Raw genomic sequence first — 57,671 nt, forward strand, 5'->3', positions numbered from 1 at the left:
AACGCTTTAATCGCTAGGTCGAAGCGGGTTTTGTAAGTCAGTGAACCTTCGTTTGTTTCCATTTCAGCTAGAACGCGGCCGTAGTCGGCAGCTTTAACAACAATGGTTACATCTTTATGGTTTTTAGCCGCAGCGCGAACCATGGTAGGGCCGCCAATATCGATATTTTCAATAGCGTCTTCTAACGTGCAATCGTCGTTAGCCACTGTTGCAGCAAATGGGTAAAGGTTCACTACCACCAAATCGATTGGAGCAATGTTGTTTTCGACCATTACCGCTTCATCAATACCACGTCGAGCCAAAATGCCGCCATGAATTTTAGGGTGAAGGGTTTTTACACGGCCAGCCATAATTTCTGGGTGACCTGTGTGGTCAGACACTTCTGTTACTGGCAAGCCAGCTTCAGCGATGAGTTTAGCAGTACCGCCCGTCGACAGAAGTTCCACCCCAGCGTTATGCAGCGCGGTGGCGAAATCGAGGATACCGGTTTTATCAGAGACACTTAATAGAGCACGTTTAATGGGTTTTGGTGTTTGCATAAAATATAAGCTTCAAAGTTAAGAGTGGTGAAACAAAAAGAGCACCTGTAGGTGCTCTTCGGTGGGCTAGGCCCGGTGATTTTAGTTCATGCCGTACTGCTTCAGCTTTTTGCGAAGCGTGCCACGGTTGATTCCCATCATAATGGCAGCGCGGGTTTGGTTGCCGCGGGTGTAAGTCATAACTTCTTCCAGCAGCGGGGCCTCAACTTCGGCCAGTACCATTTCGTATAAATTATCGATGTTGGCGTTGTCCAGTTGCTTCAAGTATTTATTAACCGCTTGCTTTACTGAGTCACGAAGTGGCTTTTGTGCTTGCGTCTGAGAAGGCGTAGTTACTGTAGTAGTAAAAGGTGAAGTCACGTTTTGATCGAACATAATACTGTCTTGCTCTTAAGTTAGTCATTACTATGCTGCAGGAGAAATCTGTCGGGTTTCTCGATTCTGCAGCGCTTCAAAATAAGCGTTTAGTGCTTCAAGTTGCGCTGACGCATCCTCGATAGCGTTGAACGATTTACGAAATTGACGATCCGTATCGTGTTCCGAGAGATACCAGCCCACATGCTTGCGGGCAATTCTTACACCGGCGACTTCACCGTAGAAGCTTTGTACATTAGCGACGTGCTCGTGCAAAATCTCATACTGTTCAGACAATGGTGGTGGCTTTAGGTTCTCGCCAGTTTCTAGGTAATGCAGGATCTCTTTAAAAATCCAAGGATTGCCTTGAGCACCGCGACCTATCATCACACCATCTGCACCGGTACAATTCAGTACCTGTTGTGCTTTTTCAGGAGAGGTAATATCTCCGTTGGCAATTACGGGTATCGAAATTGCCTCCTTTATACGACGGATAGTGTCAAACTCCGCCTCTCCTTTGTACATACAAGCTCGCGTTCTACCGTGAACAGCCAGTGACTGTATGCCGTTTTGCTCAGCAATGCGGGCTATCTCAACCCCATTGCGGTTATCGGTATTCCAGCCGGTACGAATTTTAAGTGTTACAGGAACATCTACAGCATTAACCACTGCTTTAATGATTGATTCCACCGTGCTCGGGTACTGAAGCAACGCGGAACCTGCCAGTTTCTTATTCACCTTTTTGGCTGGACAACCCATGTTGATATCGATGATTTGCGCACCGTTCTCAACATTAAATTGTGCCGCTTGGGCCATAAGCTCTGGATCAGCACCTGCAATCTGTACAGAACGAATACCTTCTTCGCCCTCATGATTCATTCGTGCTTGTGATTTTGCGGTATTCCATACCTTTGGATTGCTTGAAAGCATTTCCGACACCACAAGCCCCGCACCCATACGTTTACATAGTTGACGAAATGGACGGTCAGTCACGCCAGCCATTGGAGCCAGCATCAAATTGTTATCTAACGTATAGGAACCAATTCGCATATTTCGCCATCTAGAACTGCACAGAATTTATACACCCGGCTAAAACGGGGCGCTAAGTGTACGTGTTTTCGCAATACTTGAAAAGGCTAAAAATCACACAAAATTTCACTCTATGGGCTTGACAGTGAAAAAAAACTGTAACATTAGCCATCTATCACCGTTTTGCAGAGTGAATTTTAATCAAATCTCTCAAAGGCCGCGAATTGAAAGGCATTGAAAGACAAAAAATTTACATTTAGGCGAGTTTTTTACCAGACACTCGCGCCCATTCTCCATCAATCGCGCTCTCATCAAGGGCAAAATCGCGGGTGTAGGCAGCTTCAATTTTGGTTACTTGTTCAGCAAGAATGCCGGAAAGGACGAGTAAGCCCGACGGTTTACAGTAAGATGAAATAACATCTTGAAGCTCTAGAAGTGGGCCAGATAATATATTCGCCATTACTACATCGGCCTCTAGCGTGGGTTGGTCAGCCGGCAGATAAACATCAAGCCTGTCTTCAACGCCGTTACGGCGGGCATTTTCTTGTGTGGCTTGAAGCGCTTGTGGGTCGATATCAATGGCGACGACTCGCTTAGCGCCTAATTTAAGTGCCGCTAGGGCTAAAATGCCTGAACCACAACCAAAATCCACAACCACTTTATTAGCAACGTCGATACCGTCTAACCAACGTAAGCACAGGGCAGTTGTAGGGTGAGTACCCGTTCCAAAGGCAAGGCCTGGGTCTAGCATCACGTTAACGGCATTAGGGTCTGGCACATCACGCCAGCTCGGGCAAATCCATAAGCGGGTACCAAATTGCATAGGGTGGAAATTATCCATCCACTCACGTTCCCAGTCTTTGTCTTCAAGTGGCTCTAGTTTGTATTTAAAATCTGAACCTAGAATGCGCGCTTTGCCTAATCGTTTAATGATGGCTTTCATGTCATCGGTGGCTTCAAACAAGCCCACCACTTGCGTGTCGGGCCACAGCATAATTTCACCAGGCTTAGGCTCGTACATAGGCGTGTCTTTCGCATCTACATAGGTTACCGCTTGCGAACCGTTAGCGCTTAGCATATCGCCAATTGATTCAGCGTATTCTGAGGAGGTATTTATTCGTAACTGTAGCCAGGCCATATTCAAACATGTTCAAAGGGTTTGGCCATATTGTACCGCTTGGCTAGTTAAAGCGAAATCATAATGCTGGTAGCAACCCGTCAATTTCCCGTTCGTTTTCCCGCTTTACACAATAATTTTATGTAAAAGTGCCTTTTTTCATCAAACTTAAGTCTACATTTAACTTTTATTAGCCATTGTTTTTAAAGGGTTTATATAATGGTTAAGTCTTTTGGAGAATGGTTATTTATTGGCAAGTGTTTATAGTTAATAGGTGTTCCATTACTATTTCACCTTATGCACTATATTGTCGTACTTTTTATTATTTTGTTCTCTTCCAACGCCGCATTTGCAAAGCAAATTGAGGTGGTCGTGGGCTGGACAAAACCTCCCTATGTTATCTCAGAGCAAGATTCCGGCTTTGAGTTAGAACTCGTGCGGGCAATATTGCTTGAAATGGGGCATGACATGGCGCCGATTTACGTTCCTTTTGGACGCACCGCCAGCATAATGAAAAAGGGGGAGGTGGATATTGGACTAACCTTAAATCCAGGTCACGATATTGACCCCGCTATTCTGACTGATGCATACGTTTATTATCAAAATGTTGCAGTAAGCCGCACTGACAGAAACTTTGAAATTCACGAAATACAAGACTTAGTCGGGCATAGCGTGATTGCTTTTCAAACGGCAATATCGGTATTGGGTGAAGAGTTTAAAGACACGTTAGCCCATCAAAAAAACTATATGGAGCTTGCACAACAAGACCGGCAGGTTAGTTTGCTACTGCTTGGCAGCGTAGATGTGGCTGTGATGGATAGAAACATTTTTCAATACGTTAAACATCAGCTGCCTGTCGAAAAGCAACACGACACAACAATACACGAGCTGTTTCCCGTTTCCGCCTACAGTGCGGCTATTTCTGACGAGAAACTAAGAAACCAGTTTAATGAAGTATTGGCGCTATTCATAAAAGACGGCCGGTACCAGTCTTTACTTGATCAATTTGGTCTATTTAATTTTATTGAAGATCAGCCCATGCAACCGGCTAAAAAGTTGAATTAAGCTAAGATGAGTTTTTGAGTCTTGTGGCCTACCACTTCTAACGTACTACCCTTTTCCTTCAAATTTTTAACCTAATGTCTCTGTCCGAAACGCTTATTTCTAGCGTTTATCGCTTTTTTTGTGTCTTCATGGGTCGTGTTTGCCGAATAAAATGATACTTTGAACCTAGTTACTCACATGTTGCGTAGAAGCTGTAACTACGAATGACCCAATTATGGACATGACTTTAAACTGAGCATAACAGGGCTTTCACTATATGGCCTCGTGTCCATGGCGAACGTCGATATAAGGCCCTCTTCATACACTTTTTTGTCCATGCCATTGATGGATTGGTATTTCGTACCCCAAAAACGTAGCCCACTATTGCGGTCTAAAGGCACTGCCTGTTAGAACCATCAATTGACAGCTACGAGGAAAATAAAATGTCCGGGCCTAAACAAAAGGAAACACTCAATGGACTTATGGCCTCGATCCCATTTCGGTTCCGCAAATGAGATTTTCCTTGTTGACGACAATATTTGAACAACCATTGGTTTCGGGATCTTAAAAAAGCAGATGGAAAAGGAGAAGGTGGCCGCGATCCAGAAGCCGACATAAAGCTTTTGGCCTGGAGCGGGCTAACTTCGAACTAAGCCTGACTGTTGGAACAGTTTACAGGTGTAGAGAGGGGGCCTTGGTAAGAAAGGATAAAATTTACGACGGTCTACATGGCGAATTCTCAAAAACCTCAACCAAATAGTCGATCATCGCTCTTACTTTGAGGGGTAACCGACGATCCGGCGCGAACAGCACATGCAGGCCGCCGAGATCCAGTGGAGGGTGATCCAATTCGAAAGCAACCAGAGCGCCACTGGCCAATGCCTCGGACACGATAAAGTTGGGCTGATATATGATCCCTTGGCCCTTAACGGCGGCAGCAAGAAGTGCGTCGCCATTGTTGGACATGAGGTTGCCTGTTACGGGCACCTGGATCTTACCATCTTGGCCGAATGCCCAGGTGCCGCCGCGTTGCGCTGAGGAAAGGCTGTAGCTCAGGCAATTGTGGTTTGAGAGCTCGGCAACACGGTTAGGGGTTCCATGTTTTTTCAGATACTCAGGCGAGGCACAAAGTCGCATCGGGCAATTGCCGAGACGGCGGGCCCTGAGGTCGCTGTCAGCGAGGTGTCCGATGCGGACAGTCAGGTCCCAGCTCTCTTTCAGCAGATCCTGTTGAGTGTCGCTCAGGCCAAGATCCACCTCCACCAGTGGGTAACGATGGGTGAATTCCGGTATTAACGGTGCAATGAAGCGTGTGCCAAAGGATAGCGGTGCATTCAGACGTAATCGACCCATGGCCTGATGCTGCTGGGAAGATACTTCGGACTCCGCTTCTTCAAGATCCTGAAGAATGCGCTGACAGGCCTGCAGGTATTCCCGTCCGGCATCTGTCAGTGATAACTGTCGAGTGGTGCGATGAAGCAGTTTCGTGCCGAGCCTGGTTTCCAGTGAATCCACATGTTTTGTGGCCATTGCCGGCGACATGTTCAGCTCCCGGCCGGCGGCAGACAGACTACCTCTGGACGCTGCCTGAACGAATACCTGCATGCTTGTGTATCGGTCCAGCATTTTATTTCCTACCTTTAGTTAAAACAGTTCCTTTTTTAAGTCCGTTCTCCTTTCCTGAGTATCAGTATAACCTGTTCATTGTGATATCTGAACTATTCAAACCTATGGAGGTATGTCGATGTCCACGCAGCCAAGAGTGCCTACCAGACAACCGGTATTTTTTATTCCCCACGGCGCTGGCCCTTGTTTCTTTATGGACTGGAGTCCCCGCAATACGTGGGACGGTATGGCCGACTTTCTTCGAAGCGTCATCGGGCGTTTGCCAGAAAAGCCGACGGCCATCCTCCTGGTATCCGCCCACTGGCGCACTCAAGAGTTTAGTGTGACCGCCGGCAGCCAGCCCGATCTCATTTATGACTATTTCGGTTTTCCGGACCACACCTATAAATTGACTTATCCGGCTCCAGGAGCGCCGGCATTGGCGCATCGCGTGAGTCGTCTACTGGTTGGGGCACAACAGAACACCCTGGAGGATTCCGGGCGTGGGTTTGATCACGGTATGTTTATTCCGCTCAAGGTGATGTTCCCCGAGGCAGACATTCCTGTGGTTCAGCTGTCGTTACGGCAGGACCTGGACCCCGAAGCACACCTGCAGGCAGGCAGAGCTCTGGCGCCACTGCGTGACGAAGGTGTGCTGATTCTCGGCAGTGGCATGAGCTTCCACAACATGCGTGGCTACGGCGACAAGCGGTTTACACCGCTCTCCGAGGCGTTCGATGACTGGCTGACGGTCACTGTCGAAGGTGACTCCGGAATTCGTTATCAGCGATTGAGGAAATGGGTTCAGGCACCCCACGCCCTCGATTGTCATCCGCATGGAGACGAGGAACACCTGATTCCATTGCTCGTGGCAGCGGGTGCAGCGGGCGAGGAGCCCGGCAAGAAGGTTTATTCCGAACGGGTGATGGAAACCCAGTTATCAGCGTTTCAATTTGGTTGAGTGGGTGACGTCCCCTCAAAAATCAATGGCAAGAGGAATTAAATGATGAAAATTGAACTCACGGGCAAACAGTCGTTGGTCACCGGCTCTACCGCGGGCATCGGTTTGGCCATTGCCCAGGGGCTGGCCGAGGCCGGTGCCTCGGTAACTATAGTGGGTCGTGACCAGGCCAAAGTGGATAAGGCGCTGGCCGAGATAGCCAATGCCAGCGGTCGGGACGATGCAAAAGGCATTATCGCGGACCCGGGTACCGCGGAAGGTTGCCGGACCATCATCGAACAGCTGCCCGAGGTGGATGTTCTGGTCAACAACCTGGGTATTTATGGCGGCGTTCCATTCTTCGATATCGACGATGCTGCCTGGGAAGAGATTTTCCAGGTCAACGTGATGAGCGGTGTTCGACTTGCCCGGCATTACGCAACTGGCATGAAGGCTCGGGGCTGGGGGCGTATCCAGTTCATCTCTAGTGAATCGGCGTTGAATATTCCATCGGAGATGGTGCACTACGGGGTGAGCAAGGCGGCGCTTCAAGGTGTATCCCGGGGTCTCGCCAAGGTTCTTGCCGGAACCGGTGTGACCGTGAACAGCATCCTTCCCGGTCCGACCCGTACTGAAGGAGCCAAAGCCATGATGGCTGACCTGGCGGCTGAGCGGGGAGTCTCCCCGGAAGCAATGGAAACCCTGTTCCTGGACGAAAACCGGCCTTCCACGCTGCTCCGACGTTTTGCCGAACCGGAAGAGGTCGCCAGCCTCTGTGTCTACGCTGCGTCTCCCCAGGCCAGTGCCACCACAGGCGCCGCCCTGCGTGTTGAAGGTGGCATTGTGGAAAGCATTGCCTGAAATCGCCGGCCGGGACCACCCGGCCGACTCACCCACTGACAGTTGTTTTTTGAGGGAGGCATCATGAGTCTTCAGAAGAAACCCCTTGGGAAGTCCGGTTTGGAGATAGCCCCACTGGTATTTGGCGGAAACGTGTTTGGCTGGACAGCCGATGATAACCGCTCTTTTCAGCTACTCGATCGGTTTGTGGAGCAGGGCTTCAGCGCCATTGACACGGCCGACGTATATTCTGCGTGGGCACCGGGCCTTGAAGGTGGCGAGTCGGAGGCAGTTATCGGACGATGGCTGAAAAAGCGGGGACGTCGTGATGACGTCATTCTCATGAGCAAAGTCGGTATGCTGGAGCGTCGTAAAGGGCTATCTGCAGCCAACATCGAAGCTGCAATTGAGGATTCCCTGTCACGTCTGGGCACCGATTACCTCGATGTATACTTCGCCCACATTGATGATCAGGAAGTCCCCTTGGAGGAAACATTGGGCGCGTTTGACCGGCTGATCAAGGCCGGTAAGGTGCGGGCCATCGGCGCCTCCAATTATTCGTCCGATCGATTGGAACAGGCGCTGGCCGTGTCTCGTGATCATGGGTTCGCGCGCTATGAGCTGATCCAGCCCCTCTACAACCTGCATGACCGGGCCGATTTCGAGTCGTCGCTGGCGAAAGTCGCCAGCGAGCACAATCTTGGCGTGGTGAGCTACTTTTCTCTGGCCAGTGGATTCCTGACTGGCAAATACGCTCAGCTTTCAGACCTGGAAGGCAACCCTCGGGCTGACTTTCTCAACGGTTATTTCAGCGATCGTGGTCAGCGCATTCTGGATACCCTGATGGCCGTTTCGCAGGAGGCTTCAGCAAAACCATCCCAAGTGGCACTGGCCTGGCTGCTCCACCAGCCAGAACTGACCGCACCGATTGTCAGTGCAACATCGCTGTCTCAACTGGATGAGATATTGGCTTCGGTGAAATTGTCACTACCGGAAGAGATGCTTTCCAGGCTGGACGCCGCCAGTAGGCAGTGATATGAAGATGAGGCTGGAATGAGTGTGCATTCTGGCTTCATCCTCTTTGGTAACACCTTCAATGGTAATGAAACCCGCAATACGGAGAACCCAATCATGATCCACGATTCTCGTGAGCGGTATGGCGCTCTCACCAAACTGCTGCACTGGTCGATGGCCCTACTGGTGTTCTGGCAACTGCTCAAGTTTGGTGATCGAATCTTCGACGGAGAACACTGGGTCGGACAAACGCTGGTGCCCTGGCATGTCTCTATAGGTTCGCTGATGTTGCTGCTGATTCTGGTACGCTTGGCCTGGGCCGCTGGCCAGCGTCATCAGCGCCCGCAGCAAGATCCGGCGCAGGCTCTGCTGGTCAAGGCCGGTCATGGGGCGTTGTATCTTGGCCTGTTGCTGATGCCGATAACCGGGGTAATGGTCATGCTGGGTGGTGGCCACGGGATTACGGCTTTCGGTATCGAGCTTTTTGCTGAAGGCGAGGAAATTGCCTGGGCCCAAGCCCTGGGACAGCTCCATTCGCCAATCGCATGGATTTTGACCGTTTTGATTGTTGGTCATATTGGTATGGCACTGATTCATCACTTCGTGAAAAGAGACGATACGCTTAAACGTATGGTGTGATGAGGCAATCTCCAAAACCAAAAATTCTCGTTATTTCGCGACTTGATTGCGGAAACTCCGAATAGATCAATGAGGCAAACGGTTATTAGGCTAACTATATCTTAAGCTATCCAATTTTGTCGGAGGTCAAGTGCATCAGCGCTTATCCAGAGTAAAAAGTCGATCAGCTGCAATCCGGTTTCTGCTATCGCGGGCACAGTTCAAAGAGTGCTTTGCCGTAGTTAATCAGCCTGGCTTCAGGAACTCGGCACTGGCCGGACTACAGGTGGCTATCGCGGCGCTGGTTGTGCTTCCGCTGATCGAGCTATCCGACTTTTCGCACCTGATTGGATTTGCTTCGCTGGGTACATTGGTGGCTTTGTTTGGCCGTTTTGCGGCCCCGGAACGCCGGGGCTTTACGGTTTTCCTTTGTTTGCTCTGCCAAACCGCAACCGTTTTTGTGATGTCCCTGGTGGCCTGGCTGGAGTTGCCCATGGTTGGTCAGCTGGCCATTCTGGCGCTGTTGTGCGGTACGCTGTTTTACATCGTCACCGTTGGTGATTTCGGTCCGCCAGGTGCATTGATCTTCATATTCGCCGCCAGCGTTTCAATGGGCCAAGTGGATACCTTTGCCTCTGTCCTCGAACGTACGACTGCGACCGCAGTGGCCGCTGCTCTTGCCTGGCTAGTGGTGATGATCACCGACGTGTTCCGCCACGATACACCGGCGGCACAGGATTGGTTCAAAAGCCGGCCCGCCAGTCACAAGTTGATCGCCGTCGCGCGCATGGTGTTGGGCTCTGCCGTGGCGGCTTATGTTGCTTATGCGTTTGGCGGTCAGCACGCCGGTTGGGCGGCCATGGGCGCTGTCGCCGTGTTACAGGGTAGCCATTTGCATATCAGTATGAGCCGAGCCCTACAGCGCACCATAGGCAACGTACTCGGCGCTCTCCTTGTGGCTTTGGTGCTGCTAAGCCAGCCCTCTGTGTGGACCATTATTGGGCTGGTGGCGTTACTGTCGTTCGCTACCGAGACCATCATCGGATCGAATTATGGACTGGGCCAGGTTCTGGTTACGCCCATGGCTCTGTTTATGAGCTATCTGGCGGCACCAGACCTTGCTGGCATGGCGATGGTGCAGGAGCGGGTAGTAGATACCCTCATAGGGACCGCTGTCGGGATCTGTTTTGCGATTCTGTTTTCGACCCTGGACGACCGAGCTCATTTGCTAACTCATCACATAAATCGCGGAAGGTAAGTTGCAGTCACGGGCTGTTGGTTCTCGAACGCCTATCAAAACCTTGGTCTGTCCCAGATGCAAGAGAGCCAGTTTATGGGTAGTTCATAGGCCCTGAGTATCACTGAGAATGAATCGGACGCGGCGTTTTGGATTAGAGACCGCAATACGAGTGTGGGTTTAAGAATACGAGCGGGAGTGCCAGTTACTGGATCGGGAAAGAGATCACGGCGGCTTCAGTTGACCGATTCAATAAGCTCCCTTGTCACCACATCTTGGGGCTGATCTCAGCATAAATACAACCTTCCCTCATCACTACAATGTGGTTGGCACAGCGACAGGCGTTGGCGAGATCGTCGATAGCTATGGCAATGGTTTTGCCCCCGGCGACTCAGTTCCCGGATAAGATCGAACCCCTCGACCTAGCGGCCAAGATCCAGGGCTAAGGTCGGTTCATCGGGAAGGACCAATTGCGTTTCCTCGACAACGGTCATGGTAATCCAGACCCTTTGCTTCGGGCCTCCGGATAGCGCGTCCAAAGGGCGCTCTATCGGTTCTGACATGTTCACAACCCCGACTGAATCCGAGAATTACCCCTTTAAGCACGACATGCCCCTCAGCCTCAATGGACTTACCCCGATGCGTGTGACACACCGTAGCCTCAAATTGAACCCCTCGGACTCGGCCCTGAATGTTCGCTTTGCGACCCGAGCGGCCAAATTGTGGTAGCATCATTTGGGTAGCAAATCGGAAAAGCGTAACCTGCTATGCGTCATTGAATATCATGAGCTTACCGGAATATTACGTGTAACCGGAGGGCTAAAAGCGTGACACCCTCCCGGCCTTCAACCGCTCAATCTCATCCAGAAGCTCTTCGATAGTCGAATTCTGCGCCGCCACAATAGAACTCAGGCGATCAATCTGCTTGCGATAGTCTGCGATCTTCTGCTTATCGGTTCTTGCCCTGTTGTCTGTAGTACGCTTGCTGCTCCTCTTTTGCTCCGACTTAGAAGTTATGTAGGCTTGAACCTCAAGTATCAGCAAAGGGTACCTGTCCTTTTTCAAAGCTGAGGGATCTCGTCCCGCTTCTCTCGCAACGTTGTTTTGGGTAACAGCTGCCCCCAAAGGAAGGCGGATTGTCTTACCTTTTTTCAGCCGATCAAATGCATCCCTGAACTCTTGCTCTGCCGATTTCTTAACCGTTGACGACACTGAGATACACCTCTATCGCATAGATTTCTTTTTTCAAAGCGTTGAAACGTGGACTCTCGGAGGTCAGCGACTCGATTTTCTTTTCGTGAGCAGCCTTTAGTCGTCTCAAGGCTGGCCCATTTTCACGCTTAAAAATCGCATCTGTGCAGATGCCTCCGCCATCAGCCCCAGCACACTGCGCCATTGACTCAATACCACCATACTCACAGACCCCAGCCTTCATGCAGAATCCGGCCAGTGTGCGCCGACAACCAATATCGCCTTTGGCTATTAACTTCGTAAGCTGTTTTTCCTCCCCAGCTTCTACAAGATTGACAACCTTAATCGGGATCATCTGCTTAGAATGAGGGCGCACATTCTCAAAGCTATCTTCCACCACACTTGCAATCTGCCGGTAAATTGCCTTGTAGGACTCGACTATGACGGAAGTTTCAGCATCCGAGTTGAGTCTCAAATTAGTGAAATTGCGGCCATAGTAAAGCGTCATTTTTTGACTCACATGCTTCATGAGCCACTGTAAGCTTTGATCAGAAACCATGTTGGAGGCGAACATATTGACGTTGGTGGTGCGTCGCAACTGATGCGCCGCTAAAGGCCATTGAAGCCCGATGCCAAATCCTTCTCTATTGCCAATATTCGGGGTCATAGACACCGCAATTTTCCAATCCTCTTCTGTCACTGCCATCTCTTCTGGATCGAAAAAAAGCGGATAGCGATCAATGAAGGGACCCAGCCTTAATTGCCCTATAAGTTCGTTCTTGGAGTTTCGGTTGTTACCCTTTACTGGAAGCCACGGCTCCGTTCCGGCCAACGCGAGCGGCACAGAAGAACTATCCCATTCAGGCGCAGACTCACCCCCTGGGAAATACTTCAGCCTCCATTTAGCAATGGTGCTCGCCGCATCAACAGCCTTCTTAACGGTGCTGGGCACAACCCATCGAGCATCATCATCAGGATCAGTTTTCGTGGTTTCCCCAACCAACATTGCGATATCCCCCAACCTCTCGTCACGCTCGATGAGAAAGCAATCAGACCTGAGCGAGTTCACCTCATTCAGGCGCTGAAGGGAGAAGCTCATGATGTAAAATAGAGCCGCCTCTTTAACCATATTGAGATAGGCCGTAAAGCGGGTACTCCTGTAGATGAGAGGCGGTACGCCCAGCCATTTCTCGAAAAGCCCTGAAAGTCCATACTCCACAGAAAATCCTTCAAACCCTCCTGCAAACAGCACTCTTTTTTTGTAAACGTGCGGCTCATAAAAGGGTGAATGGTATTTAACATCCTTTACGCAAGAGGCGTTATACGTATACGCTTCTGATAACCAGCTGAATGCGCTTCCCAGCGCTTGCTCATGCTCGAAAAAATCGTCCAGGCACTCATTCAACCTCTTAACCTGGTACGCCCATATTCTGGGTGGAATATATGGAGTTTGAACCTTCTCATGACCTTTTATCTGCGACGCCAGGAGCGCCAAACCTCTCCCTCCGAATACCTCAAAGCCAAGAACATCTGATTGCAATCTCAATCTATGTAGAAAGTTGACGTAAACCTTAAAACTGGCGCACTGAAGAGCATCAGCAATCTCCTGATGAATCGCCGGAAACCTCTCAACGTCCGAGATCAGCACTCCCTTACTATCGCAGACGCTTGCAATCTTTGTCAGGGCTCCAAACGAGTAAACACAACTCCTAATTCGCCCAGGAAAAAGTCGCGGATGATAAAGCACCAAGAGCACAACCTGCTTGACAAGAAAGACATTCTCATCAGAAATCCCGTCCTTTTTAAAATTGAAGGTCGCAGAGCGCTCGAACGCCCGAAAGTCCCAGAAATCATCACCATATAGGGACAGCGGGGCACCTTCGCTGTCGACCGATACCGCCCAATCTCTGGGTGGCGGAAAGCATGGCGGTCGATACAACGGCGAGTCGACCGTAACCAACGTGGATGGCGACATAAAGCGCAAAGTGTCAGCGTTCATTACTGCTCCAGAAGCTCAATAATTGGGGCCCAATTAGGGTGGTAATCACCCTCTTCAATCCGCTCCTGCGCTTCTGACACCCAGCCAGCACGCCTAGAACTAGAGTTCTTAAACCACGACAATTTTTCGGATAACCGATCAACTACGACGTCAGAGGGCACCTCTTCACGACTCAGCGTCATGCTTGCCTCAATCGTCTTGAGATGCCGAAAGGAGGAAATGGACCAGATATAGTCTTCACTATCTACATCGCGATGATGCTTGCACCACAGGCAACCAGATGGATTGACACAGTTAGGTTCAACTATCCCCCCAGGTCTATCGGCCACCGATTCTGGGTCACCATTGCAACTGCTGGAAATCACCGACGCCTTGAGATCCTTTTGCTTGATAGGGTCGTGCTTGCTCCAAAACCGGGCAACCTCAACCATAGCTCGCTGCTGACTAGGTCGCTCGTATTGGTCCTTTAACACCTCCCGAGTATGCTGAGCCATATCTGCCGTTAATTCAGGGTCTCCTGAGCGGCGCAAAAGCCAATTCACCCTGGTGTTTCTCAGTTCTCGTGGTGTAACCCAAGCAAGTCCATGTGCTTCAAATAACTGCCGAAACGCCACAAAGTGAGTAAGCCCCGTTCTCGACACACTCTCTCCCTTGCCATAATTATCAAACTGAGGGAAAAAGTTTGGAGAATCAGGAAAGAAATGGTTCACAAAGGCTCGAAATCGCTCAAGAAAGGGCTTGTAAGACTTGTAAATTCGAAAGCTTACCTCACCTCCTCTCCTGTTCTTGTAACACCTTACCTGCCAGCTATCGCCGAGCGGCTTATACTTCAAGGCTCCGCGCCCCAACTCTCTAGCCTGAGTCAAATTCATGCCTGTCTGAGCAAGGAAAATCAGAAACTCTGCCTGGACTCGCAGGTTCACCAGGTGCCACCTTTTCGCTCCGCCCCTCCGGGGAGAAATATCACTGACCGCCTCTCGTCGCTTTAACGCTTCCCGATAGAGGACCTTTTTCTGATATGCCCAGCCAGGCTTGGGAGTAGCTGCCAACTCAAGCTCTTGCAATCCCGCATGGAGCAACACCTCATTGCCCTCAACCAGACCGGCTCGGATTGGGATCTCTAGGGGCAGGGGCCCATAAACAGCTTCCTTAGACAATCCTTCCGCGATATCGACCAGGAAATTCCCCTGCTTGAAGGTAGCCTCCAAGTTTTTCTTCTCAGCAATCCGACTGACCGCTTTTGGCGCTTCCTTGACGGCACGAAGGCGAGTCCTATTAATGAGGCGGACGGTTTCCGGTATGGAAAGAATGGAACCAAAAATCGACGACAGCGTCGCAGCCTTTATGTAGGCTGACTTCGGGCTCAACTTCGAACCCTTCTTCCTAGACTTAATGAACAAATACTCGGCGTACTCCAGGAAGTTGAATTCCAGCTTTGCAAGACTGAACGAGTGCTGGCCCTCATCCAGGAATCTCATAAATCCCACGAACGTAGCAAGGTAATGAGGCACCGACTTCTCCGATCGGCCAGCGTAAAGTCTATTCTCAAGCTCTTCTTTAACAGCTTGTAAAAGCTCCAACCTCTCTGTTCGAATCGCCCCTAGCGCTCCCACGGCAATTTTTTTGAACGCCAAATCCGCTCTCAAGCTCGCGCCGCCCCGATAAAGGAACCGTGTTAAATCTGACCTTGAACCATATCGGGGCGCATTCTCCTTATCTAGATACTGGATCAACAAATCAGGCGTCGTCATTGAATGTAACCTTATCGATTAATGTTTCGACGTTGCCAACTTTGCCGACATACAAATTGAAAAATTCGTCCGACAGCGCCTCCTTTACAGGCTCTTTTTCGATGAACTTCACATATTTCCAAGTTGTCGCCTCATCCTTGTGGAGCATGGCATCCCTAACAAAAACGATGGCATCGACCTGGCTCGGAAGGGCGCTCATTGCGAGTCGCATTAACTGGGTGCCAAAAGTGGCTCGTGTTTGGTGAAATTTAAAATCCCTAAATTGATCAAGCCCTGCCTCAGCCAGCTTTTCACGCAGGTAGCTGATTAGTTTTGTAAAGGACGTCTCGGAGTAGGCGTTTCCTCGCTCAGACAGAAACAGCAAGGTTCGATCTTCTTCGGAGGCCCTCGCCTGTCGACCAAGGCGTCGCGCTGAATAAGCATATCGCTCAAGCTGACGAACAAGCTCGGCAGGAAAGAGCAGCGCACCACTCACATCGTACTTGGTTTCAACACCTGTTCCAGGCCCCACCGCAATGCGCTTCATTGAGGGAATTGTCGGATCATCCAGGGCGTTATCGATGCTTGATAGACGCAGGGTGCGAATGGTCTCACTCCGAGCCCCAGTAAAGAAGCCAATCATGGTCATCAGGTAAAGCTCTACTTTCCCACGCTCGAAAAGAAAAGTAAGTAGCGCCGCTCGATTCTCATCCGTTAGAGGGGTCAGCCCATCCTCCAATGCCGCACCAACCCGCCTTCGATTCGGAATGGCCAACTCGCTTGAAGTCACAGACATCGTCCGAGAGAAGCCGACAGAGGTATAGAACTGGATCGTTTTAGACTGATCCTCCCACATGGACTTACGGTCAACCCAGCCATAAACCTGGGCCCAGCGGTAGAATTGAATGATCGCGCCCATTCTCGATGTGGCGGTGCTGGAGCTAACCAATCCGGCCTTCCGCTGTTCAATGAGAAATCCTCGGTACTGGAAAAGACAACGATCTTTCTTTCTCTTCGGAAAGTGTCGCCAATCCACCCCATGATCTTCTAGCCAGCAAGCGTAGGCTTTTAGGTGACTCATGTTTGAGGCCACTGTTTTGATATCGTTTCCTACAACGGAGTCTAACTTGTGGAGTGCATAAGCATTGGCCGCGAGCCAAGGCTCTCCGTCATCGAAGAATATGTGTGGCACCTTTGGCACTGGCTTTGAGCGACTGACCGGAACCCAAGAAACCTCCTGAGAACCCTTGTCGGTATCGAGAGCCATAGGCGTAATACTGACTCTTTCGAGCATCGCCATAATGAAGTCCTTGGTTGATCGATTGCCTACCCAATCCGGCTTGCAGCCAGAAATGTCGCATCCAGAGTCTTAAAAGTTCGCAGACTTACTCTTTGAAAGTCGAGCACCTCACAGCCGCCACCCTTTCGCGAAAATTGCAGCACCAGCCTTCAACCAGGGGCGCTCTGGTGATCATTACTGACTTCAGATTTCCGCAATCAAACAGCAACCGAATGTCCGCCTCTTGCATTTTCCCTATTTCGCCTCATCACTTTTCTGGTTTTGAATATTCCCAAGAGACGCCAACAGGCCCCGAATAGATCGAAGACCTAATCGCACCTCTCTATCGGCTCTGAGGTTTGCCTTAAGGTTGGGGAGATCACAGGGCTTTGGGAGCTGAACCCCAAGAACTCGGGCTACTTTAAGGGATAGGGTTTCCTGTTACCTGGCAGATCTTTGATAGCTTTTATAAGCCGTGACTCACCGAATCGCTGTAAAAGGTACAGCCACTCTCTTTGCCCTCTTTCATTGGTAATCAGAGCGGAAATTCTTCCTACCAGGGGCGGGCCTGAGGGCCCTCTGGCCGTGAGCGGCTAGCCCACTTCCTTGTCTATTTCTGGAAAGAAACTTAGGGTAGGCTCATTCCAATGTCAATAGTTACCACAGTATTTTGTATTCGTCATATGCTAGCATTCGTATGTATAATCGTTTCAATCCACTACTAAGATATTTAAAACTAAAATGTAGATATCTTAGAAACTTGGGGACAAACCACATGAAGGCTACGCTACTTTACGCTGCCGTTATTTTACTTTGCACCGCGTGTGCACCATCTAAGCCGAACACAAAAAATGCATCTGTTGAGCGTTCAGACGACAGGGCTTTTTCAGTAGCTGTTGAGGCTTGGTTAGATAAATCTGCACTAGAACAAGCGCAGGCTATAGCAGCAGGTGAGTTGTCATCCGAGGCGTTAGTAAAAGGCTATCTCGCTAGAATCGAAAAGCTTGATGGTGATGTAAATAGTATTTTGGCACTTAACCCCAATGCCATTGAAGAAGCCAGAGCGGCTGATTTAGCACGTAAAAATAGAATGCGTAAAGGGCCGCTGTTTGGTATTCCAGTGTTACTGAAAGACAATATTGAAACCAGTGAGCTACCTACTACCGCAGGCGCGATGGCACTTGTTGATAATGACACAAAGCGAGATGCCCCCATTGTAGCTCGCCTTAAAGCCGCGGGCGCCATTGTGTTAGGTAAAACTAACCTCTCTGAATGGGCTAACTTTCGGTCTGAATCTTCTATTAGTGGTTGGAGCGCCGTAGGTGGGTTAACCCGAAACCCGCATATGTTATCTCGTAGTGCTTGTGGTTCTTCGTCGGGTTCAGGTGCTGCTATGGCATTGCGTTTAGCGTCGTTAGCCGTGGGCACTGAAACCAATGGTTCTATTATTTGTCCTTCTTCAATGAACGGTATTGTAGGATTTAAACCCACAGTTGGGCTGTTATCTCGTACGCACATTGTCCCTATCTCATATACCCAAGATACCGCAGGTCCTATGACCGCAAACGTTAACGATGCATGGTTAATGGCATCAATCATGGCAGGTGTAGATACAAAAGATAGCGCAACGCTAGAGGCTAGCAAACACATGCTTAATGCACCGCAGCAAAGTATGTTGGCGACCGATTTAAAAGGCGTGCGCGTAGGCGTTGTGCGTTACCGTCAAGGGGATAACCCTCATGTGCTTTCTACTTATGAAAAAGCCTTAAATAGCCTAACTGCCGCAGGCGCTGAGCTGGTGGAAATTAGCGACTTCAAACAACCTGAAAGTTTTTGGGCCGACTCTTATCAAGTGTTACTTAGCGAGTTTCATTACACATTAAACGAATACTTAGAAGGCAGTCCAGCGGACATTCCTGTGCGCAGTTTGTCGGAACTTATTACTTACAATCAAGCAAGCTCTCGAGAACTTGCGCTCTTTAATCAAGATATATTCGAAAAAGCAGTGAATACAGATGACATTAATAGCCCAGAATACGCTTCGGCTCTAGCCTTGGTAAGAGAAACTGCGAGAGACAAGGGTATTGATGCCCTAATGGCACAACATAAAGTTGATGTACTTGTGGCACCCTCAAATAGCCCGGCTTTTCTGATTGATGGCGTGTATGGCGATCATTCCCCAATGGGGTTTATTGGAATTGGGTATTTAGCGGCCATTGCAGGTTATCCGCATCTTACTGTACCGGCAGGAGAAGTGAAAAACCTTCCGGTGGGAATTAGCTTTATTGGCAAGCAATGGGACGATGAAAAAGTGCTACGCATTGGCAGTATATTTCAAGCAAAGCATGGGGCCTATATAAAGCCTGGTTTGTTACCGAGCCGACTACATAACCCCGCATTGTTAGACGCTGTGAAGGGGCTGTAACTCGTTATAGACCCTTATCTCAAATGCATAAAAAAGCCCCAGCACACGTGAGCGAGACTGGGGCTTTTTTGATAATTCGAGTTACTAGCCTGGGCGTTTAACCCATGCACTACACCAACCATTGGCGTTAACCAATTTGTTAGGGAAGATGGCGCAAGGGCGGTGTTGTTCGCCGTCGGCACCTTGAATGTACATGCAGTTGTTACATTTAGCACCGTCTACAGTAGACGCCGCAGTGTAGTTTAATGCTTTCGCGCTTGGATCATCTGCTTGTAGTTGTTCTTGCGCATTCGCACGTAACGCAACGCTTCCTAACGTTAGGCCTATCAAAGATGTACCTGACAATTTCAGAAAGTCACGACGGTTTACAGACTTCATAATTCTCTCCAATTGAGATAATAACGATAATGATTCTTTTTTACTCAGCGCCTAAAACGCAAAAACCTGCCGCAAGGCAGGTTTTGAATGTTAATAATTATACTATAACCCGTGGCGTTTGGATCTAACACAAAGCAATAAATATTTGTTGATCTAGATTAACGAGTTTCACCTGAACAGCTAGCAAAATCAATGTCCTATAGCATCAACGCAACATTAGTTTGCGCGCCACTGGCAAAACATGAATTATTTTTTAGTTACGCTCGCCTGTGTTAAAGGCACATCGGGTTTTGCGTAAGCATATTGGGCTATCTTTTGCGTACTATGATAAGTGTCCAGACCCGAGATACATGAGGTTTGTAGTGATTCAAGATCTATATACCCATCTTCGGCAATAGCACTTTTTGCAATGTCATCTCCTGTAGTGCTGCTGCCCGCAATAAAGACCTCTTGGATTTCACCTATAATCATTTCCGTTTGATTACACAACGTAAAATGCTGTTCTACTTTAAGCCCCATCTTTATCGCGCTTTCTTTAACATAAGGCGCGCTGAAGTTCTGGCTAAACCAAGGCGTTAGTCCAACCTCATCGAACTCACTCACACCATTATCATACCGCGCAGATGTTTGATGTGCTTTGTCAGTCCAACTTGTATGAACATGATTTAAAGTGAACATACCTTGCTGCTTAATATTAGTCAGAGAATCTCGCTGTGCAGTGTGTGGGCGCATAATAATGCCCAGCAATGGTGGGTTAGCCCCTACATGAACCACAGAACTAATAATAGCTAAGTTGTTAACTCGGCCATCGGTGGTGCCTAACAGTGAGGAAGATTTAAAGCCAGATAGACTATTCACAAAGTTGGCGCGATATCGTTGCGGCAAAGCATTGATATCCTGCAACGAAAAATGGGTACCACTATCAGCCATTTTCCTGCTCCGCAATAATATTTAAGTCTTCGCCTTGTTGATAGACGCCAAGTTCTATAGGTTGGCAACATACTTGGCAATCAAGTACCTGCACCTGACCCACATCATTAACCTCATCAATTTCTACATCATTGGCTGCCATGCAATATGGGCAAGAGAACGCCATCGATCGCGTTAAGCTCATGATTTCCTCGTATGTGAATTACGTTGTGATAGTTATTACGAGTAAAGTAGAAAACTGGATTGACTGCCAATTAAGCCAGAATGACTTTACAAGCTACTACGCAAGCGCCTGTGCACCTACGCATGAAATAAAAAGGGAAAAGGTTGAATAATAGGGCTGTATAAATATACACTAATTAGTGTATGCAATAGTTTGGTTTTATAATGCGAAAAGATTTGCCACCACGATATTACTTAGCCCACTTTTTTGAGTTCTTAGCGTTCTTTAAAGGGGCGAATGCTGCGTTGTTAAGTGATGACGCTCATGGTTTTATAGAAAGCTTTAACCAGCTAGATGCTGACAAACAATGCATCATTGTGCGTGCGGCTAATCGTAAATATGCGGTAATTGACAGGTCGCAGTTTTCTTATGCAGAAATAGCTAACCCTCAACAGCAAATTGACGAGCTGATTGAAGCTAAGTGGTTCGGCGATTTGCACCACGCTTCGCTGCAAGATATTGCAGGCGTACTGACTAAAGACGCTATTTTAAGGTTGTTAAGTGAATACGGTGCCACTCAAGGTTTGGCATCATTGACCAAGCCCGTGCTTGTATCGCGCTTAGAAGCCTGCATTAATCAGCATGGCTGGCCTGAAGGGCTAAATGAGCATACTTACTTAGTGTGTTTGTTTGATGCACCGCTAAAATTTTTATTATTCCTTTATTTTGGCAATACCAAAGGCAGGCTGAATCAATTTTCTATGCGCGACTTAGGCGTTATGCGTACACGCGGCGATTCGGTATCAGATATTACCCGTTTCGACAGTAAAGCAGATGCTGAAGCAGCCTGGTTTTATGCCAGCCATTTAGAAAAGCTCCCTTTTCTTTCTTTAGCGCAAGCAAATGCATTAGCCCATGAGACGTTCCCCAATAGCGATGGCGTATCAGCCATGTTTTATCGTGATCAGTTTCTTTATGCACTAGCGTTAAAATTACTAGGCGAGCACCGAGAGCAGGCCCTTCTTTTGCTATACCAAGCCCAAAGCGACAAAGCGAAAGAGAAATGGATAAGAGAAAGCTATAAAGATGGCAACACCGATAGTGTTAAAGAAGTACTAGAACACATTATCGACTCACCACCTTCCGATACGCTGCTGGCCTTTGCTGAAGATTTCTATGCGAGGAAATACCACAAAAAGCGCACCAGTGCGGTAACCGATATGTTAAGAAATGCAAGCCGCACTATTGATATTGATGTTAGCCAAAATCAACAGGTAGAGCGTGGCGTGTTAGCCCATTATAAACGCTTAGGTATTGCCGGTTGGCGCACCGAGAACAGATTATGGCGCAGCTTGTTTGGGCTAACCTTTTGGGCACAGCTATATGAAGAAGATACCCTGGTCACTGAGTTTGATAGACGGCCTCTATCGCTTAAGCAAAACAACTTCTACGCGCGTTTTGGCAGCAGTATTGAAGCCTTATTTGAAAGGTTAAATAGCAAAGATAAGTTTCGCCACCACGTGCATAAAATGGCGACAGCCCACTATGGCAAGGTGAATAGCTTATTCATGTGGAGCAGCCATTTGCTTGAACCTATCGATGCCCTAATCAAACACGGCGAGCTTAGCGCCATTGTTAACCTGCTTCGAATGATGAGCGAAGATTTTGCCTCGTTAAGCGACGGCTTCCCTGACATCATGATTTTTGATGAAAAGTTACGCTTTGAAGAAGTGAAAGCGCCAGGCGATCAGTTAAGACGCAATCAGTTGGTGTCTATTCAGAGGTTGCAACGTGCAGGGTTTGAGGTTGCCGTTACTACGGTAAATTGGCATCGCGACCCTAATCAGCCGTATGTTGTGGTTGATATTGAAACCACTGGGGGCAACAACAGCTACAATCGAATTACTGAAATTGGCATGGTGAAAATTGTTGCGGGCGAGGTGGTCGATACCTATCAAACTCTAATTAACCCCCAGCGACGAATTCCGGCTACCATCACACGTCTTACTGGTATTTCTGATGATATGGTGGTTGATGCGCCATTATTTGTTGAGGTGGCTGAACGTATTGCTAGCTTTACCGACGACGCGGTATTTGTGGCCCATAACGTTAACTTCGATTATGGCTTCATTAAACAGGAATTTGCACGATTAGAGCTTCCTTTTAAACGACCCAAGCTGTGTACGGTGAGAGAAATGCGCAAGGTAAACCCTGGGCTACCCTCATATTCATTGGCTAACCTCACTCGGCATTTCGACATTAAAATGGAGCAGCATCACCGTGCGCTCTCTGATGCAAAAGCGGCCGCTGCACTACTTGATATCATTCTAACGATGTCGGCTGAAACAATTAAATAAATGTAAGGTTAGGTAAGGCTAGAGAAGGTGAACATTTTTTCTAAATTGGCGTAATAGTAGTGTTAAATAACAAGAGCCGGAACTATGCGAGATACCGAAGAGCAACTTACACAAGAGCAGTACACAAAAGAGCGTCACTTTGAAAAAGGCCGTATTTCAAAAGAGCATTCTTCAAAAGAGCATGTCTCAAAAGAGCCCTCGTCAAAAGATTATCCATCAGAGCTCTATCCCTTAGAGCGCCATACTGAAGGGCATCTCACTGAGGTTGAACAATCTCGCGTCATTGAAATGGCGTGGGAAGATAGAACCCCTTTTGAGGCAATCGAAGACTTGTATGGCTTACCTGAGAAAGAGGTTATTAATCTGATGCGCCAGAATTTAAAGCACAAAACTTTCAAAAATTGGCGTGCAAGGGTGTCAGGGCGTAAAACCAAACACAAAACGTTACGCCCAGCAGGCGTAGAAAGAGGGTACTGCCCGTCTCAATATAAACCTCAGAGTGCGAATAAGTAACCTTCTATTGTGCTGGCTATTCTGTAGGTTTCAATGGCTTCACGGTAGTGACAGGCAGTAGCAGCATCATAAGTTGCTGGCGCCAAGGCGTGGGGAATAACTGGGTAGTGCTGTCATCTGCAGGCGTAGCTTGTGAAATTTGTTGTTTATAGGCTTTATAGTAAGGGCAGCTTTCTTTAAGGCTTTCAATGCGACTTAACACCGAGTCGATAAAAATAGCAGGGCTACGTTGGGTGTTCTGCTTTAAATCTAATACCAGTTCACGCAGAACATAGGCTTCCCACTCAGAGCGGTATTCTCGTTCTAGCTTGCTGGGCTCGCGAGAAAGCTCAGTGATTTGTTGGTGTAACTCCACGTCGTTTTCAGGCTTGTCGTAAAGCACACGCAAGGCAAGCAATACGTCGATAGACAGGCGTGAAACAGGGAGTTGAGATTTTAGTTCTTCGTAACGTTTGGGCACCTTGTAAACCTTTTTACCTTAGCGGTAAAGATTGAAAAACTTTTATTTCTTAGCGTTTGAGTTAGTAGACACTACCATACTTCACTCAGTTTTTTTAGTAAATGGCAGTACGCACAAGCAGTTGTAATCATTAAATAAACGTAACCATTCAGCGCTGAACTTTCGCGTGGGGAACCACCGTATTAAAAAGTGCACTGTCAAAGTGCGTACGCGTTCTTGCTGTTTGGCCCATCATTTTGATGGGCCTTTTTTATTGCTCAAATGACACCTTTATACCTGCAAGCAACCGACTAACGCTGTCTACCACATCGGCACGTATAAACCACTCTGTGTCATCAATAAGAGTAATATCTCCGCTTATTTCAGCTGAAGCGCCATGACCCGTCCCCAAAAAATCTTCAGTCAGCTCACCCCTAGGGCCAAAGCCTTCACTTACATAAGAATAGTGAGAAAAATAAGACAAAGGGTAATTTCCCACGCTCGTTCTTCCGCTCAGGCCAATAACAAACTTTGAGCTTGAAGATGACAGCTGCTGAATAGTTTCAATGAACAACGTTTGGGATGGCGTGTATTGAAAGCGATATTCACCCCGAATAAAGTTGTTGTCAGTCATACGCTCGATACTCACTTCGTAGCTATGGGTTTGCCCCATTTTTGCCGAGTATTCTAATTCAACATAATTGAGTTGGTGGAAACTATCAAATGCGCTGTTGGCGTTGGTATCGTCAAGTTCGCCAATAACCAATTCTATTTCGCTGTCCTCTTGCAAGGCATAAACACTGCGCATGCCTTTAATCCATCCATCTTTAGATAGCCCTGACGAAGAAACTCGGCCCTTATAGGTGGGGATGATCCCCGCCTCCATTTTTCCATCAGAAAATTCATAGCGTAAATATAAACGCCTAGCGTAAAGGTAATCTGACGTATCACTATCAAAGGTATTATGGCTTGATGCAAAAGATTCTCCGGTAACCACAAAACTATTTAACGACCACGCATCGTCAGAGGACAGGGAAACAGAAGGGTAATATCGCACTCTATACTGATTTCTATGATCTCGGTCTGAGCGTTCGTCAAAACGAAATTGCATGTCAAGCTTCTGTGAAAAGCTTAAGCGCTCGGCAAAGGCATTGGCGCATACGGAAAATAAGAGAACAACAAATACAGCTGCGTTATCTACCCTTTTCATTTCAGTCGAGTCCAATTCATCAATAAGTTAATTAAGCCTAACCAGCTTATACGAAAAAAAGTGCGACTAGGGTAACTATTTGTGATGGAAAAAACTGAAAAAAAAAGCCGGTGAATGACACCGGCTAAAAACTGGAGGTGGACTCCAATGAGGGTAAACACATAAAACACAACTAAAGTTTCAATAGCAGGGAGGGCTAGGAAACTGAGTTAAGTATATGCCCGCCCCGTTCATTTGAAAAACCTTAAAACTTGATTGTCCTAATCGTAAAAACAGAATGAACTATATGAGCTAGTAATTGCTTAAGCATGGGCAGTAGAGCGCATAGCAAAATGATACTGATAGGCGCGAGTAATTTAAGTCGTTTGGAAATATGTTGTAGAAAAAGAAGGGGTGTACCAGAAGTAAAAAAAGGAGATAAAAGCAGTGCCGTGGAAAACACGGCACTGAATTTTGATGCTGTTAGGCTATGCCTAGTTTCTTCTCAAGGTAGTGAATATTGGTACCACCGGCAAAGAAGTTTTCATCAGCCATAATAGAGCGTTGTAGAGGAATATTGGTTTTAATTCCCTCGATAACTAGCTCATCTAACGCATGACGCATTCTGGCAATGGCTTCGTCACGACTTTCACCAAAGGTAATCAACTTACCAATCATGGAATCGTAGAAAGGCGGTACCGTGTAGCCAGCATAAATATGAGATTCCCAACGAATACCTAAACCGCCCGGCGAGTGGAAAATATCAATCGTACCTGGGCTTGGGATAAAGGTTTTAGGATCTTCTGCGTTAATTCGACATTCAATAGCATGGCCACGAATTTGAATTTGCGATTGGTCGATAGACAGAGGCTGACCGGCTGCAATACGCAGTTGTTCTTTAATTAGGTCAACGCCGGTAATCATTTCAGATACTGGGTGTTCAACCTGAATACGGGTATTCATTTCAATGAAATAGAACTCGCCGTTTTCGTATAAGAACTCGAACGTACCTGCGCCGCGATAACCAATTTCGACACAAGCACGACGACAACGATCGCCAATCTTGTTACGCATTTGCTCAGAAATACCAGGTGCTGGTGCTTCTTCTACCACTTTTTGGTGGCGGCGCTGCATAGAACAGTCACGCTCACCTAAGTGAATAGCATTGCCTTGGCCATCGGCTAAAATTTGAATTTCCACGTGACGTGGATTTTCTAAGAATTTCTCCATGTACACGGTGGCGTTACCAAAAGCCGCGCCCGCTTCAGCTTGCGTAGTTTCAATAGCACTAATAAGTTCCGCTTCACTGCGAACCACACGCATACCACGACCACCGCCGCCGCCAGCTGCTTTAACAATAATTGGATAGCCAATGCGTTTAGCAATGGTTTTATTCTTATCATTGTCGCCAGTAAGCGGGCCATCTGAGCCAGGTACACATGGAACGCCAGCTTTCTTCATAGCACTAATTGCTGACACTTTATCACCCATCAGGTTAATGGTGTCTGCCGTTGGGCCAATGAAGATAAAGCCACTCTTTTCAACTGCTTCAGCAAAGTCGGCGTTTTCTGCTAAAAAGCCGTACCCTGGGTGAATAGCAATAGAATTAGTGACTTCCGCCGCTGCAATAATGCGAGGAATATTCAAGTAGCTTTCGGTTGCTGAGGCTTTACCGATACAAATCGACTCGTCTGCTAGCAACACGTGCTTTAAGTTTTTGTCTGCCGTGGAGTGTACCGCAACGGTTTTGATGCCAAGTTCTTTACAGGCACGCAAAATACGAAGGGCAATTTCACCACGGTTTGCAATGAGTACTTTATCTAGCATAGTACGAAGCCTGCTTATTCAATGATGAACATGGGTTGATCAAACTCTACTGGGTCTTGGTTATCTACCAGTATTGCCTTAACCACACCAGATTTGTCTGATTCAATTTGGTTCATCATCTTCATTGCTTCAATAATACAAAGTGTGTCGCCAGCATTTACCGTTTGACCCACTTCAGCAAACGGTTTTGCTGTAGGTGAAGATGCGCGATAGAAAGTACCAACCATTGGTGATTTAACCACATGGCCTTCTGGCGCTGCAGGTGCCGCTGCTTGAGCAGGTTCAGCCGCCGCAACGGGTGCTGCTGGAGCCGGAGCTGGTGCTGCATGAGCTGGTGCAGCAAAGCTATAGTTTATTGGCGCTTGAACGCCAGTTGGGCCGCGATGAATTCGAACAGACTCTTCGCCTTCAGTGATCTCAAGTTCGGCAATGCCAGACTCTTCCACTAATTCGATGAGTTTTTTGATTTTTCTAATATCCATGTTCAGTCTCTACGTTAATTTTTTGATTGCGGTAAATTGATGGCGGCGGTCAGGGCTAGTGAATAACCAATGGTACCAAGGCCAACAATGACGCCTGCCGCAACATCTGAGAAATATGAGTGATGTCGAAATGATTCACGGGCATGAACATTCGACAGGTGTACTTCAATAAACGGGATATTGACACTTAACAATGCATCGCGAAGTGCAACGCTTGTATGTGTGAAAGCAGCGGGGTTAATGATGATTGCGTCGATATTGCCCATAGACTGATGAATACGGTCGATAAGCGCATATTCTGCGTTCGACTGAAAATGGGTAAGGGTGGCATCAGACGATTTTGCCTGCGCGCTCAGATCATCAACGATGTCCTGTAACGTTTGTGTGCCATACTTATCGGGTTCACGTTGTCCTAACATATTTAGGTTAGGGCCGTTCAGTAACAAAATATTCATTAAATTTGCTGCTATCTTCGGTAAAAAGTCAGTGTATTTGCTATTTCAGCAAAATTTTATGACAGTTGCACGAAAAAAAGACAATTAATCCGGTTGTTTATTCATTTAGACGTTGATTATAGAGGTAGTGAAAGATTTCGCAGCAAAATACTGGTCTAATCAGGTGTTTTCGACGCAAAGTTCTCTTCCCGGTCTATGCGTTATCACAGGTGTGTGGCGGTGTATAAGAAAGTGATCATGTAATGCTAATGTGACTTTTATGTGCTGCTTATGTAACTAGTGGAGTTCAATTCGGCTCATTTTTTAACGCAAATGGCACCGACATGTACTTTCCTTCGTACTTGGCTGTATACACGGCGAAGTGCAAATGGGGTAGTGATGAAAACCCTGTATTACCAGAATAACCAATGAGCTCTCCAGCTTTCACCTTTTGCTCTCTTGTTACCACCACACCTTTATATTTCAAATGATAATATTCGCCTGTGGTGCCATCGTCATGCAAAATAGCGACAAAATTCGCGTGCTTAGCAAACCGTTTAGAAGCGCCGCCTAATTGGCCATCATCTTTCGTATCTATTACCACACCATCGCGAGCGGCGAACACGGGAGTGCCAACCGGCGCCGCAAAATCTAATGCATAACAGCCCCCACCAAAACCTTGTACTACGGGGTAATTACTAGCTGGGCGCAGCGGCGGCAAATAAATCACTTCATCATTGTGCACAGCATTCAGCACTCCTGAAGTCCAGCTTACTTTCATTGAGTGCCAAAACCGTCGCGGGCTTTTTACTACCCCCATTAAAATAGGGTCATCGTCGTTTAAAAAATACGCTGGATGTCGACCCGGGCGTAAGCCCACTGGTTGGTAAAGTAGACGTAAGCCCACTTGCCGAAAGAGTAAGCACAAGGGGCAGTGGCACCTTTCGCTGAGCATAGACTTCATACTTCCCATTCGTGGGCGCTGAAATGCTGATACAAAATCGATTGGCATCGTAGCAACTGGGCGCTTGGGTAGACGGGTTTTGGTTTACGACCTCTTGCGCCATTAGCGTTTTTAGTGGCGCACACAAGGTAAAAACAAAAAAAAGTGTGAGGGAAAACTGAAACATTAGGGGCATAGCTCACCCTTGAATTACGGTGAAGTGTAGTCACTCACCCGTCATAACGTTAAAACGTATTCTCAACGTGTTCAGCAAAGGCCGGCGCTTTCATAAACCCGGTTACCCGAGACTGCGTTAGTTCATTACCGCTTTCATCGAAAAATAAAATGGTCGGCAGCCCAAGAATAGAAAACGCTTCTTGAAAGGCTGTGTTGGTGGCAGAGGTATCGGTTAAATCTATCTGCATCCACACGGTATTATTAAGCGCATTAATGACATTAGGATCAGGGAATGTGTATTTTTCAAACTCTTTACAGGCCACACACCAATCGGCGTACAAATCCACCATCACCGTTTTGCCTTGTGAATTAGCTGCCGCAATTTGTTGGCGTAAATCATCTAAGTTTTCAACAACAATAAACGTTGGATGAGCAAGCTGGCTGTGCTGTATGGCAGTGTCTTCAGATGAAGTCAGGGTGTTATAGGCGAGTAGCGCACTGGCGAACAAGCCTGCCGCAATAACTAACGTTCGCACGTATTTCGCAATGCCCTTTTTACTCGCTTCGTTGACCACAAAATAATAGCCGAATGCCCCTAAACCAAGGGCTGCCCACAGCAGGTTAATGTAATCGTCAGGCCATGCTTTTGGCCATAAACGTTCTACAAAAACAATGGCCACCGACAGCATCATAAATCCAAACGATACTTTTACCACGTTCATCCATTGACCCGCTCTTGGTAGCAATTTAGAACCTGTGATCCCAAATATAACAAGAGGAACACCCATGCCAATACTCAACACATAAAGCGAAATGAAGCCAAGGGTTAAGTCGCCGCTTTGTGCAATAAACAATAAAATGCCGGTTAATGGCGCCGTAGTGCATGGCGAGGCAATTAGCCCCGATAACGCACCCATAGCGAATACACCCGCCATGCTGCCAGGCGTTTGGTTGTTACTTAAATTAGTTAAGCGGGTTTGCCATTTTGCAGGAAGTTGAAGCTCGTATCGGCCAAACATGGCTAACGCCAGCAGAACAAAAATGCCAATAAAAATGCCTAGAATGAGCGGATGTTGAAGTGCAGCCTGAAACTGCATACCCGCCGACGCCACAATTAAGCCTAATATAGAATAGGTAATGGCCATGCCTTGTACGTAGGTAAACGTGAGCCAAAATGCGTTGCTGGCTTTTGCCTGTTTACCTTGGCCAATCACAATACCCGACACAATGGGGTACATAGGGAACACGCAGGGGGTAAAAGCAAGGCCTATGCCTAATGCAAAGAATAGCACCAAGGTGAGGGCTAGGTTTTCTTTGTTAATGAGCTTATCGGCCAGAGAATATTGAGACGCTTGAGAGCTACTCGGGTTCGTTTGCGAGAGACTCTGTTCATCTGTCGACATGGGATCAGCGCTGTTGCTCAAGACGCTGGCGTTAGCGTTGCTGGCAAGGGCATTCAAATAGACGGTTTTAATATTCGGTGCGTAACAAAGGCCCGCATCGGCGCAGCCTTGGTAGCGTATTTTTACTATACCGTCGTTGGTGGCTTGTGTAATAGGAACCGTTATCGTGACTTCATCATAAAATACTTCCGATTCGCCAAAGTATTCATCTTCAATGATCACGCCTTTGGGATAATGAGGTTCCCCAATGGCGGCTTGCTTAGCCACTAACTTGAATTGCTTTTTATAAAGGTAATAGCCATCGGCAATGGTAAAGGAAAGGCTTAAGGTGTCGTCTGCCTGATTGAAGTCGAATACAAAGGCTTGGTCTACTTTTAAGAATTCTTCTTGGTTGCTGAACACATCGTCGAACCCACCCAGGCTCTGATTTGAAGGCGGAGCGGAGGTTTGAGGCGAAGTTTGTGCCGTAATTTGTGTATTAGTTTGCGAATAGCCAGGCAGCGCAAGCGATGCTAAAAATAGACAACATGCGACAAAAGAAAATAAACGGGTGATGTACTTCATATAACGACTTTCTTTATCCTAAAGCTATTGGCCTATAAAAAGTAAGACCGAGATGTATACGCTATTCTTTCACAAACCCAGTTTAACACAGCTACCGTCGGTCGCTTGAGTTTGCCACTTAACGCAAAGCGTTGCACCTTCGCTTGTTATTATGGTCTTTACCCCAATACTATTCTATGACTAGATGAAAGAGGAAATGTTGTGCGGTTTTTATTTTTATTGTTTGCCATATTACCCATAGTAGAGATTGCCCTATTAGTTCAGGTGGGCGGGATAATTGGTGGCTGGAATACTATTGGGCTAGTGATATTAACCGCATTCATTGGTGCTTATTTTGTTAAGCGCGAAGGTATAGCAACATTACAAACCGCACAGGCCAAAATGCAGCGCAACGAACTGCCAGGTAAAGAGATGGTAGAAGGCCTAATGCTGGTAGTTGCAGGTATTTTATTGGTTACCCCAGGCCTAATCACTGACGTTCTTGGCTTTATGTTTGCCTTGCCAGGTTCTCGCCACCTTATTGCTTCGCAGCTAAGTAAACATATGAAACTGCGGGTAGTGACTCAAGCGGGCGGCTTTAATCAACAAGCTGGCGGTGCCCAGTATAACCCGTTTGAAAACCCATTTAATCAGCAACAGTCTGGTCAACCGGGCAGCTCAGATAACGGCGATGTGTTTGAAGGTGAATTTTCAGACAAAACCCAAAATGACCCAGACAAACGCCTTAAGTAATGTGTGCTTTAGGCCTTAAGTGTAAGCTTTGAGCATTAAAATCAATTTTTTTACATTTTTTTGCTCAAAAACCCTTGAACTTGCATGGCTACTCCCCCATTTATCCTCGCAGACACGATTTTAACTGCTCGGTAACGAGCAACCCAAGCATACGACATACAAATAATTGTGTGTCGACAATCATTAACTTGAATAGTGAAATTTTCAGGAGACTTGAAAATGGCAATTCGTCCTTTACACGACCGCGTAATCCTTAAACGCGCAGAGCAAGAAAGCAAATCTGCAGGCGGTATCGTTCTGACTGGTTCAGCAGCAGAAAAATCTACACGTGGCGAGATTATCGCTGTAGGTAACGGCCGCATCCTAGAAAATGGCGATGTTAAAGCGCTAGACGTTAAAGTTGGCGACACCGTTATTTTTAGCGAAGGCTACGGCGTTAAAACTGAAAAGCTGGATGGTGAAGAAGTTCTGATCCTAAGCGAAAGCGACATTCTTGCGATTGTTGAGTAATGACAACTAACGTTAAACGAATTAAGAGAGGAATTTAATCATGGCAGCTAAAGAAGTACGTTTTGGTAACGACGCTCGTACAAAAATGCTTAAAGGCGTAAACACGCTAGCAAACGCAGTGAAAGTTACACTAGGTCCTAAAGGCCGTAACGTAGTACTAGATAAGTCTTTCGGCGCTCCTACCATCACTAAAGATGGTGTATCTGTAGCGAAAGAAATCGAACTTGAAGACAAGTTTGAGAATATGGGCGCACAGATGGTTAAAGAAGTTGCGTCTAAAGCGAATGATGAAGCGGGTGACGGTACTACTACCGCTACCGTGCTTGCACAAGCTATCGTAACTGAAGGTCACAAGTCTGTTGCTGCAGGCATGAACCCAATGGATCTTAAGCGCGGTATCGACAAAGCAGTTATTGCTGCGGTTGAAGAGCTTAAAGCCCTATCTACTGATTGTGCTGACAGCAAGTCAATTGCTCAGGTTGGTACTATCTCTGCAAACTCTGATTCAGAAGTGGGCGACATCATTGCTCAAGCAATGGAAAAAGTAGGTAAAGAAGGCGTAATTACCGTTGAAGAAGGTCAAGCACTTCAAAACGAACTTGACGTTGTTGAAGGTATGCAGTTCGACCGCGGTTACCTATCTCCTTACTTCATTAACAACCAAGAAAACGGCACTGTTGAACTAGACAGCCCTTTCATCCTATTGGTTGATAAGAAAATTTCTAACATCCGTGAGTTGCTTCCTACCCTTGAAGGCGTAGCAAAAGCAGGTAAGCCACTGATGATCATTGCTGAAGATGTTGAAGGCGAAGCCCTAGCTACACTAGTAGTTAACAACATGCGCGGTATTGTTAAAGTTGCTGCTGTTAAAGCACCTGGCTTTGGTGACCGTCGTAAAGCAATGCTTCAAGACATCGCTATGCTTACTGGTGGTACGGTTATCTCTGAAGAGATTGGTCTAGACCTTGAAAAAGTAGAGCTAGAAGACCTTGGTACTGCTAAGCGCGTTGTTATCAACAAAGACAATACTACTATTGTTGATGGTAACGGCGATGAAGAAGCGATTGAAGGCCGTTGTGCTCAAATTAAAGGTCAAATTGAAGATTCTTCTTCAGACTACGACAAAGAAAAGCTTCAAGAGCGTTTAGCTAAGCTTTCTGGCGGTGTTGCAGTAATTAAAGTTGGTGCAGCTACCGAAGTAGAAATGAAAGAGAAGAAAGACCGCGTTGAAGATGCACTTCATGCAACTCGCGCCGCGGTTGAAGAAGGTGTAGTACCTGGTGGTGGTGTTGCGCTAGTTCGTGCAGCAGCTAAGCTTGCTAGCCTAACTGGCGAAAACGAAGACCAAACTGTAGGTATTAAGCTTGCACTACGTGCAATGGAAGCGCCTTTACGTCAAATCGCTAGCAACGCCGGTGCAGAAGCATCTGTGGTAGTTAACGAAGTGAAAAATGGCGACGGAAACTATGGTTATAATGCGGGCAACGACACGTACGGCGACATGCTAGAGATGGGTATTCTTGACCCAACTAAAGTAACACGCTCTGCACTACAGTTCGCAGCATCAATCGCTTCACTTATGATCACAACTGAAGCCATGATTGCAGATATACCTCAAGACGAAGCAGCGCCTGCAATGCCTGATATGGGCGGTATGGGCGGAATGGGCGGCATGATGTAATCAATTGCTGCCTCTTATAGTCCTTTTAAATCAAGGGTTTATGTTTAATGTATACAGTTAAGTATACGCAAATGTAGACAGTGATGTAGGACGAAAAGAAGCTTTAAGGAAGGCGTTGGGTTTAGACTCAGCGCCTTTTTTTATTAAGTTTTGGGCAGTAGTGTTGAAATAACTGTCTATATATACAATACTGTGAAAAAAATCAGTTGGTGCGCAAATGAATACTTATGAATTAATTAATCTGGATGCCGTGGAATGGCTTAAATCGTTGCCCTCAGAGTCCGTAGATTTATTTATTACAGACCCTCCTTACGAGTCTTTGGAAAAACATAGGTCTAAAGGAACTACGACTCGATTGAAAGTAAGCAAAGGGTCGTCAAATAAGTGGTTTGAAATTTTCCCCAACGAAAGATTTGAAGACTTATTTATAGAAGTTTTCCGTGTACTTAAAAAGAACTCGCACTTCTATCTCTTTTGTGACCAAGAAACAATGTTCTATGTAAAGCCTATAGCTGAGAGATTGGGGTTTAAGTTCTGGAAACCATTGGTGTGGGACAAAGAGAAAATTGGTATGGGTTATCATTATCGTGCCCGCTACGAATTTATTCTTTTCTTTGAAAAAGGTAAAAGGAAGCTAAATAACCTTGGTATACCAGATGTTTTGAGCTGTGCGCGTATAAGGAACGGATACCCCACTGAGAAACCATCGGAACTGATAAAAACATTGGTAGAGCAGAGCACTGTAGAGGGGGACTTAGTTGTTGACCCGTTTTTTGGCTCAGGAAGCGCGGGTGTAGCGGCGCTTGAGCTTAAAAGGAATTTCATGGGCTCTGATATTTCAAAAGATGCTCACGAGCTAGCTAACGAAAAACTGTCCGTACTTGGTGAATGTGTTAATGTTAAAAATAGTGCGAAGTTTGAAGAGTCCACATTGGAAATATCAAAAATAGAGGCAGTTGAACAGAAAAATTTAGAGCTAAACTACGCTTAAAGAGGTTGTATGAGTATAGATTCAGGGACGAAATATAGGGATTGGGTTTCAGGTTATATATATGAAAACTTTTCTGGGCGAGGCATTAAGATTTATCAAGAGGTTTCGGTAGGCAAAAGTATTATCGGCAAAAAGCGGACGGTAGATATTTTAGTCTTGAATGAGGCGCAGAATGTAGCAGTTGCTTTGGAATGTAAGCTGCAAAATGTTACCGGAACAGCTGATGAGAAAATACCTTATGCCTTGAATGATGCTCAGTCGATGCAAATGGATAAGTATGTAGTCTATGGCGGAGATGGTTTTAGCAAAGGCGTCAAGCACATGCTGGAAGCCCATGAGTTGGCTTGCTATGCAAAACCACGTAATATGCAAGAAGCTGATTTCAGAAGAACAGCTGACACGAGGGAGTTAGACCATATATTGGCCATGAAATTTAACTGGTGGGACATCGTTGTCTTCAATAAATCGGAATTCACTGGCAGTTCGAGCTTGTAAAAGTGTATTAATTACGCCTTTACGATTATTCGAATTCGATCCGTCAATACAGATTACTTATTGTATCCTAGTGATAGCGCAAATAGCCCCATGTACTCTCATTCGATGCATTGTTGACTGCTTTTATACAAGCTTTTTTCTTCGCTATCATTATTATGCCTTCAAGCATCATGGAACCCACACGCTGGTAGATACAGATATTTGTAAGCAATAATTCTTACTAGGGTCATTTTTATCTAGATTAAGTGCAAGGGTTTCTTTGACAGCCTTAATGCTATTCCTTCGTCCTTACGAAGCCTATCCAATAGACTACGTCGATTCATATTATGCTTGAATCAGTAGAGAATAAGTTGTTAATAGATGAAAAAAGAAAGCCCGTCATAAGACGGGCTAAAAGAAATTCTTAGGGTGTTGTTATTAACGGCTTAATCCCAAACACCAACAGGGTTATCCCAAACACCAACAGGGTTATCCCAAACACCTACATCTTTTGTTGTAACTAACATGTATTAATCTCCGATTTTCCTTGGTCAGCCTAATATCTATAGCAAACCAGTGTATTTAAGACAACTTTTTTATACGAAAGTTCGCTTCTGAGGATTAATTTCAACCCTTCAATGGGGGACAAGATTTTACTCCCTATCATCAGCGGATGCAAATGGTTGTTTAGGTTTTTCTGGTTTTGATTTGTGCCACCAAAACGTTATTCCTTGGTACGGGAATACCCCGTGATTTAGTTTATATTTTTTTCTGCGAACATTTGGGTTCTGTCGATCACTTTCTAAATCTTCAGGGTGATTTGATTTAGCTCCAACCTCAATACCTAGAGGAAAGCCAATTTCAAGCTCCATATACTCTGTGGGGGTCAACGTTGTCCAAACCTCGGTGTCGTCATACTTCTTAAAAGTTCTAGAGCAAAATGATACCTTAAAACCTTTACCATCTTTAGTTGATGGAAGGTTGACCGTAGTTTCAAATTCTTTGACCCCTCGCCCTTTACTATAGGAAATTAGTTTTTTCATTTCATCATGTGAAAGCTCATTGTCACCAATTGTTGCTTCATGTATTTCAAGGGCTTCTTGGAGCCGTGGATCCAAATCACATGATACTCCACAACGGATGGGGTGATTTTTAATTTCCAAATCACTTAAGTTATAAAGTATATGAGTAGTAGTTACATCACAAACAAGTATCTTATTTTTTTCAGAATCACTGAGGCCTAGCTGGGCGGCTAACTCATCAGTAATTTCACTAAGCTCATATGACATTGAAGCATCACGTTTAATGAGCGCTTGATCTAATACTGATCGTTTAACTTCTTTAAAAATCAGGTCGGGAATAATTTTTTTAAATACGGCACTTAATACATCTTTGCTAACTTCCTGCTGAAATACCTTAAATTCCTCATTTTGTTTTTTTCTTGTCATTGACTCGACTGTATAGCCGAGTGCGGCAGCAATCATTAAAGCAACACCAGCCTCTTTGAAGAATAAGCTAATAATTGTGGTTACTAGTTCTGGGCTTGATATTTTTGGAAGGACGTAAGATAAGAGCTTAGAAAGTAATATCGATACAAACCCGGCGGTAAATACTTTTATCAAAAATATCTTGTCTTCAGAATCCCAAAATTTAAGCGTTTCTTTTGAAGTTATATTGACATCACTATCGTCCTTGCTGCTTTCTTTGTCACTTGCGTTTATTGTCATATGTTCATCCTTGTAGTCAAAAAATAAATATATCAGATGCTTGCTGATTTTAGAAAGAACTTGGGTGGGATAGGAATGAAAAAATTTGCCGGCTGATGGTTAAAAAGAAAAGGTAAAAGTAAGTATTGGTCTTTGTTTGCATGCCCTACGTAACTAGAATTAGATATTTGCTATAAGACAAAATTTTTAAAACTTACTGTACGTTTGCTTAAACACGATTACCTGCTATAAATTCAATAGTATAACTCTGAAAAATAATCGTTCGCCGCTAGCGTACATACATGTAACAGTGACTTGCTTGCAGCGAGCACATATTAAAAGAGCAACCTGCACAATGGATGTGAAGAACAGTGGCATAAGGAAGGCGTTACCTGTTTTAACGTTTACATTTTTTGTTTTTGCGCTAATTCTCGTCTGGTGTTTTTTTACCCTAAATCACAGTAATTTCTTTCATCAATTAAATGTTAGGCACTTCAAATACACGTCTGAATTAAGCGAGCAAATTTCTGCGCCCGCAGAACTTTTTTCAGAAGCGCACCCTGTGAAATTAGATGATATTCGTCAAACCATTCTCAACATTCGTGAGCAGCCTTTAGATTGTTTGTCGATGATTGGTAATACAGAGCGTTTTATCATGAAAATTATTGGCACAGAGTCGGTTATTGATATTTGTACTCGCGACGTTCAAAGTGCTAATAGTTCATTGGCTGCGCTGGCCGATTATAAAGCGGGTAATGTTAGTCAAAAAACATTACAAGACCAGATTGTAAAATCGCTTAGGGATTTTAGAACAAACTCTTCTGACTTTGAGATGCCCGTCGAGAAAACGGTAAATTTCGTGGCTAACATTACCCTCTCTATTATTATTTTGTCATCAATAGTGGTTTTGTTATTTGCTGCATTTATTTCTCGGGCTGTGTCATCGGGGCTTACCAGCAGGGAAGAGGCGATGAAAGCCTTAGCTGAAAGCGAGAAACGAAATAAACAAATGGCGCATACCGACGCGTTAACGGGCTTGCCGAACAGAAACTTGCTTGAACATACTGTAGACAAAGCCATTAATATGTCGGAGCGCAGTAATTTGCCCTTCGCGGTGATGTTTATTGATCTCGACCGCTTTAAAGACATTAACGATAGCTTAGGTCACGCGTTAGGCGACACGCTTTTAGTCACTATGGCGCAGCGAATTTCCGATGCAATTCGCGCTACCGATGTGGTGGTTCGTTTTGGTGGTGATGAATTTGTGGCGGTAACAGACTGTTTTGAATCAATTGAAACCATTGATTTCATTGCCCACAGAATATTAGACACTATCAGTAAACCTGTGCGGCTTGGCAATAACGACTACTATATCACTGCGAGTATAGGTGTAGCCTGCTACCCACAAAACGGCGCCAATTCGTCATTGCTGCTAAAGCACGCCGATACGGCAATGTACCAAGCTAAAGAGGCGGGCAAGAATCAGTATCAAGCATTCGATAAATTATCGGCCATTAAACAAAACCGCAAACTAAAACTGGTAAGTCAGCTTCATCATGCTATTGCTAACAATGAGTTTAGCTTAGTTTATCAACCCATTGTTAGGCTTGAGGATGGCGTGACAGTTGGGAGTGAAGCGCTATTAAGATGGACTAACCCAGATAACGAAGCCATTGGTCCCGATGAGTTTATTCCTATTGCCGAGCATTCTGGACAAATTATTGATATAGGAAATTGGGTATTACAACAAGCGTGCGAACAATGCAAAGCGTGGCATGATGCAGGTGCTAAACATCATGCTATGGCAATTAATGTGTCATCACATCAGCTTAAAGATCAGCATTTTGCGCAAAGGCTCGCAGATATTCTGGCTAGCTTATCGTTGCCCGCAGAGTGTATACATATTGAGGTAACCGAGAATATTGCCATTATGGAAGAGCAAGCCTGCGTTGCATCGCTGTATAGGTTATCTGAGCTTGGTGTTCAACTGTTACTCGATGACTTTGGTACGGGGTATTCGTGCCTAAGCTATCTTAAGAATTTACCTTTTGATGTATTAAAAATAGACAAGAGCTTTATGCCTGCAAATAACACTATTGCTAGCACCATTATCGCCATGGGACACGAACTGGATATGGAGGTGGTAGCTGAAGGCATTGAAACTGATATGTGTTACGCAATGCTACAGAAGCTAAACTGCCAATATGGACAGGGGTATTTGTTCCAAAGGCCAGTGCCAGCTAGTGAGTTCGATATCTACAAGCAATACAAATGCAGTGTTCCTGAGCTAGCTTAATAGCGCAAACGGTAAGTGTTTTAAGTCAGTTGGCTTAGCGTATTGCTATTAAGCCAACTCACTTGTCACCTAAGCAGGAACACAATTAGCTGGCGTGCTCTCAATCAATTAATCAATCAAATCTAATGTCATCACAACACGCGGTTGGCTGCTTGATACCGGCGGTGAACGATGCACTATTCCAGCGTTCTCATTACCTTGCCACAACTCTCCCTTTAGAATTGCGACATCACCCGTTTCCAAGGTTTGTATATCTTGTGCTGTACGATATAAACCCGAATGGTCATCGGTTAATGCGCCGCTTTTGTGGCCTAGCATTGTGCGGTCGGTGTTATCGTGTTCTAGCCACTGGCTGCCCGGTCCAACAAAGGTGGTCACTAAACGGCAAGATACTCTATCAACATGAAAACGAGGGCACATGGCCTTGTCTAATGTTGATAACCTAAAACCAATGGTATTAGCCTCAAACAAGCAGATAAACATGTCGACGAGCTCGGCTATATAGGTATGTAATTGGGGCGCAAAAGGTTGGCCGTCGGCTAAGGTGCGAATATAGGCTTCGGCTGAATCGGAACTTAATTGTCTTGCAGCAGTAAGCTTGCCGCCACCTTTTACGAAGGTAGCTAACGAGGTTAAAAAGGTATCGTCTAAGTGGCGTTGCCAAATCGCAATATTACACTCGTCGTTATAGATATCGGTAAGCACAATAGGCTCTACCGACGTACTCGACTTTTTAATGCGCTTATCAGTAGTCGGGGGGCTTTCGGTTAAGGGGTTAGCAGCTAGCGCTTGTGCCATTATAAACCCTCCCAACGAGGAAATGGATCGGGAAGGGTTCGCCAATAATCCACCCCCTTTATAAGGCTTTCATCGTCTAGTAAGCAAGTATCCAAGGTTTTGGTAATTGTGGCTTCATCAAGGTTTTGCCCAATAAAGACTAACTCTTGGCGCATGTCGCCGAAAGGTTCCATCCATTGCTTTTCTATTGAGGCCAAATATTCTTCATCTTCAGGCCATTCTGACTTTGGCAGAGCTTTCCAAAACATACCACCATAACCATAATGAGCAATACCACCGGCTTGGCTCCATTGTCCCGCACACTCAGGCCGCGAGGCTAACCAAAAGTAACCTTTGGAGCGTAGTAACTTTCCGTAGTTTTCGGTGGTATGCAAAAAGTTATAAAACTTTTGCGGGTGGAAAGGACGGCGTGCATGATAGCTAAAACTACTAATGCCATACTCTTCAGTTTCTGGCGTGTGTTCCCCCCGCATTTCTTTAAGCCAGCCTGGGGCAAGCTGGGCTTTCTCGAAATTGAATAGTTGTGTGCCAAGCACCTCATCAATATCGATATTGCCTTTATTTATAGGAATAATTTTTGCCGATGTATTTAAGCTTTTCAAAATAGCGGTTAAATTAGCAACATGTTCCTCGTCTACCAAATCAGTTTTGCTGACTAGGATAACATCGGCAAATTCAACTTGATCTACGAGCAAATCAGCGACACTGCGCTCGTCCTCTTCACCAAGGGATTCACCGGTTTCTTGTAAATACTTGGCTTCTTCGTAGTCTTTACTGAAGTTGACCGCATCAACCACTGTCACCATGGTATCTAAACTAGCAATATCTGATAACGACACACCGTCTTCATCGGCAAAGGTGAAGGTCTCTGCCACGGGAAGGGGCTCTGATATACCGGTAGACTCAATAAGCAAGTAGTCAAAACTGCCATCTGTCGCTAGGCGGTTAACCTCTAGAAGCAAATCTTCCCGCAACGTGCAGCATATGCAGCCGTTACTCATCTCAACCAACTTTTCTTCACTGTGATTCAGCGACACATCACTTTTAACGATAGAAGCGTCAATATTAACCTCGCTCATGTCGTTAACGATAACCGCCACGCGTTTGCCTTCACGGTTATTAAGAATATGACTAAGGACAGTTGTTTTACCTGCACCTAAGAAACCTGACAGCACAGTAACGGGGAGTTTATTACTCTTCATCGGAATTCGCTCAAAATATTTAAGGTTAATATTGTTATAATATAACATATCATTGCTGGCAAGTTCGAAAATAGTGAATTGGGGGGTATGGGCAGTTGAAAATGTAGTTAAGGTGGATAGATTTAACGTAAATTTATTTCTTCATTTAAGTATATTTCTAACGTTCTAAAAGCCTCAGGGCGATAGCTGCGGCAGAGGTTTTATTGTCTACTCCAAGCTTTTTGTATATCTGTTCAAGATGTTTATTTGCTGTCCGAGGACTAATATCAAGAATTTGAGATATTTCCCAACTCGTTTTACCAAAAGAAATCCAGTAGAGAACTTCAGATTCGCGTTTGGTGATAGGTAAATTTTCTTGTAAGTATGTAGATGTTTTGCTCGTCGAAGGTTCTACAACTTTAAGTAAGTGATAGGAATCTTGAATACCTAAATATTGAATGGGCAAAGGGGATAAAAAGCAGTTTATTGTCAATATAGCCGACTCTTTCAAGTCGCTACTTTGAAGCCAAGGAGCAAGCTTTGTTGAGATACTCGCCCACGGGCTAGTGTCCTTGCCACATATTTTTTCGATAAACTGATGAACATTTGGAGTTGCCCAAGACAAGCGGCCTTCAGGGCTTACACAAAAAGTATTGCTGCCCGTCCTATCAAGCGCACTTTGTGCACTCAAGGCGAGCTTCGCTGTTTGTATGTGGGTTTTTATTCGAGCGATGACTTCATCAGGGGAAATAGGTTTGGTGACGTAATCAATCCCTCCTGCATCGAAACCTTTTACTACATCGTCTATTTCAGTTAACCCTGTCATAAATATAATTGGGGTGTTAGGGAGTATCTTCTTCAGTCTCTTACAGGTTTCAAAACCATCCATTTCAGGCATAACGGCATCGAGAAGTACAACGTCGGGTTTAACTTTCTCAACAATAGCCAAAGCTTGAATACCGTTTAAAGCTACAAGCGCGGTGAAACCTTGGGTATTTAATGCGACATTTAACATCCCCAGCGACTCGGGGGAGTCATCGACAACTAGCACGACATCACTGATATTATTCATGAATACACTCACCTAAATATCTGATTATTTCTGGAAAGTTACATTGGGAAATATGTTGCTTTATATTTGACTCTACATCAGGCGAAAAATAATGATGGGTTTCTATTTCCGTTAGCTTGCTATTAAACCCAGATAGATACCCAATTTCAGCTAATGTAATCAATTCTCTGTAGTGGTCTGATGTGACGGGCGTTCGTAGCTGTTTTTTTGTCTGCGTTATGCTTGTGGTTTCATTGGGGGAATATTCCCAATTAAGCTCTAACAACTGCCCAATTTGATTGAATAGAGAGTCTAAATTAAACGGCTTTGAAATATACCCGTTATGCAGTTGGGTTTGGGCCGTATGGTGCTCTAACTCGCGAGCGTTGGCTGAAACCATGAGTACTGGCATCAACCAACTATCTATTCTTAGTGTTGACAGCAAATCCCATCCACTCGAGTTAGATAATTTTACATCTAATGTAACTAAGTCAATGTGGTGATTTTCTAATTGAGAGAACGCTTCCTTCTCATTTTCCGCTAGCAATACATTAAAACCAAGTGGAGTTAATACATCTTTAAGCAACTGCTGTTGATGAGGCTCATTGTCTATCACTAATATAGTTTTACGCGTGCCTGAGTATGCACAAACTTGTTGGCTATGATTTTCCGGCGTGGTTTGATGTTGAATAATGCGTGGAAGCATTAAGCGCAAAGTAAATGTTGAACCTTTCCCTAGTAAACTTTTAAAGCTTAGTTCGCCGCCCATCAATTCAGTTAATGAGCGAGATATCGTTAATCCTAACCCAGTGCCACCAATCGCCTGTGTATGTGTATTTCTAATTTGCTCAAAGGGCTGAAAAATGGTTTCTTTATGTGCTTCGCTTATACCGGAACCAGTGTCTACAACAACAAAGATCGCGACTTCATTTCTATATTGAACATCGAATCTAACGTTACCGGTCTCTGTGTATTTGATAGCGTTAGATATTAAATTAATCAATATTTGCCTAAGTCTTTGCTTATCGCCAACCACTACATCGGGAAGCTTTGTACTGATGTTAGTGTGAAAATTGAGACCTTTCTTACTTGCCTGCAATTCAAACATATCGATGAGTTGTTTCAGTATGGCTCTAATATTAAATTCATCACGGTGAAGTGTTAGGCGGCCAGCTTCTATTTTTGATATTTCCAACAGGCCTTCAATCAAGTTGGCGAGGTGCTCCCCATTTCTTCGCATGATGCCCATAGTGTCCCGTTGTTTTTCACTTAAACTACCGTCTTTACCTAAAAGCTGTGAATAGCCTAGCATCACATTTAATGGAGTACGTAGCTCATGGCTCAATCCCGCTAAATACCGGCTCTTGGCTTCATTTGCAGCCTCTGCAGCATTCTTTGCTTTTTCAAGCGCAATGGACGTTACTTCATGGGCTCCTATTTCATCGGCCAAAGCTGACGCTTGGGAACGAAGTTCCTTAAGGGCTATTCTGTTAGCACTTCTCGCTAAAATAAATAGCCAACTTAGAACACCGATAATAATAGAGAGTAAGAAAAATATTTTAATTAGCATATCTGCAAAGAGTACATTTGCATCTGAGGTAGAAGGTACTTGAAGGTAAACTAAATATAATATGCTGGCACTAACACAACTTAGCGCAAATGTTAGCGCTATAAATTGTGACATAGGGGTAGTTAAGGTTTTAAGGAGGTCGATACTTAAAAAGCGGTGAAAAAACACTTGGGATTGTGTGGAGAGCGTAGCTTCTGGCCTACATATATCTCCACACTTTACATCTAATGAACAGCATAGCGAGCAGATGACCCCACTATAGGCTGGACAAAAAGTTATATCCTCCTGCTCAAATTCATTTTCACATATGCAACATACACAGCTGGCTTGTGTAATAGCTACTTTATTATCAACCAAATAGTATTTACCACCGGTGAGCGTTCCAATGACAGGAACCAAGATAAAAGGTAAGAAAAAGGCAGCGTATGAGGCGAGAGCTTGAGTTGTTTCACCATACCAGCCGTAATGGCCCGTTATACCGATGAAAGAAGACACGAACATTGCGCCAATCCCCACAGGGTTAATGTCGTATAGATGAGAACGTTTAAATTCAATGTGTTTAGGGCTAATACCTAGCGGTTTGTTTATAATTAAATCAGCTACGACAGAACTTAGCCATGACAATACCAATACAGAATAAACGGATAACATGGTCTCTATCGTTTGGTATATGCCTAACTCCATTAACAACAATGCGATTACTACATTGAACATGGTCCATACCACTCGGCCGGGATGAGTGCGAGTTACACGAGAGAAAAAGTTAGACCACGCTAATGAGCCTGCATATGCATTGGCGACGTTAATTTTTAACTGGGAAATAACCACAAAACTACAGGCAAAGATAAGGCTTATAGTCGGGTTGTCAAAAACTAAGCTAAAAGCAAGGTTATACATGTGTGCAGGATCGTCGGCTAAGTCAATATCCATGCCTTGAGTAAGTGCAAAGTACGCTAGAAAAGACCCTAAAAATAACTTTAATGCGCCAAAAAGAATCCAACCAGGGCCGGCAGCTATCAAAGCAAACCACCATTTAAATCTGCCAGCTTTGGGTCTTTCCGGTAGAAATCTCAGAAAGTCTACCTGCTCACCAATTTGCGCAACTAAGGAAAGTAATATAGCTGAAGCACTTCCGAATAGAAGTAAGTTGAAATTGCCTGCCTCGGTTTCATTTTCGCCAATTCCAGTAAAAGCAATCCAGTCTTTGAAATTGCTGTCAGGATGCTGAAATACGAAAAAGAGAGGCACTAACTGAAGTATTACCCAAATAGGTTGAGACCAAACCTGAAATCGGCTTATATAACTAACCCCATGCGTAACTAATGGAAGTACTATTAATGCACTAATCACATACCCGATTTCCAAAGATATGCCAAATAGGATGTGCAAGGCCATCGCCATGATAGCTGCTTCAAGTGCGAAAAAAATGAACGTAAAAGAGGCGTAAATTAGTGAGGTTATAGTAGAGCCTATGTAACCAAATCCGGCCCCTCTGGTTAACAGGTCTATATCGACGCCGTATTTTGCCGCGTAGTAACTGATAGGCGTGCCGGTCAAAAATACAACAAACACCACTGACAAGATTGCCCATGCCACGTTAATGAACCCAAAATTAATTGTGGCGGCACCACCAATAGCTTCTAGTACGAGAAAAGAAACAATCCCGAGGGCAGTTCCTGCAACCTTATTCAAAGACCACTTTCGAGCTTTCTTCGCGGTAAAACGCAAAGCGAAATCTTCCATCATTTCATTCGCAACAAGTTTATTGTAACTGCGTCGGGTCGGAATTATTTTTTGATTAGATTGCATTTTAAAGTGCTACGTTTTTTTGAGTTATTACAAAGAAATACATTATTTATCAACGAACTTTCGTTGTTTAGATCTTCCCATCTTACATAAGTTAAACCACTTAACCATGCGTATTTATACGTAGGTGGTTGCGTGCTTTTGCGCATTCTTTTCATTGCATTCAAAACTCATAATGAACGTGTTGGAAATAAACACAATAAATAGAGCTCACTGACCATGTGCTGATTACTTTAATAAAGGAATGCAAATGAAACTAGCCCAAACATTAAAACCGGCCGCGGCCGTTGGATTTATCGCTTTGAGTCTCACAGGTACGGCGCACGCGGACGATAAATTTAAATTAACTGACAGTCTTTCGGTTACTGGCTTTATTGATATGTCGTGGTCGTCAGTTGACGTTGAAGGAGTTGGCACCGAACAGTCATCCGGTTTAGATCAATTCGAAATAGATTTTCTTTATAGTTTTGACAGTAAGTTTTCAGCGCAAGTTGACTTGGAATACCAAGACAACGGAACTGGAGAGGAAGTCGACATTGAACAAGCTTTTATTTCCTACGCAGTATCAGAAAATTTTAGTGTAAAAGCAGGACGTTTTCTTAGTTATACAGGTTGGGAAACGGAAGAACCAACGGGTCTCTATCAGTACTCAGGAACTGGCTATGCCGCATACTTTTACGGTGGTTATCAGCAGGGAGTTTCAGGTTTTTACAAGGGAAATGGCTACCAAGTTGCCTTGTCATTGGTTAACGATTTAGGGGACTTAGAAGGTGAGAACAGGGATACAGATCATCCTGCGTTTGAAGCAATGTTAGCAGTTACGCCCACTGAAGCCACAATTGCAAAAGCTTTTTATTCAAGCGACAAGCTCGACGGAACAGATGAAACTACCACACTGGTAAATTTGTGGGCCGCGTATATAGAAGGCTCTCTCACCCTTGCCGTTGAATATAACACTTCAGAAAACGCTCCAGCTTATGCCTATCGCTATGGCATCGATTCAGAAGCCTCTGGTTACTTAATCATGGGCAATTACGCAATGAACGATTTTGCTATTACTTTACGTTATCACGACTATGCAATCGATGATGCAAGTGGCGCAGAAGTAGAAGATGGCAGCGCTATCACGATTGCACCAAGCTATACCTTTACCAAAAACCTATGGGTGGTATTTGAATACCGAATGGGTGAACAAAATGGGGTAGATGTAGACCTTATGGCCCTTGAAGCACTAGTTACTTTCTAAGCTAATTCAATCACATTGATAAAAGGAATACTCAAATGAAATTTAAAAAGATCGCCCTCGCCAGCACAATTATAGTTAGTACATTTTGCTCTCAAATCGTGTTAGCGGCAGATACTATTAAAGTAGGTGTACTACATTCGCTGTCGGGCACCATGGCAATATCAGAAACAACATTGAAAGACACAGTGTTGATGATGATTGAAGAACAGAATAAAGCGGGCGGTATCCTGGGTAAAAAGCTAGAAGCTGTGGTAGTTGACCCCGCGTCAAACTGGCCGCTGTTTGCAGAAAAAACTCGGGAGTTACTGGCACAGGAAAAGGTCGATGTGATTTTCGGTTGCTGGACGTCAGTGTCAAGAAAATCCGTATTGCCCGTAATTGAAGAGCTCAACGGCTTGTTGTTCTACCCTGTGCAATACGAAGGGGAAGAGTCTTCGAAGAATGTGTTCTACACAGGCGCAGCGCCTAACCAGCAAGCTATACCAGCGGTAGATTATTTAATGAATGATATCGGTGCTACTCGTTGGGTTCTAGCAGGAACTGATTATGTATACCCACGCACGACAAACAAGATATTAAAAGAGTATCTGAATGCGAAAGGCGTTAAAGACGAAGACATTCTTATTAACTACACCCCATTTGGTCATTCTGACTGGCAAGGTATTGTTTCTGAGATCAAAAAGTTCGGCTCAACAGGCAAGAAGACTGCTGTGGTTTCTACAATTAACGGCGATGCGAACATTCCATTTTACAAAGAATTAGGCAACCAAGGCATTTCTGCAGAAGATATTCCAGTGGTGGCATTCTCTGTAGGTGAAGAAGAGCTTTCGGGCTTTGATGCAGCGCCTCTTGTTGGACATCTTGCTGCTTGGAATTACTTCCAAAGTGTTGAATCAGATGAAAATGATGAATTTATCGAAAGTTGGCAAAGCTACATTGGTGATGATGAACGTGTAACCAATGACCCAATGGAAGCAACTTATATTGGCTTCAAAATGTGGGTAAAAGCGGTAGAAAAAGCAGGCACTACAGATGTAGACGAAGTAGAGCAAGCGATGATCGGTATCGCAGTGCCTAATCTCACAGGAAGCATCGCAGTTATGAATGCAAACCATCACCTATCGAAGCCCGTGCTAATAGGCGAAATTCAAGAAGATGGTCAATTTGAAGTGGTTTGGGAAACACCAGATACAGTGATTGGTGATGCGTGGTCAGACTTTCTTCCGAGTTCAAAAAACCTCATGTCGGACTGGACTGCACCACTTCGTTGTGGAAATTTTGATGTAACTACGGGTAAGTGTTCGGGTTAGAAGTTTTAAAGAGAGTGGAGAAGCCTGGCTACTGACATACAAGTAGCCAGCCTCCATGACGTTAAGAGCCTGAATCCCAAACGTACTTTAAATAGAGTGTATTTACCACTGTTAGTACAAGAGCATCTAGAAGCGGCTTAAACGTTGTGCATTAAGCTTTGTATAAGAGGAATATAAGATGATTCGAACGCACACCCGGTGGGTTAGTTGGTTATTCATCTGCTTAATATGCTTGTGTAAAGCACCTGTATATGCACAAACAGCAGATGTTCAGACCGTTCAACCTAGCAATGAGAATGACGCTGCACTTTATTCACTCGCAGCTAAATTGCCAAGCGCGAAGTTGAACCAAATGGAATCTTTGGTAACAGAAATTAGCCAAGTTCCTCACCCAAAAACCCGAGAAATATTGTCACTAGTGTTGAACGGTGACTTGTACTATATCAAATCAAATAGGCTGCTTGTTGCCGCTATAAAGGTAGGTAAAGAGTACGAACTAACTGATGTATTGCATGACTCAGAACTCGCATCGGTTAAAAAGTCGAAAATTAGAAAGGTACGCACAAACAACCGACTGCGGGGTTTAATCCGAAGTGCTATCGCTGTACTAGACTTAAATTCCCCTAATAAGGATGTACGTCTACAAGCCGTAAAGCAGTTACTCGACAATCCGTCCACGATGGGGTTAGACGCTATCACGCTACGGCTTGATAAAGAAGAAGACCCAGAAGTGTCAGAATTAATGAATGTGGTGCTTTCATTAAACCAGCTAAAAACGGGTGAGCATCAAGCCAAACTAGTTGCTGTTAGTGATTTAGAAAGTAGTCTGCAGCCTGAAGTGCGAAATACCATGGCAAATATATTAAGGGAATTGCCACAAAGTCAGCGCAATGCGCAAGAAGCAGAACTAGCTGCGGCGCTCAATGAAGTCATTAAAAATATAGACGCAAAGCGCAGCCGCTACGGATTTATTGAAAATGTATTTTTTGGATTAAGTTTAGGCTCAGTATTATTGTTAGCTGCAATTGGCTTAGCAATTACTTTTGGCGTGATGGGTGTAATTAACATGGCGCACGGCGAAATGATTATGCTGGGCGCTTATACTACATATGTCATACAAATTACTTTTCCGTCCCTTATCGAATATTCGCTATTAATGGCTATTCCCGCTGCCTTTTTAGTTTCGGGGTTTGTGGGGGTATTAATTGAGCGAGGCGTAATTCGCTTCTTAAAAGGGCGCCCGTTAGAGACATTATTAGCTACGTTCGGCGTATCTTTAATACTTCAGCAATTAGTGCGTACGGTTTTTTCTCCACTTAATAGACAGGTGCAGGCGCCTGAATGGATGACGGGATCTTGGGTTATAAATCCCGTCTTTTCGTTAACCTACAATCGGCTATACATCATTATATTTTCGCTCGTTGTGTTTTTTACACTGATGTTAATCCTTAAAAAATCATCATTAGGTTTGCACGTTCGCGCTGTATCACAAAACAGGGACATGGCACGCGCGCTTAGTATAAAAAGTGACTGGGTAGATGCTGCTACCTTTGGTTTAGGTTCGGGTATTGCGGGTGTAGCGGGTGTAGTGCTTAGTCAATTGACCAACGTCGGACCAAACCTAGGTCAGGCCTACATTATCGATTCATTTTTAGTCGTTGTATTTGGTGGAGTAGGCAACTTGTGGGGAACGTTAGTTGCGGCTATGTCACTCGGTACAATTAATAAATTTCTTGAACCTATTACGGGGTCTGTGCTGGCAAATATTATCGTGCTGGTAGGCTTGGTATTGTTTATCCAAAAACGTCCGAAAGGCTTATTCCCACAAAAGGGTAGGAGCGCAGACTAATGACTAATTTATTAAACGTTTTTCAAGAGAAATTTAAAACGCTGAGCAACCTTCATGTAGTGGTGAGCGTCTTATTTCTATCAACCGCTTACGTAACTTTTTGTAATCTGGTTTTCGCTGACGGTGCTTTGTTACACGTTAGTGACTACACAGTAAGTCTTTTTGGAAAGTATTTGTGCTATGCACTTTTGGCCTTAGCCGTTGACCTAGTATGGGGTTACTGTGGCGTGCTTAGCTTGGGGCACGGCGCCTTTTTTACACTCGGTGGGTACGCCATGGGCATGTATCTTATGCGTCAAATTGGTGACAGGGGTGTTTATGGCAATCCCGACCTTCCAGATTTCATGGTTTTTCTCAATTGGACAGAAATTCCTTGGTATTGGGCAGGAAGTAGCAGTGCAATTTGGATGGTTGTGATGGTGTTTCTAGGGCCTGGGTTACTTGCCTTTATTTTTGGAACACTGGCGTTTAGATCGCGAGTAAGCGGGGTGTATCTATCTATTATGACCCAAGCAATGACATACGCCCTGATGTTGGCATTTTTTAGAAATGAAATGGGATTTGGTGGCAATAACGGACTAACCGATTTTAAAGAAATATTCGGTTTTTCTTTGCAAAACCCCAGTACCAAAATTGGGTTATTTGTTGCTACAGCCATTGCATTAGCAATTGGTTATGCCATTAGTCATTTTATAGTTTCTTCAAAAATGGGAAGAGTTATTACCGCTACGCGAGATGCAGAAAGCCGCGTTCGCTTCGTAGGGTATAAGCCAGAGCATTATAAAGTATGGATATTTGTCGTTTCTGCAATGTTAGCCGGTTTAGCAGGTGCCCTTTATGTTCCTCAAGTTGGCATTATAAACCCTGGTGAGTTTTCTCCGCTCAACTCAATAGAAATGGTGGTGTGGGTTGCGATTGGCGGACGCTGCACTCTTTATGGTGCGATCATCGGAGCTATTGTAGTGAGTTACGCGAAGACACGATTCACCGCTATTATGCCAGAAGCCTGGCTTTTCGCCCTCGGAGGACTATTTGTATTGGTCACGCTTTTACTTCCAAAGGGTATAGCAGGCTTGCTACCTAATATCTTCGACAAACTATCAATGTTTAATAGTGGGCCTACAACTTCAAAAGAAGAAGCTCCCTCCCATGTAGGTACTAAAAAGGAATTAGAATGATGACCGCTCAAACTACTAAGAGTCCTCAGCTTGCTAATAAAACTCCTCAGCTTGTTGGTAAGCATCCAGATACGCGCCATGGTGTAATTCTATACGTTGAAGATGTAAACCTAAGTTTTGATGGTTTTAAGGCGCTTAACAACTTGAACCTTTACATCAATAAAGGTGAATTACGATGCCTAATAGGGGCGAACGGTGCGGGCAAAACAACGTTAATGGATGTTATTACTGGGAAGACGCGGCCTGATTCGGGCAAAGTTAATTTCGGCCAAAACATAGATTTACTCAGTATGGACGAGTGTGAAATTGCAAGAGCAGGTATTGGACGTAAGTTTCAAAAGCCCACCGTCTTCGAAGCGCTCAGTGTATTTGAAAATATTGAACTGAGTCTGTCAGGTGATAAAGGTATTTGGGCATCTTTGTTTTATAGACTTTCCCCAGAGCAAAAAGACAGTATTGATAACATTTTGCGAACTATAGGGTTAGTAAATGAAGCCTATTATCCCGCAGGCCGATTGTCCCATGGACAAAAGCAATGGCTTGAAATAGGTATGTTATTGGCTGCCGATCCCAAGTTGCTATTAGTTGATGAGCCAGTAGCGGGTATGACGGGGCAAGAAACTGAACGCACCGCTGAACTTCTAACATCATTAGCGGGCGAACGCTCCGTGGTGGTAGTCGAGCATGATATGGCGTTTGTTCGCTCAATTGCTCGTCAAGTTACCGTGCTGCATCAAGGCTCTGTACTTGCGGAAGGCACCATGAATGATATCCAGTCGAACCCAGAAGTTATTCGAGTATATTTAGGCGAAGAAACTGATCATTAAGCATTATCAAACCTGTGCGAAGGCATTAACATTATGATAGAACTACAGAATATTGATCAACAATATAGCGGTACTCAAATTCTTTGGGATGTGAATCTGAAAATAGAAAAGGGTTCTCGAACCGTTATTATGGGCCGAAATGGTGTTGGCAAAACAACGTTGCTAAACGTCATTATGGGGCTGTTGCCAATAAGCGCTGGCAAGCTCACTATTAACAATAAAGATATGTCTAAAGCCTCGGTAGAGTCGCGACCAGAGATAGGTGTAGGCTATGTACCCCAGGGGCGTCATATTTTTCCTCAGCTAACCGTTGAAGAAAATTTGAAGATAAGTTTAAACTGCAAAAGGCAAACTAGTAAGACTATACCTGAGCATATATTTGAACTCTTCCCTGTTTTAAAGGAAATGTTGCACAGACGAGGGGGGGACTTGTCGGGCGGACAACAACAACAGTTAGCGATAGGTCGAGCGTTGGTGTTAAACCCTGATATTTTGATATTGGATGAACCTAACGAAGGTATCCAACCAAATATTGTGCAGCTCATTAGGGATGTGTTGTTGAAGTTAAATAAAGAGCAAGGGCTAACTATTGTGTTAGTGGAGCAAAAGCTTCCTTTCGCAAGAGCGGTGGGTGAAACCTTTGCATTGATGGAAAAAGGTCAGGTAATTGCTACAGGCGATATGCCGGATTTAAACGACGAACTTGTTAGTAAGTATTTAGCCGTATAGCTTATGTATTGAAATGGATGATATGAAACAAGAGTTTGTGAGTGAACAATTATCGGGTGCATCAAGTTCTGTAAATGAGGCCAGTGCAGTAAAAGGCCTCAAAAATAAGTGGTTGGCTAGCTTATTCCTAGAATTCGCCATTAAAAGCAATGTGTCTCAGCTAGTTAAAACTAGCCGTCACGGACCTTTGAATGTTCAGAAGGCATTTTACCCTGAAGGTGAAGATTGTGCGCATGTTTACTTGCTTCACCCTCCCGCAGGGATTGTTTCGGGTGATGAACTCAACATTGAAATTTGTATTCAAGATTCAGCGCATGCGCTTATTACTACGCCAGGCGCCAATCGCTTTTACCGAGCAAGAACCAATTTAGCAATTGGCGACAGTAAGCAAATACAAATAAGTAACGTTAACGTGTTAGGCAAGGGTGTTTGTGAAAACTTTCCACTCGAAACTATCGTTTATGAAGGCGCAGACGCAATTAACCAATTGGACTTATCGTTAAGTTCACAAGCACATTATATTGGCTGGGATATAAGTTCCTTAGGGTTACCCGCCGCTGGTCAGCCATTTAAGAAAGGCCGGTATACTCAACTAAATCGAGTGTTTATCGACGGTAAACTTAATTTTCATGACCGAATTAATCTAAACCCAAATAACAATGTTCGTGCACACGTTGCGGGCCTCAATAACCACTCCGTTTTTGCCACTATGTTGGCCCATGCGCCGAAAGTACGTATAAATGGGAATGAGAAAAGCCAGTTGGTAGAGCGCTTAAGAGAACAAATTGCACATACAGATGGCGTAGACAAACCTAGCCAGAAAGTGAGCGTAACTTACATAAGAGACCTATTAGTAGTGCGATACCTAGGCGACCATACCGAAGAGTGCAAAGCCATATTTACCAGTATTTGGAAAACAATCAGGCCAATTTACATCCAAAAAGAAGCTAATGTTCCTCGTATTTGGCTTACTTAAAAATAGAATGAAAAGGTAGCTTAGAATGGATTTATTACCCAGAGAGCGAGATAAGTTATTAATCTTTACTGCGGCTTTGTTAGCTGAAAGGCGACTAAAGCGGGGCGTTAAACTTAATTACCCTGAAGCAATGGCCTACATATCGATGGAAATAATCGAGGGCGCGCGAGACGGTAAAACCGTTGCAGAAATGATGGATTATGGCCGCACTCTACTCACCAAAGAGCAGGTGATGGAAGGAGTAAGTGAGCTTATTCCAGAAGTTCAGGTAGAGGCTACATTCCCAGATGGCACAAAGCTAGTCACTATTCATAACCCTATTATTTAAAAGTCTCAATTTTTAACAGGAGCATAGGCAAATGATTCCCGGAGAAATAAAAACAGACTCAGGCGACCGCGAGCTGAATGTGGGTAGACCTTGTATTAAGATTAAAGTGGCTAACGCGGGCGATCGTCCAATACAAGTAGGTTCTCATTATCATTTTTATGAAGTGAACAATGCGCTTAAGTTCGATCGGGAAGCCACCAAAGGCTACCGTTTAGACATTACCTCAAGTACTGCTATCCGATTTGAGCCGGGGCAAGAGCGCGAGGTAACTTTGATCCCTTACCAAGGCAGCCGCACGGTCATTGGATTTCAAGGTAAAGTACAAGGGGTATTGAGCTAATGGCAACTATCGATAAACATTCATACGCACATATGTTTGGTCCCACTATTGGCGATCGTGTTCGCTTAGGTGATACGGACTTATGGCTTGAAGTGGAAAAAGACTTTACCGAGTATGGTGAAGAAGTGAAATTCGGTGGCGGAAAAGTAATTCGGGACGGTATGGGGCAAAGCCAAGCAAGCTGTTTTGATACGCCAGACCTTGTAATCACGAACGTGGTTATTCTCGACCATTGGGGAATTATTAAAGCCGATATTGGTATCAAAGATGGCCGTATCGCTATTATTGGTAAAGCTGGTAACCCAGATGTTCAAGACAATATTGATATTGAAATTGGACCCGGCACAGAAATCATTGCAGGCGAAGGGCAGATAGTTACGGCCGGTGGTATAGACGCGCACATTCATTTTATATGCCCACAACAAATAGACGAAGCGCTAATGTCGGGAGTGACTACGATGATTGGTGGTGGAACAGGGCCCGCCACGGGTAGCAACGCTACCACTTGCACCCCTGGGCCTTGGAATATTCATAAAATGCTTCAAGCTACCAATGATTTTCCTATGAACTTTGGCTTCTTAGGAAAGGGGAATGCAAGTTTACCTATAGCATTAGAAGAACAAATAGAAGCAGGCGTATGTGGCTTGAAGCTGCATGAAGATTGGGGGACTACCCCCGCTTCTATCGATAATTGTTTATCAGTAGCAGAGCGATATGACGTTCAAATAGCAATTCATACCGACACACTCAATGAGTCTGGTTTTGTTGAAGATACGTTAGGTGCGTTTAAAGGGCGCACCATACATACTTATCACACGGAGGGCGCAGGTGGCGGTCATTCTCCCGATATTATCCGCGCCTGTGGTGAATCAAATGTCTTACCTTCATCCACCAATCCTACGCGACCTTACACAATTAATACCATAGATGAACACCTTGATATGTTAATGGTTTGTCATCATTTAGACCCGGCTATACCTGAAGATATCGCGTTTGCTGACTCTCGTATTCGTAAAGAAAGCATAGCAGCTGAAGATATCATGCACGACTTGGGGGCTATTAGCATGATTGCCTCAGATTCCCAAGCGATGGGTCGTGTGGGTGAAATGATTACGCGCACTTGGCAAACTGCACATAAAATGAAGCAGCAACGTGGCCCCTTAGCGCCGGATACTGAAAAAAATGATAACTTTCGATTAAAGCGGTATGTAGCGAAATATACAATTAATCCTGCAATTAGCCACGGCATTAGCCATGAAGTAGGTTCTATCGAAATAGGGAAACTCGCAGATTTAGTGCTTTGGAAGCCTGCCTTTTTCGGTATCAAGCCCGCAATGATAATTAAGTCAGGGTTTATTGCGGCAGCCCCCATGGGCGATGCGAATGCGTCAATACCCACTCCTCAACCCGTCTACTACAGACCAATGTTTGGTGCGCATGGATCGGCATCTGCTAATACTTCAATGACGTTCATGTCTCAAGCTTCTTTGGATGCTGGGGTACCAGATAAAATAGGTATGACACGTATGGTAAGTGCTTGCAAAAATACACGCAACATAGGCAAAGATGACATGATCCACAATAGTTGGCAACCTACTATTGAAGTGGATGCTCAAACCTATGAGGTGCGAGCGAACGGCGAGTTACTTACATGTGAGCCAGCAACGACACTCCCATTGGCACAGCTTTACTGTCTGTTTTAAAGGAATAAATAAATGTTACTAGCTTACACACGTCTATCGCATATTCATGAGAATATTGATGATTCTATTACCCTTGATCATGACACCCGAAAGAAAGCGCGGATTAAAAGTACCACAGACACGGGCATAGATATCGGCGTATTTTTAGAGCGAGGACATCCACTTCTTGTTGGAGAAATACTGAAAACTGAATGCGGTAAATATATTGTTGTAAAAGGAAAAGCCGAAGATGTGGCTACAGCTATTGCAGATGATTGGCTGAGCTTCTCGAAAATTTGCTATCACTTGGGCAATCGCCATACATCATTACAAATTGGTGAGCGGTGGGTACGCTTTAAGCCCGATCATGTTTTAGAAGAGCTTGTTGAAAACTACGGGTTAAGTATCAATAAAACACCTGCTGTGTTTGAGCCTGAGAGTGGAGCTTATGGAAAATCAGGCCACAATCATGGTCATAGTCACTCTCATGAGCATTAAATGAAGCCGGCTCCTCAAACTAGCCCATTACAACTTCAGCGACTATTACAGTTATGCAGCGCTAATCTACCGGTGGGCGGATTTTCATTTTCACAAGGCTTAGAGTTCGCTACTGAAAATGGTTGGCTTACCGACAGCGCGAGTACTGAAAGCTGGATAGAAGTGAATTTGGCAGAGTCTATCGCTCAGACCGACCTTCCTATAATCAATCGTTTGTATAAGGCGCTTAATGTAGGTGATACGAAGGCATTTATCTATTGGAATGAGCATATTGTAGCGTGTAGAGAGAGTCATGAGTTATTGCTATCTGATTTAGCTATGGGGAAGGCGTTAATGCGCCTAATGAATCAACTAGATGATTTTAATATCACTCCCTATTCTGGCCTTCTTGAAGGATTAGATTGTAGTTTCGTAAGCGCATATTCGCTGTGCGCTTTCACTTTCAACTTAGATCTTTTATTGGCCCAAAGTGGCTACTGTTGGACTTATATAGATAATCAAGTAGCTGCCGCGACTAAGCTAGTGCCGTTGGGGCAGACTCAAGCACAGAACCTCCTGTTTAGGTTAAGCAATAATTGCGAAGCGCTAATTGCTCGAGCAAATGATGTGAGTGACAACGATATAGGTAATAGCCTACCCCACTTAACGATGGCCAGTGCGTGGCATGAAAGTCAATACTCGCGGTTGTTCAGGTCGTAAGACCGAAACGAAATTAAATTAAAAAGATAAACCAGAAGAGATACACAAATTATGAAAAAACAAGTTTTGCGTATAGGTGTGGGAGGACCGGTTGGTTCAGGTAAAACAGCCCTTCTTCGTCAGCTTTGCCTTTCGTTACGAGACAAGTACAACATGGCGGTTGTTACGAATGACATTTACACCAGAGAAGATGCCGAATTTTTAACGAAAAATGACGCATTGGCTGCCGATCGAATAATGGGGGTTGAGACGGGTGGCTGTCCACACACGGCTATTCGCGAAGATGCCTCAATGAATCTAGCGGCTATAGACGAGTTACAGGCACGTCATAATGATCTCGATTTTGTATTGGTAGAAAGCGGTGGAGATAACCTTAGTGCTACTTTCAGCCCAGAACTTTCTGACCTAACCATTTATGTTATTGATGTTTCTGCGGGCGATAAAATTCCACGA

Annotated in this window: 52 protein-coding genes (2 of these 52 running past the window's edge); 28 read left to right on the forward strand and 24 right to left on the reverse strand. The window is 45.0% G+C overall.

The window, feature by feature from the left end; genetic code table 11:
* From purH to prmA, 4 genes are all read right to left on the reverse strand, one after another.
* Window positions 1–539, reverse strand: partial view of a bifunctional phosphoribosylaminoimidazolecarboxamide formyltransferase/IMP cyclohydrolase gene (gene purH, locus AAC006_RS04855; protein ID WP_013786629.1) — the 5' end (the start) only. Its footprint begins 1,060 nt before the window's first position; 539 of the gene's 1,599 nt are visible here — the first part of the coding sequence; it begins with the start codon at window positions 537–539; the stop codon falls past the left edge of the window.
* An 81-nt stretch (window positions 540–620) separates the two neighbouring features.
* The gene (gene fis, locus AAC006_RS04860; RefSeq protein ID WP_012520109.1) at window positions 621–914 is read right to left on the reverse strand and encodes a DNA-binding transcriptional regulator Fis; all 294 of its coding nucleotides are present in this window, start codon (window positions 912–914) and stop codon (window positions 621–623) included.
* A gap of 30 nt (window positions 915–944) precedes the next feature.
* Window positions 945–1,943 carry a tRNA dihydrouridine synthase DusB gene (dusB, locus tag AAC006_RS04865; protein WP_013786628.1) on the reverse strand — a complete coding sequence of 333 codons (999 nt, stop codon included), beginning with the start codon at window positions 1,941–1,943 and terminating at the stop codon, window positions 945–947.
* A gap of 235 nt (window positions 1,944–2,178) precedes the next feature.
* Entirely contained in the window at window positions 2,179–3,060 is an 882-nt protein-coding gene (gene prmA / locus AAC006_RS04870; RefSeq protein ID WP_013786627.1) for a 50S ribosomal protein L11 methyltransferase, read from the reverse strand.
* 351 nt (window positions 3,061–3,411) lie between these two features.
* On the opposite strand from prmA, the gene AAC006_RS04875 reads away from it, so the two are divergent.
* Window positions 3,412–4,104: a transporter substrate-binding domain-containing protein gene (locus tag AAC006_RS04875; protein WP_232363161.1), complete on the forward strand. Its 693-nt coding sequence runs from the start codon at window positions 3,412–3,414 to the stop codon at window positions 4,102–4,104.
* A 693-nt stretch (window positions 4,105–4,797) separates the two neighbouring features.
* Here AAC006_RS04875 and AAC006_RS04880 read toward each other — a convergent pair.
* Window positions 4,798–5,709 (reverse strand): LysR family transcriptional regulator, encoded by a 912-nt coding sequence (locus tag AAC006_RS04880; RefSeq protein ID WP_007105036.1) that lies wholly within the window; start codon window positions 5,707–5,709, stop codon window positions 4,798–4,800.
* A 118-nt stretch (window positions 5,710–5,827) separates the two neighbouring features.
* Between AAC006_RS04880 and AAC006_RS04885 the strand changes: the two genes are divergently transcribed.
* The 5 genes from AAC006_RS04885 (at window position 5,828) to AAC006_RS04905 (ending at window position 10,358) form a co-directional block, all read left to right on the forward strand.
* The gene (locus tag AAC006_RS04885; RefSeq protein WP_339890815.1) at window positions 5,828–6,649 is read left to right on the forward strand and encodes a class III extradiol ring-cleavage dioxygenase; all 822 of its coding nucleotides are present in this window, start codon (window positions 5,828–5,830) and stop codon (window positions 6,647–6,649) included.
* A 42-nt stretch (window positions 6,650–6,691) separates the two neighbouring features.
* Entirely contained in the window at window positions 6,692–7,489 is a 798-nt protein-coding gene (locus tag AAC006_RS04890; RefSeq protein WP_007105034.1) for an SDR family oxidoreductase, read from the forward strand.
* A 63-nt stretch (window positions 7,490–7,552) separates the two neighbouring features.
* A complete protein-coding gene (locus tag AAC006_RS04895) occupies window positions 7,553–8,503 on the forward strand; it encodes an aldo/keto reductase (RefSeq protein WP_007105033.1) in 951 nt (316 codons plus the stop codon).
* Window positions 8,504–8,521: 18 nt separating this feature from the next.
* Window positions 8,522–9,121 carry a cytochrome b/b6 domain-containing protein gene (locus AAC006_RS04900; protein WP_013786621.1) on the forward strand — a complete coding sequence of 200 codons (600 nt, stop codon included), beginning with the start codon at window positions 8,522–8,524 and terminating at the stop codon, window positions 9,119–9,121.
* A 130-nt stretch (window positions 9,122–9,251) separates the two neighbouring features.
* Window positions 9,252–10,358: an FUSC family protein gene (locus AAC006_RS04905; RefSeq protein WP_007105030.1), complete on the forward strand. Its 1,107-nt coding sequence runs from the start codon at window positions 9,252–9,254 to the stop codon at window positions 10,356–10,358.
* Between the two features lie 798 nt (window positions 10,359–11,156).
* Here AAC006_RS04905 and AAC006_RS04910 read toward each other — a convergent pair.
* From AAC006_RS04910 to AAC006_RS04925, 4 genes are read right to left on the reverse strand one after another with little or no spacing between them, the layout of a single operon-like run.
* Window positions 11,157–11,549: a hypothetical protein gene (locus AAC006_RS04910; RefSeq protein WP_013786619.1), complete on the reverse strand. Its 393-nt coding sequence runs from the start codon at window positions 11,547–11,549 to the stop codon at window positions 11,157–11,159.
* Window positions 11,533–13,527, reverse strand: coding sequence for a hypothetical protein (locus tag AAC006_RS04915; protein ID WP_013786618.1), 1,995 nt, complete (start codon window positions 13,525–13,527; stop codon window positions 11,533–11,535). The genes AAC006_RS04910 and AAC006_RS04915 overlap by 17 nt, the downstream gene beginning before the upstream one ends.
* On the reverse strand, window positions 13,527–15,278 hold the full coding sequence (locus AAC006_RS04920; protein ID WP_013786617.1) for a hypothetical protein: 1,752 nt from the start codon (window positions 15,276–15,278) through the stop codon (window positions 13,527–13,529). Before AAC006_RS04920 ends, AAC006_RS04915 begins: the two co-directional genes overlap by 1 nt.
* The gene (locus tag AAC006_RS04925; protein ID WP_013786616.1) at window positions 15,265–16,557 is read right to left on the reverse strand and encodes a site-specific integrase; all 1,293 of its coding nucleotides are present in this window, start codon (window positions 16,555–16,557) and stop codon (window positions 15,265–15,267) included. Before AAC006_RS04925 ends, AAC006_RS04920 begins: the two co-directional genes overlap by 14 nt.
* A gap of 754 nt (window positions 16,558–17,311) precedes the next feature.
* Between AAC006_RS04925 and AAC006_RS04930 the strand changes: the two genes are divergently transcribed.
* Window positions 17,312–18,961, forward strand: coding sequence for an amidase (locus tag AAC006_RS04930; protein ID WP_013786615.1), 1,650 nt, complete (start codon window positions 17,312–17,314; stop codon window positions 18,959–18,961).
* 84 nt (window positions 18,962–19,045) lie between these two features.
* Here the strand turns inward: AAC006_RS04930 and AAC006_RS04935 are convergent, their stop codons facing one another.
* From AAC006_RS04935 to AAC006_RS04945, 3 genes are all read right to left on the reverse strand, one after another.
* Window positions 19,046–19,339 carry a high-potential iron-sulfur protein gene (locus AAC006_RS04935; protein WP_013786614.1) on the reverse strand — a complete coding sequence of 98 codons (294 nt, stop codon included), beginning with the start codon at window positions 19,337–19,339 and terminating at the stop codon, window positions 19,046–19,048.
* Between the two features lie 246 nt (window positions 19,340–19,585).
* Window positions 19,586–20,269, reverse strand: a complete 684-nt coding sequence (locus AAC006_RS04940) for a flavin reductase (RefSeq protein WP_013786613.1) — start codon at window positions 20,267–20,269, stop codon at window positions 19,586–19,588.
* Entirely contained in the window at window positions 20,262–20,453 is a 192-nt protein-coding gene (locus AAC006_RS04945) for a CPXCG motif-containing cysteine-rich protein (RefSeq protein WP_126872096.1), read from the reverse strand. Before AAC006_RS04945 ends, AAC006_RS04940 begins: the two co-directional genes overlap by 8 nt.
* Window positions 20,454–20,656: 203 nt before the next feature.
* Between AAC006_RS04945 and AAC006_RS04950 the strand changes: the two genes are divergently transcribed.
* Together AAC006_RS04950 and AAC006_RS04955 are read left to right on the forward strand one after the other, a co-directional pair.
* Entirely contained in the window at window positions 20,657–22,789 is a 2,133-nt protein-coding gene (locus AAC006_RS04950; protein WP_208804616.1) for an exonuclease domain-containing protein, read from the forward strand.
* Between the two features lie 282 nt (window positions 22,790–23,071).
* On the forward strand, window positions 23,072–23,302 hold the full coding sequence (locus tag AAC006_RS04955) for a TIGR03643 family protein (RefSeq protein ID WP_041453193.1): 231 nt from the start codon (window positions 23,072–23,074) through the stop codon (window positions 23,300–23,302).
* A gap of 16 nt (window positions 23,303–23,318) precedes the next feature.
* Here AAC006_RS04955 and AAC006_RS04960 read toward each other — a convergent pair whose 3' ends face one another.
* The 7 genes from AAC006_RS04960 to AAC006_RS04990 all read right to left on the reverse strand — a co-directional run bounded on the left by AAC006_RS04960 (window position 23,319) and on the right by AAC006_RS04990 (window position 30,760).
* Window positions 23,319–23,762, reverse strand: a complete 444-nt coding sequence (locus tag AAC006_RS04960; protein WP_208804614.1) for a hypothetical protein — start codon at window positions 23,760–23,762, stop codon at window positions 23,319–23,321.
* 250 nt (window positions 23,763–24,012) lie between these two features.
* Window positions 24,013–24,951: a hypothetical protein gene (locus AAC006_RS04965; RefSeq protein WP_126872092.1), complete on the reverse strand. Its 939-nt coding sequence runs from the start codon at window positions 24,949–24,951 to the stop codon at window positions 24,013–24,015.
* Window positions 24,952–25,413: 462 nt separating this feature from the next.
* The gene (accC, locus tag AAC006_RS04970; RefSeq protein WP_057795338.1) at window positions 25,414–26,757 is read right to left on the reverse strand and encodes an acetyl-CoA carboxylase biotin carboxylase subunit; all 1,344 of its coding nucleotides are present in this window, start codon (window positions 26,755–26,757) and stop codon (window positions 25,414–25,416) included.
* A gap of 14 nt (window positions 26,758–26,771) precedes the next feature.
* The gene (gene accB, locus AAC006_RS04975) at window positions 26,772–27,239 is read right to left on the reverse strand and encodes an acetyl-CoA carboxylase biotin carboxyl carrier protein (RefSeq protein WP_208804612.1); all 468 of its coding nucleotides are present in this window, start codon (window positions 27,237–27,239) and stop codon (window positions 26,772–26,774) included.
* Window positions 27,240–27,253: 14 nt separating this feature from the next.
* Window positions 27,254–27,694: a type II 3-dehydroquinate dehydratase gene (gene aroQ, locus AAC006_RS04980; RefSeq protein ID WP_339890822.1), complete on the reverse strand. Its 441-nt coding sequence runs from the start codon at window positions 27,692–27,694 to the stop codon at window positions 27,254–27,256.
* A 286-nt stretch (window positions 27,695–27,980) separates the two neighbouring features.
* Window positions 27,981–28,685 carry a M23 family metallopeptidase gene (locus AAC006_RS04985; RefSeq protein WP_339890824.1) on the reverse strand — a complete coding sequence of 235 codons (705 nt, stop codon included), beginning with the start codon at window positions 28,683–28,685 and terminating at the stop codon, window positions 27,981–27,983.
* A 176-nt stretch (window positions 28,686–28,861) separates the two neighbouring features.
* Window positions 28,862–30,760, reverse strand: coding sequence for a protein-disulfide reductase DsbD (locus AAC006_RS04990; RefSeq protein ID WP_339890825.1), 1,899 nt, complete (start codon window positions 30,758–30,760; stop codon window positions 28,862–28,864).
* A gap of 201 nt (window positions 30,761–30,961) precedes the next feature.
* Between AAC006_RS04990 and AAC006_RS04995 the strand changes: the two genes are divergently transcribed.
* From AAC006_RS04995 to AAC006_RS05015, 5 genes are all read left to right on the forward strand, one after another.
* Entirely contained in the window at window positions 30,962–31,492 is a 531-nt protein-coding gene (locus AAC006_RS04995; protein ID WP_013786602.1) for an FxsA family protein, read from the forward strand.
* A gap of 219 nt (window positions 31,493–31,711) precedes the next feature.
* The gene (locus tag AAC006_RS05000) at window positions 31,712–32,002 is read left to right on the forward strand and encodes a co-chaperone GroES (RefSeq protein WP_013786601.1); all 291 of its coding nucleotides are present in this window, start codon (window positions 31,712–31,714) and stop codon (window positions 32,000–32,002) included.
* A 40-nt stretch (window positions 32,003–32,042) separates the two neighbouring features.
* Window positions 32,043–33,683 (forward strand): chaperonin GroEL, encoded by a 1,641-nt coding sequence (groL, locus tag AAC006_RS05005; protein WP_208804604.1) that lies wholly within the window; start codon window positions 32,043–32,045, stop codon window positions 33,681–33,683.
* A gap of 217 nt (window positions 33,684–33,900) precedes the next feature.
* A complete protein-coding gene (locus tag AAC006_RS05010) occupies window positions 33,901–34,674 on the forward strand; it encodes a site-specific DNA-methyltransferase (protein ID WP_339348870.1) in 774 nt (257 codons plus the stop codon).
* A gap of 9 nt (window positions 34,675–34,683) precedes the next feature.
* A complete protein-coding gene (locus AAC006_RS05015) occupies window positions 34,684–35,169 on the forward strand; it encodes a PD-(D/E)XK nuclease superfamily protein (protein WP_126874094.1) in 486 nt (161 codons plus the stop codon).
* Between the two features lie 632 nt (window positions 35,170–35,801).
* Here the strand turns inward: AAC006_RS05015 and AAC006_RS05020 are convergent.
* Complete coding sequence (locus AAC006_RS05020) at window positions 35,802–36,875, reverse strand: hypothetical protein (RefSeq protein ID WP_208804601.1); 1,074 nt, start codon at window positions 36,873–36,875, stop codon at window positions 35,802–35,804.
* Between the two features lie 541 nt (window positions 36,876–37,416).
* Here AAC006_RS05020 and AAC006_RS05025 point away from each other — a divergent pair.
* Entirely contained in the window at window positions 37,417–39,150 is a 1,734-nt protein-coding gene (locus AAC006_RS05025) for an EAL domain-containing protein (protein WP_339890828.1), read from the forward strand.
* Window positions 39,151–39,258: 108 nt separating this feature from the next.
* Here AAC006_RS05025 and AAC006_RS05030 read toward each other — a convergent pair whose 3' ends face one another.
* From AAC006_RS05030 to AAC006_RS05045, 4 genes are all read right to left on the reverse strand, one after another.
* On the reverse strand, window positions 39,259–39,948 hold the full coding sequence (locus AAC006_RS05030) for a DUF1826 domain-containing protein (protein ID WP_013786538.1): 690 nt from the start codon (window positions 39,946–39,948) through the stop codon (window positions 39,259–39,261).
* Window positions 39,948–41,150, reverse strand: coding sequence for a zinc metallochaperone GTPase ZigA (zigA, locus tag AAC006_RS05035; protein WP_041453178.1), 1,203 nt, complete (start codon window positions 41,148–41,150; stop codon window positions 39,948–39,950). The genes AAC006_RS05030 and zigA overlap by 1 nt, the downstream gene beginning before the upstream one ends.
* A gap of 157 nt (window positions 41,151–41,307) precedes the next feature.
* Window positions 41,308–42,201 carry a DNA-binding response regulator gene (locus AAC006_RS05040; protein WP_013786536.1) on the reverse strand — a complete coding sequence of 298 codons (894 nt, stop codon included), beginning with the start codon at window positions 42,199–42,201 and terminating at the stop codon, window positions 41,308–41,310.
* Window positions 42,194–45,559, reverse strand: a complete 3,366-nt coding sequence (locus AAC006_RS05045; RefSeq protein ID WP_013786535.1) for an ATP-binding protein — start codon at window positions 45,557–45,559, stop codon at window positions 42,194–42,196. Before AAC006_RS05045 ends, AAC006_RS05040 begins: the two co-directional genes overlap by 8 nt.
* Window positions 45,560–45,806: 247 nt before the next feature.
* Between AAC006_RS05045 and AAC006_RS05050 the strand changes: the two genes are divergently transcribed.
* From AAC006_RS05050 to ureG, 13 genes are all read left to right on the forward strand, one after another.
* Window positions 45,807–46,802, forward strand: coding sequence for an outer membrane beta-barrel protein (locus tag AAC006_RS05050; RefSeq protein ID WP_012519291.1), 996 nt, complete (start codon window positions 45,807–45,809; stop codon window positions 46,800–46,802).
* Window positions 46,803–46,837: 35 nt separating this feature from the next.
* The gene (gene urtA, locus AAC006_RS05055; protein WP_013786534.1) at window positions 46,838–48,112 is read left to right on the forward strand and encodes an urea ABC transporter substrate-binding protein; all 1,275 of its coding nucleotides are present in this window, start codon (window positions 46,838–46,840) and stop codon (window positions 48,110–48,112) included.
* 178 nt (window positions 48,113–48,290) lie between these two features.
* Window positions 48,291–49,961 carry an urea ABC transporter permease subunit UrtB gene (gene urtB, locus AAC006_RS05060; protein ID WP_013786533.1) on the forward strand — a complete coding sequence of 557 codons (1,671 nt, stop codon included), beginning with the start codon at window positions 48,291–48,293 and terminating at the stop codon, window positions 49,959–49,961.
* Window positions 49,961–51,139, forward strand: a complete 1,179-nt coding sequence (gene urtC, locus AAC006_RS05065; RefSeq protein ID WP_185864210.1) for an urea ABC transporter permease subunit UrtC — start codon at window positions 49,961–49,963, stop codon at window positions 51,137–51,139. The genes urtB and urtC overlap by 1 nt, the downstream gene beginning before the upstream one ends.
* Complete coding sequence (gene urtD / locus AAC006_RS05070) at window positions 51,139–51,966, forward strand: urea ABC transporter ATP-binding protein UrtD (protein ID WP_013786531.1); 828 nt, start codon at window positions 51,139–51,141, stop codon at window positions 51,964–51,966. The genes urtC and urtD overlap by 1 nt, the downstream gene beginning before the upstream one ends.
* Window positions 51,967–51,999: 33 nt before the next feature.
* Entirely contained in the window at window positions 52,000–52,695 is a 696-nt protein-coding gene (gene urtE / locus AAC006_RS05075; RefSeq protein WP_013786530.1) for an urea ABC transporter ATP-binding subunit UrtE, read from the forward strand.
* A 22-nt stretch (window positions 52,696–52,717) separates the two neighbouring features.
* The gene (locus AAC006_RS05080) at window positions 52,718–53,671 is read left to right on the forward strand and encodes an urease accessory protein UreD (protein ID WP_126873993.1); all 954 of its coding nucleotides are present in this window, start codon (window positions 52,718–52,720) and stop codon (window positions 53,669–53,671) included.
* 25 nt (window positions 53,672–53,696) lie between these two features.
* Window positions 53,697–53,999: an urease subunit gamma gene (locus AAC006_RS05085; RefSeq protein WP_012519284.1), complete on the forward strand. Its 303-nt coding sequence runs from the start codon at window positions 53,697–53,699 to the stop codon at window positions 53,997–53,999.
* A gap of 31 nt (window positions 54,000–54,030) precedes the next feature.
* Entirely contained in the window at window positions 54,031–54,339 is a 309-nt protein-coding gene (locus AAC006_RS05090) for an urease subunit beta (RefSeq protein WP_013786528.1), read from the forward strand.
* Window positions 54,339–56,042, forward strand: coding sequence for an urease subunit alpha (gene ureC / locus AAC006_RS05095; RefSeq protein ID WP_013786527.1), 1,704 nt, complete (start codon window positions 54,339–54,341; stop codon window positions 56,040–56,042). Before AAC006_RS05090 ends, ureC begins: the two co-directional genes overlap by 1 nt.
* 12 nt (window positions 56,043–56,054) lie before the next feature.
* Entirely contained in the window at window positions 56,055–56,519 is a 465-nt protein-coding gene (gene ureE / locus AAC006_RS05100) for an urease accessory protein UreE (RefSeq protein ID WP_013786526.1), read from the forward strand.
* The gene (locus AAC006_RS05105; protein WP_013786525.1) at window positions 56,520–57,218 is read left to right on the forward strand and encodes an urease accessory UreF family protein; all 699 of its coding nucleotides are present in this window, start codon (window positions 56,520–56,522) and stop codon (window positions 57,216–57,218) included. It abuts the gene before it with no gap.
* Between the two features lie 51 nt (window positions 57,219–57,269).
* Window positions 57,270–57,671 carry the 5' portion of an urease accessory protein UreG gene (gene ureG / locus AAC006_RS05110; protein WP_013786524.1) on the forward strand. The gene runs 210 nt beyond the window's last position, so the window shows 402 of its 612 coding nt (coding positions 1–402); its start codon is at window positions 57,270–57,272; the stop codon falls past the right edge of the window.

The organism is uncultured Alteromonas sp. (assembly GCF_963976965.1).
GTDB lineage: Bacteria > Pseudomonadota > Gammaproteobacteria > Enterobacterales > Alteromonadaceae > Alteromonas > Alteromonas naphthalenivorans.

What these genes read in the sequence shown, in the direction of transcription:
- fis (WP_012520109.1), bottom strand. Translation starts at nt 914, where the DNA reads ATGTTCGATCAAAACGTGACTTCACCTTTTACTACTACAGTAACTACG.
- dusB (WP_013786628.1), bottom strand. Translation starts at nt 1,943, where the DNA reads ATGCGAATTGGTTCCTATACGTTAGATAACAATTTGATGCTGGCTCCA.
- prmA (WP_013786627.1), bottom strand. Translation starts at nt 3,060, where the DNA reads ATGGCCTGGCTACAGTTACGAATAAATACCTCCTCAGAATACGCTGAA.
- AAC006_RS04880 (WP_007105036.1), bottom strand. Translation starts at nt 5,709, where the DNA reads ATGCTGGACCGATACACAAGCATGCAGGTATTCGTTCAGGCAGCGTCC.
- AAC006_RS04885 (WP_339890815.1), top strand. Translation starts at nt 5,828, where the DNA reads ATGTCCACGCAGCCAAGAGTGCCTACCAGACAACCGGTATTTTTTATT.
- AAC006_RS04890 (WP_007105034.1), top strand. Translation starts at nt 6,692, where the DNA reads ATGATGAAAATTGAACTCACGGGCAAACAGTCGTTGGTCACCGGCTCT.
- AAC006_RS04895 (WP_007105033.1), top strand. Translation starts at nt 7,553, where the DNA reads ATGAGTCTTCAGAAGAAACCCCTTGGGAAGTCCGGTTTGGAGATAGCC.
- AAC006_RS04900 (WP_013786621.1), top strand. Translation starts at nt 8,522, where the DNA reads ATGAGTGTGCATTCTGGCTTCATCCTCTTTGGTAACACCTTCAATGGT.
- AAC006_RS04915 (WP_013786618.1), bottom strand. Translation starts at nt 13,527, where the DNA reads ATGAACGCTGACACTTTGCGCTTTATGTCGCCATCCACGTTGGTTACG.
- AAC006_RS04920 (WP_013786617.1), bottom strand. Translation starts at nt 15,278, where the DNA reads ATGACGACGCCTGATTTGTTGATCCAGTATCTAGATAAGGAGAATGCG.
- AAC006_RS04925 (WP_013786616.1), bottom strand. Translation starts at nt 16,557, where the DNA reads ATGGCGATGCTCGAAAGAGTCAGTATTACGCCTATGGCTCTCGATACC.
- AAC006_RS04930 (WP_013786615.1), top strand. Translation starts at nt 17,312, where the DNA reads ATGAAGGCTACGCTACTTTACGCTGCCGTTATTTTACTTTGCACCGCG.
- AAC006_RS04935 (WP_013786614.1), bottom strand. Translation starts at nt 19,339, where the DNA reads ATGAAGTCTGTAAACCGTCGTGACTTTCTGAAATTGTCAGGTACATCT.
- AAC006_RS04940 (WP_013786613.1), bottom strand. Translation starts at nt 20,269, where the DNA reads ATGGCTGATAGTGGTACCCATTTTTCGTTGCAGGATATCAATGCTTTG.
- AAC006_RS04945 (WP_126872096.1), bottom strand. Translation starts at nt 20,453, where the DNA reads ATGAGCTTAACGCGATCGATGGCGTTCTCTTGCCCATATTGCATGGCA.
- AAC006_RS04950 (WP_208804616.1), top strand. Translation starts at nt 20,657, where the DNA reads ATGCGAAAAGATTTGCCACCACGATATTACTTAGCCCACTTTTTTGAG.
- AAC006_RS04965 (WP_126872092.1), bottom strand. Translation starts at nt 24,951, where the DNA reads ATGAAAAGGGTAGATAACGCAGCTGTATTTGTTGTTCTCTTATTTTCC.
- accC (WP_057795338.1), bottom strand. Translation starts at nt 26,757, where the DNA reads ATGCTAGATAAAGTACTCATTGCAAACCGTGGTGAAATTGCCCTTCGT.
- accB (WP_208804612.1), bottom strand. Translation starts at nt 27,239, where the DNA reads ATGGATATTAGAAAAATCAAAAAACTCATCGAATTAGTGGAAGAGTCT.
- aroQ (WP_339890822.1), bottom strand. Translation starts at nt 27,694, where the DNA reads ATGAATATTTTGTTACTGAACGGCCCTAACCTAAATATGTTAGGACAA.
- AAC006_RS04985 (WP_339890824.1), bottom strand. Translation starts at nt 28,685, where the DNA reads ATGCCAATCGATTTTGTATCAGCATTTCAGCGCCCACGAATGGGAAGT.
- AAC006_RS04990 (WP_339890825.1), bottom strand. Translation starts at nt 30,760, where the DNA reads ATGAAGTACATCACCCGTTTATTTTCTTTTGTCGCATGTTGTCTATTT.
- AAC006_RS05000 (WP_013786601.1), top strand. Translation starts at nt 31,712, where the DNA reads ATGGCAATTCGTCCTTTACACGACCGCGTAATCCTTAAACGCGCAGAG.
- groL (WP_208804604.1), top strand. Translation starts at nt 32,043, where the DNA reads ATGGCAGCTAAAGAAGTACGTTTTGGTAACGACGCTCGTACAAAAATG.
- AAC006_RS05010 (WP_339348870.1), top strand. Translation starts at nt 33,901, where the DNA reads ATGAATACTTATGAATTAATTAATCTGGATGCCGTGGAATGGCTTAAA.
- AAC006_RS05015 (WP_126874094.1), top strand. Translation starts at nt 34,684, where the DNA reads ATGAGTATAGATTCAGGGACGAAATATAGGGATTGGGTTTCAGGTTAT.
- AAC006_RS05020 (WP_208804601.1), bottom strand. Translation starts at nt 36,875, where the DNA reads ATGACAATAAACGCAAGTGACAAAGAAAGCAGCAAGGACGATAGTGAT.
- AAC006_RS05030 (WP_013786538.1), bottom strand. Translation starts at nt 39,948, where the DNA reads ATGGCACAAGCGCTAGCTGCTAACCCCTTAACCGAAAGCCCCCCGACT.
- zigA (WP_041453178.1), bottom strand. Translation starts at nt 41,150, where the DNA reads ATGAAGAGTAATAAACTCCCCGTTACTGTGCTGTCAGGTTTCTTAGGT.
- AAC006_RS05040 (WP_013786536.1), bottom strand. Translation starts at nt 42,201, where the DNA reads ATGAATAATATCAGTGATGTCGTGCTAGTTGTCGATGACTCCCCCGAG.
- AAC006_RS05045 (WP_013786535.1), bottom strand. Translation starts at nt 45,559, where the DNA reads ATGCAATCTAATCAAAAAATAATTCCGACCCGACGCAGTTACAATAAA.
- AAC006_RS05050 (WP_012519291.1), top strand. Translation starts at nt 45,807, where the DNA reads ATGAAACTAGCCCAAACATTAAAACCGGCCGCGGCCGTTGGATTTATC.
- urtA (WP_013786534.1), top strand. Translation starts at nt 46,838, where the DNA reads ATGAAATTTAAAAAGATCGCCCTCGCCAGCACAATTATAGTTAGTACA.
- urtB (WP_013786533.1), top strand. Translation starts at nt 48,291, where the DNA reads ATGATTCGAACGCACACCCGGTGGGTTAGTTGGTTATTCATCTGCTTA.
- urtC (WP_185864210.1), top strand. Translation starts at nt 49,961, where the DNA reads ATGACTAATTTATTAAACGTTTTTCAAGAGAAATTTAAAACGCTGAGC.
- urtD (WP_013786531.1), top strand. Translation starts at nt 51,139, where the DNA reads ATGACCGCTCAAACTACTAAGAGTCCTCAGCTTGCTAATAAAACTCCT.
- urtE (WP_013786530.1), top strand. Translation starts at nt 52,000, where the DNA reads ATGATAGAACTACAGAATATTGATCAACAATATAGCGGTACTCAAATT.
- AAC006_RS05080 (WP_126873993.1), top strand. Translation starts at nt 52,718, where the DNA reads ATGAAACAAGAGTTTGTGAGTGAACAATTATCGGGTGCATCAAGTTCT.
- AAC006_RS05085 (WP_012519284.1), top strand. Translation starts at nt 53,697, where the DNA reads ATGGATTTATTACCCAGAGAGCGAGATAAGTTATTAATCTTTACTGCG.
- AAC006_RS05090 (WP_013786528.1), top strand. Translation starts at nt 54,031, where the DNA reads ATGATTCCCGGAGAAATAAAAACAGACTCAGGCGACCGCGAGCTGAAT.
- ureC (WP_013786527.1), top strand. Translation starts at nt 54,339, where the DNA reads ATGGCAACTATCGATAAACATTCATACGCACATATGTTTGGTCCCACT.
- ureE (WP_013786526.1), top strand. Translation starts at nt 56,055, where the DNA reads ATGTTACTAGCTTACACACGTCTATCGCATATTCATGAGAATATTGAT.
- AAC006_RS05105 (WP_013786525.1), top strand. Translation starts at nt 56,520, where the DNA reads ATGAAGCCGGCTCCTCAAACTAGCCCATTACAACTTCAGCGACTATTA.